This window comes from Martelella mediterranea (assembly GCF_021021415.1).
Classification (GTDB): Bacteria; Pseudomonadota; Alphaproteobacteria; order Rhizobiales; family Rhizobiaceae; genus Martelella; species Martelella mediterranea_C.
On record NZ_JAINWJ010000043.1, the window covers coordinates 1 to 57,122 of the forward strand.

Sequence of the window (57,122 nt, forward strand, 5' to 3'; positions counted from 1 at the left end):
AGGGACCATCAAGAACAACAGAGTTGATGACGCAGAACAGGGGGAGAGGGCGGCCGCATTCTCTTAAGTCAATGTATTAGTGAGTTGACCAACTTATATAAGTTAGTTACTCAACTCATAAGTTTGAGCCGTCGCCGATTGGAACACAGTCGGCTTGGCAGGCAAGTTGAGGGCTCATATGAGCCAGAGCGCAAACAATGCCGCAGGGTGAGGCCGGAATGACCAGGAAAGACATGTCAAAACGCGAGCGGCTGGTGGAGGCGGCGGTCAACCTTGCCTACCGGCAGGGCTATACCCGCACCACGATCGCCGATATCGCGCGGGAATCCGGCGTGCCCCTCGGCAATGTCTATTATTACTTCAAGACCAAGGACGACATCGCCACCGCGATCCTCGACCACCATAAGGGCCAGTTCGAGAGTCTGAAAACGGAACTGGCCGAATTGCCGTCGCCCAAGGCCCGGCTCGTCGCTTTCGTCAACAAGACCGTCGGCAATACCGGAGAGATCGCCTTGAGAGGCTGCCCCGCGGGTTCGTTGAGCGCGGAGCTTCTGAAGGCCGGCGACAGGGCGGCGGTGGAAGCCTTTCCGCTGCTCGCCGCGCCAATGGAATGGATGGCGGAACAGTTCGCCGAAATGGGCCATGGCGATGATGCCGAGGCGCTGGCGCTGCAACTGCAGTCATCGCTGCAAGGCGCATCGCTGTTGGCGCAGAACGCCCGCAACCCCGAGCTCCTGGCCCGCGAAGGGGCAAGGCTGAAGATGTGGATCAACGGGCTTTAAGGCCTCACCCGGCCGCCAGCCCCGGGATCGGCACGCCGAAGGTCTGGGCGAGCAGGATGAAGTTGAGGCTGAGCACGGCGATCGCGGCGAGGATGGCGAGCGCGCCGATCAGGCGGCCATTGGCATATTCGCCCATGATCTTGCGGTTGCGGGTGAAGATCACCAGGGAGATCATCGGCACCGGCAGCGCGATCGAGAGGATGATCTGACTGACGACCAGCGCCTGGGTGGCGTTCACGCCAAGGGCGACGACCACGAAGGCCGGCAGCATGGTGATCAGCCGTCGCAGCCAGATCGGGATCCGGAAGCCGACGAAACCCTGCATGATCATCTGCCCCGCCATGGTGCCGACAACGGAGCTGGAAATGCCCGATGCGATCAGCGAGATCAGAAAGACGGCCGCCGCAGCGCCGCCGAGCAGGGGCGTCAGCATATGGTAGGCGGTCTCGATTTCGGCGACCTCGCTGTGGCCTTTATGAAATGCGCCGGCGGCCATCATCACCATCGCCATGTTGACCACGCCCGCCACCGCGAGCGCCGCCACCACTTCGATATTGGAAAACCGCAGCACCCGGCGGCGTTCGGTCTCGTTCTTGACCGCGACCCGGTGCTGGGTGAGGCCGGAATGGAGGTAGACCGCATGGGGCATGACGGTGGCCCCGATAATGCCGACGGCAATCGCCAGCGCCGTGGCATCGGGAATGGCTGGGCGGATAAGGCCCGTCGTCGCCTCGCCCCAGGCCACGGGCGCGATGAAAAGCTCGATGATGTAGCAAAGCCCGATCACCCCGATCATGGAACCGATGATCAGCTCCATCGGCCGGAAACCGCGGCGCTCGAACAGCAAAATGCCGTAGGTGACGATGGCGGTAACGCCCATCCCCGCCATCAGCGGCATGTTGAATAGCAGCGCGAGCCCGATCGCGCCGCCGAGAAACTCGGCCAGATCGGTCGCCATCGCCGCGATCTCGCTGACGATCCAGAGCAGGATAACGACAGGTTTGGAAAACTCGTCGCGGCAGACTTCCGCCAGATTGCGCCCGGTCACGATGCCGAGCTTGGCCGAGAGCGCCTGAAACAGCATGGCGACCAGATTGGCGAACAGCACCACCCAGAGCAGCGTGTAGCCATAACCGGCGCCGGCCTGGATATTGGTGGCGTAATTGCCCGGATCGACATAGGCGATCGCGGCGATCACCGCCGGGCCGACAAACAGCAGGGCCGATTTCGGCCGCACCCGCCCGGAGGCGAGCGCTTGCTCGATGGCCGTATTGGTCCTGTCCGTGAGCGAGCGGCGCTTGGTTGTCAGATCAGTCATGGGGCGAGACATGTTGGACGAGTTTGGAATTATTAAAAATATAGCCTAGGCTACATTTTTGTCAATCGTCGTTATCATGGCGCGATCAAGGCCGTCCGCGAATGGCGATTTGCCTTGTCGGCCGCCACCGGATACAAGAACAAGACAACAATTTACCCTCGGCTACAGATTGATCCTGCATTTCAAGGAGTGACCGGTGAGCGACGATCAAAAACCATCTGATTGCGACGCCGCCGACCGGTTCTCCAAGGCGCGGTCCGAGCGCGCGAGCGCGCTTCTGGAAGACTATACCGAGCTGATCGCCGAGCTGATGACCGAACACGGCGAGGCGCGGATCGCCGATATCGCCCGTTCCATGGGGGTCGCCCACCCGACAGCCACCAAGGCGGTGGCGCGGCTGAAACGCGAGGGGCTTGCGACCTCGCGGCCCTATCGCGGCGTGTTCCTGACGCCGGCGGGTGAGGCGATGGCCGAAAAGGCGCGGCAACGCCACCGGATCGTGCACGATCTGCTGCTGGCCATCGGTGTGCCGGCGGAAGCGGCCGAACTCGACGCCGAGGGCATTGAACACCATGTCTCCGAAGATACGTTGAGGGCCTTTGCGGCCTTTCTGGCCGCAAAGGGCGAGGGCGAGCGGCCAATAGACTGAGGGCGTCACGGCTGCTCAGTCCCAGAATGGCCGGCCGGCCTCCCTGCGGGCCTCCGCCGGCGTGACGCCGATATCCTTCAGGTGGTCGTCCGATAGTTCAAGCAGATCCATCCGCTGGCGCCGCCGCTGCGGCCAGCGGATGAAAAGGGTGTTGATCATAAGCCCGGCGGCGCGTCGGATGGCGCTGAAGCGGGCAAGGCTCCGGGCCGGGGCGGAGTCGGTCATGGGGGTGTCCTCTCGTTTTCGGGAAGGTTTATGCCGCCGTCTCGCCCTTTGTTTCGGTCGTGACCGAAGCGATCGGCGATGACGGCGCGTGTCCCCGGTGCTAGTTTGGGCCCATGACAAACACGGTTTCCGCAAACACGCTCGCTTCCGTCGCTGCCCTGATCGGCGATGTCGCGCGGGCGAACATTCTGTCCGCGCTGCTCGGCGGCAAGGCGCTGACCGCCGGCGAGCTTGCCGGCGTCGCCGGCGTCACGCCGCAGACCGCGAGCGGCCATCTGGCCCGTCTTGTGGATGGCGCGCTGGTGGCGGTCGAAAAACAGGGCAGGCACCGCTATTTCCGGCTCGCTTCCGCCGATGTGGCCGAGACGCTGGAGCATCTGAGCCTGCTTTCGGCGGCTGGTCCGGCGCGCTATCGCCCCACCGGCCCGAAGGACGAGGCGATGCGGGTGGCACGCACCTGCTACGACCACATGGCCGGCGCGATTGCCGTCGGCATTGCCGATTCGCTGGTGCAAACGGGATGCCTGGAATTCGACGGCCCGGCGGGGCTGGTAACCGAGAAGGGCCGGGCTTTCCTTTGCGAGTTCGGGGTGCAGCTCGAAGATGCCCGGAAAAGCCGGCGGGCGCTGTGCCGCACCTGTCTCGACTGGAGCGAGCGTCGCCACCATATCGGCGGCTGGCTGGGCGCCGCCATGCTTGCGCGTTGCCGCGAGCGCCACTGGCTGCGCCCGGCGCGGGATGGCCGGGCGTTGACGCTGACGCGGGAAGGGCAGGCGGGCTTTGCCGCCACATTCGCGATCGATCCGGCGGTGCTGCGCATCGTCGCATGAGGCGGAAAGCTGTGGGTAACGCCCGCCGCGGCACGACCGCGCCCGCACCGACCTGCTATAGCGGGCCAGGCGGATATTCGCGTCCGCAAGCCTCCGGCAGGCTCCGACAAATCCATCCAAAACGAAGGTGAAGGCGAAGTGCAAGTCGACATCGATATGGGAACGACATCGACCGGTGACGTGGCCAGTCTCGATATCGAGGAATTGCTGGCGACCCGGCTTCTGGTGCAGGGCAATTCCGGCTCCGGAAAATCGCACCTCCTGCGCCGCCTGCTCGAACAATCGGCCAAATGGGTGCAACAGGTGGTGATCGACCCCGAGGGCGATTTCGTCACGCTGTCGGATGCCTTCGGCCATGTCGTGGTCGATGGCGAGCGCTCCGAGGGCGAGCTGATCGGCATCGCCAACCGCATCCGCCAGCACCGCGTCTCCTGCGTTCTGACGCTCGAAGGCCTCGAGATCGAGGACCAGATGCGCACCGCCGCGATCTTCCTCAACGCGCTGTTCGATGCCGATCGCGACCACTGGTATCCGGTGTTGACCGTCGTTGACGAGGCCCAGATGTTTGCACCTACCGGCGGCGGCGAGGTGCCCGAAGAGGTGCGCCGGCAATCGCTCGGCGCCATGACCAATCTGATGTGCCGGGGCAGAAAGCGCGGGCTTGCCGGCGTGATCGCCACCCAGAGGCTGGCCAAGCTTGCCAAGAACGTCGCCGCCGAGGCCTCGAACTTCCTGATGGGGCGGACCTTTCTCGATATCGACATGGCGCGCGCTGCCGATCTGCTCGGCATGGACCGCCGCCAGGCCGAGCAGTTCCGCGACCTCAAGCGCGGCAATTTCGTGGCGCTTGGTCCAGCGCTGTCGCGCCGCCCGCTCAAGGTGATCATCGGACCGGTGGAAACCTCGGCACGCTCCTCCAGCCCCAAGCTGATGCCGCTGCCCGACAAGCCGGAGGATGTCGACGACCTGATCTTCACCCCCGATCCGGAAGATCTGGCCCGGCAGGCGAGCGCGCCGCGCCGGGTGACGCCGCGCCCGCGCCCGACCGTGGATATCATCGACCAGCTCTCCCAATCCGCCGATGCAGCACCAGAGCCGCGCGGCCCGCGCGCGAACACGATGACCGACGAGGAGCGGGAGGACTGGATCACCATGACCCTGGCCGAAATCGCGGACGGCAAGGAATCGGCTTTCCGTTCGGATTCAGAGCTTTACCAGGATTTCCTGATGCGCGGTCGCATGAAGCGGATATCCGGCGCACCGCTCTCCATGTCCGATTTCCGCCGCCGGCTGGCGGTCGCCCGCTCCGGCGTTGACGATGCGATGGCCGAAAGCGAGGCCTGGCAGATGGCGCTGTCGCTGACGCCGCATGTCACCGATGACCTTCAGGGCGTTTTCCTGATGCTGGCCAAGGCAGCCCTTACCGGCGAGCCATGCCCCTCCGACGCGACGATCGCGCGCGCTTACGGCACCCATTCCGCCCGCCGCGCCCGCCGCTTTCTCGACTGGTTCGAGGAGCAGGGCCTGATCGTGCTGCACACCGAGCCCGGCGGCAAACGCGTCGTGGCCTTCCCCGACCTCGACGCCAAGACCGAAGGCGGCGATCCCGACGCGCCGGCGGATGCGGGCGAGCGGCGGGATGCGGCGGAGTAGGCTATCGGTCAGCTCGTCCGGCGCTGTTTCACGCGCCCCGAGAAGCCGTTGTGGCGGTCGCCACATTTTGCTGAAACCGCCGCCCTCTCATGGGTCATGCTCGTGCTTGACACGAGCATCCAGGCAATACGGAGAACACCGCCTGGACCCTCGGATCAAGTCCGAGGGTGACACCTGATAGGGGAGAGAACATCAGGCAGGCGAGGCGTGGACCACGCTACCCCGCATTCAGATACCGAATCGCCTCGTCGCGGCGGAACAAATAGAGCAGGGTTCTGAGCGCCGCGCCGCGCTCGCTCTTTAGCTCCGGATCCTTGCTGACGATATAGCCGGCGTCCTTGCGGGCGATGGCGAGAATGTCGCCATGGGCCTCAAGGCTGCCGAAGCGAAAGCCTGGTATGCCGGACTGGCGGGTGCCCAGCAACTCGCCTTCGCCGCGCAGTTTCAGATCCTCTTCGGCAATGCGGAAGCCGTCATTGCTTTCGCGCAGCACCGAGAGCCGGGCGTGGCCCATCTCCGATAACGGTCCCTTGTAGAGCAGGATGCAGGAGGAGGCCTCGTCGCCGCGGCCGACGCGCCCGCGCAGCTGGTGAAGCTGGGCAAGGCCGAAGCGCTCGGCATGTTCGATCACGATGATCGAGGCGTCCGGCACATCGACGCCCACTTCCACCACCGTGGTGGCGACCAGCAGGCGGGTCTCGCCCGAGCGGAACGCCTCCATCGCCGCGTCCTTGTCGGCGGACGACATCCGGCCATGGATAAGGCCGACCTTGTCGGGGCCGAGCGCCTTTGCCAGCGTTTCATAGCGTTCCTCGGCCGACATCAGCTCGACCGCCTCCGATTCCTCGACAAGCGGGCATATCCAGTAGGATTTCTTACCTTGGGCCAGCGCATCGCGCAGCCGGCCGACGATATCGCCGATCCGCTCCAGCGGGATCGTGACCGTCTGGATCGGCTTTCGCCCGGCCGGTTTCTCGGTGAGGTTGGAGACATCCATATCGCCGAAGGCCGCAAGCACCAACGTGCGCGGTATTGGTGTTGCCGACATCACCAGAAGATGCGGCGCCATGCCCTTGGCCGTCAACCTGAGCCGCTGATGGACGCCGAAACGGTGCTGTTCGTCGACGATCGCAAGCCTGAGATCGTGATAGGCAACATTGTCCTGAAACAATGCGTGGGTGCCGATCACGATCTTTGCCTCACCGCTGGCGATCTTCGCCTCGATCTCCTTGCGCTCTCGCGCCTTGGTCTTGCCGGTCAAGAGGCTGACGGTCACGCCGGCTTTTTCGGCAAGGGCGGCGATGCCTTCATAATGCTGGCGCGCCAGGATTTCGGTCGGGGCCATCAGCACCGCCTGGCCGCCATCCTCGACGACGGCCAGCATGGCGAGCAGGCCGACAATGGTCTTGCCGGAGCCGACATCGCCTTGCAGCATGCGCAGCATCCGGGTTTCCGTCGACATGTCCTCGAGGATCGCCGTCACCGCCTGCTGCTGGCCTTCCGTGAGTTGAAAGGGCAGGGCGGCGCGCACCTTGTCCGACAGCACGCCCGTTGCCCGCACCGGCCGGCCCCTGGCCTTGCGCATCCGGCTTCTGACCAGCGACAGCGAAAGCTGGCCGGCGAGAAACTCGTCATAGGCAAGCCTGCGGCGCGCGGGGGCCTGCGGCTCGATATCGGTTTCGTCGCGGGGATTGTGGAGAGCGGCAAGCGCCTCGCCGGTCGTCGGAAAGCCCTGTTTCGCGACGATTGCGGGATCGATCCATTCGGGAAACACCGGAACGCGCGCGAGCGCCGATTCGATCGACCGGCGCAGGATTTTCGCCGAGAGGCCCGCCGTCATCGGATAGACCGGCTCCACCGTCGGCAGCGTGTCGGCTTTCTCGACCGGCACGATATAGTCGGGATGCACCATTGTCGGGCGGCCGTTGAACCATTCGGCGCGACCACTCACCACCACCGTCTCGCCGACGGGCAGCGATTTTTCCAGCCAGTCGGCCTTGGCGTGAAAGAAGGTCAGCGTCAGTTCGCCGGTCTCGTCGTGGAGATAGACGCGGTAGGGCGTGTTGGAGCGGGCAGGGGCGGGCTGGTGGCGGTCGACGCGGCCTTCCACCGTCACGATCGCGCCTTCGGGCAGATGCGCGATGCCCGGCTTCAGCCGCCGGTCGATCACCGAGGTCGGCGCATGGAACACGAGATCGATGACGCGGGCCTCGTCCTCGCTGCCCGTCAGCTTCATCAGCAGCTTGGCAAGTTTCGGCCCGATCCCCGCGAGCGAGGAAGCCGGAGCGAACAGGGGATCGAGCAGTGCGGGTCGCATATTTTTGAAATGTACCCGCTGAACGGCTTTGGCAAGGCTGACAAGCGCGAAACGAGCCGCTATAGAGGCCAATCAACAGAGAAGGTATCGAAATGACCGGTTTGAAGCGCACCAGCGCCGACCTCGACCCGCGGCGGCGGCGCATGCTGTTTCGCGCGTGGCACCGCGGCATTCGCGAAATGGACCTGATCCTCGGCCAATACGCCGAGGACAATATCGCCGATATGGACGATGCGACGCTGGACCAGTTCGAGACGATCATGGCCGAGGAAGACGCCGACCTGATTGCCTGGATCAATGGTGCTTCGCCCGTGCCGGAACATCTGCGCATGAAGCTGTTTGAAAGCATCGCCGCCTACCGGCCGGATTTCGATCCGGTCGAGAAGAACGCCTGAAACGGGCGAAAACCATGATTTCCGGATTCAACCCGAAGAAACTCGAAAGCCTGAGCGGTGCGGTGACCATCGCCAATGCCGTGCCGGGCACGGAGCCGTTTGTGCTGGCCGAAATGGCGCGGGCCGGGCAATCGGTGGCTTATGTGCTTTCCGACGGCCAGCGGATCGCCGATTTCGAGCAGATGCTCGGCTTCGTGGCCCCCGATATTCCGGTGCTCACTCTGCCTGCCTGGGACTGCCTGCCCTATGACCGGGTTTCGCCCGGGGCCGATACCGAGGCGCGCCGGCTTTCGGCGCTTGCAGGCCTTGTCGCCCATGCGCAAAAGCCGCATCCGGCAATCATTCTCGTCACCGTCAACGCGATGCTGCAGAAATTGCCGCCGCGCGAGATCGTCGCCTCGCTCGGCTTTTCCGCCCGCGCCGGGCAGGTGATCGACATGGACGCCATCGTGCACCGCCTTGCCGATGCCGGCTTCGAGCGCGTGCCGACCGTCCGGGCCGTCGGCGAATATGCGGTGCGCGGCGGCATTCTGGATGTGTTCGTGCCGGGCGCGGATAACGGCGTGCGCCTCGATTTCTTTGGCGATACGCTGGAAACCATCCGCGCCTTCGATGCCGCAAGCCAGCGCACCATCGGCACGGTCAAGTCGCTCGAGCTCAACGCCATGAGCGAGGTGACGCTTGGCGATGACAATATCGCCCGGTTCCGCAAGAATTACCTCTCCATGTTCGGCGCGGCGACACGAGACGATGCGCTCTATCAGGCAGTCTCGGAGGGACGGCGCTATGCCGGGATGGAGCACTGGCTGCCGCTGTTCTACGAGCGGCTGGAAACCATGTTCGACTATCTCGGCGGTTTCAGCGTCGTCGTCGATCACACCGCCCGCGAGGCCGCCGCCGAGCGCGCGGCTCTGATCGAGGACTATTATCAGGCCCGACGCACCAATATGGGCGGCGCGCGCGGCGGTGCGCCCTACAAGCCCGTTCCGCCGGATACGCTCTATCTCGACGACACGGCGTTTTCGGCCGGCCTCGATGCCGTCCGGTCCATCCGGCTGTCGCCGTTCAACGAGGCTTCCAGCGTCGGCAAGCCGGTGATTGCACTCGAGGCACATGCCGGCCCGCGCTGGGCGTCCGAGGCCAAGGCGCGCGATGACGACGCCCGCACCAATGTGTTCGAACAGGCGGTACGCCACATCGCCGACAAGCGCGCTGGCGGCGGCAAGGTGCTGATCACCGGCTGGTCGGAAGGCTCGCTCGACCGGCTGCTGCAGGTGCTGAAGGAGCACGGGCTAGAGAAGATCAAACCGATAGGCGCTCTGGCCGAAGTCGAAAAGCTTGGGCGGGGCGAAGCGGCCAGCGCGGTGATGAGCCTTGAGGGCGGGTTCGAGACCGGCGATCTGTTCGTCATCGGCGAACAGGATATTCTCGGCGATCGTCTGATCCGCAAGAACCGCCGCCGTCGCAAGGCGAGCGATTTCATTGCGGAGGTTTCCGGGCTCGATGAGGGCTCGCTGGTCGTTCACGCCGAGCACGGTATCGGTCGCTTTATCGGGCTGAGGACGATCGAGGCGGCGGGCGCGCCGCGCGATTGCCTGGAACTGGAATATGCCGACGATGCCAAGCTGTTCCTGCCCGTCGAAAACATCGAATTGCTGTCGCGCTATGGCTCGGATGCCGCCGAGGCGACGCTCGATCGGCTGGGCGGCGGGGCATGGCAGGCCAAGAAGGCGCGGCTGAAGAAGCGCCTGCTCGACATGGCCGACGACCTGATCGCCATTGCCGCCAAGCGCGCCACGCGTTTCGCGCCCGTTCTGGCGACGGAGGAGGGGCTTTACGACGAGTTCGCCGCCCGCTTCCCCTACGAGGAAACCGAGGACCAGTTTAACGCGATCGAATCGGTGCGCGGCGATCTCGGCCTTGGCCGGCCGATGGATCGGCTGATCTGCGGCGATGTCGGCTTCGGCAAGACCGAAGTTGCGTTGCGCGCAGCCTTTCTTGCCGCCATGAACGGGGTTCAGGTCGCCGTCGTTGTGCCGACGACGCTTCTGGCGCGCCAGCATTACAAGACCTTTGCCGAGCGGTTCCGCGGTCTGCCGGTCAAGGTCGCGCAGGCGTCGCGTCTGGTTCCCGCCAAGGAACTGGCGCAAACCAAGAAGGATCTTGCCGAGGGCAAGCTTGATGTGGTGATCGGCACTCACGCATTGCTCGGAACTTCGATCAAATTTGCCAATCTCGGCCTGCTGATCATCGACGAGGAGCAGCATTTCGGGGTCAAGCACAAGGAGCGGCTGAAGGAGCTGAAAAGCGACGTTCACGTGCTCACGCTCTCGGCAACGCCGATCCCGCGCACGCTGCAGCTTGCCATGACCGGCGTGCGCGAATTGTCGCTGATTACCACGCCGCCGGTCGACCGGATGGCGGTGCGCACCTTCATTTCGCCCTTCGATCCGCTGGTGATCCGCGAGACGCTGATGCGCGAGCATTTCCGCGGCGGCCAGAGTTTCTATGTCTGCCCGCGTCTCTCCGATCTGGAGGAGGTTCAGGCCTTTTTGCAGGCCGAAGTGCCGGAGCTGAAGGTGGCGGTTGCCCACGGCCAGATGGCGGCGGGTCAGCTCGAAGACATCATGAATGCCTTTTATGACGGCAAGTATGACGTGCTGCTGTCGACCACGATCGTGGAGTCCGGCCTCGACGTGCCGACCGCCAACACGCTGATCGTCCACCGCGCCGACATGTTCGGCCTCGCCCAGCTCTACCAGTTGCGCGGGCGCGTCGGGCGCTCCAAGACGCGGGCCTTCGCGGTGTTCACGCTGCCGGTCAACAAGCGGCTGACCGATACCGCCGATCGCCGGCTGAAGGTGCTGCAATCGCTCGATACGCTTGGCGCGGGCTTCCAGCTCGCAAGCCACGATCTGGATATTCGCGGGGCGGGCAATTTGCTCGGCGAGGAGCAGTCGGGCCATATCAAGGAAGTCGGCTTCGAACTTTACCAGCAGATGCTGGAGGAGGCGGTGGCCGAGGCCAAGGGCGACGAGGAAGCCGGCGGCTCCGACTGGTCGCCGCAGATCGCGCTCGGCACATCGGTGATGATCCCGGAAAGCTATGTTCCGGATCTCAACCTGCGCATGGGGCTTTACCGCAGACTCGGCGAACTGACCGACGCGACCGATATCGACGGCTTCGGCGCGGAGCTGATCGACCGCTTCGGGCCGATGCCGGAAGAGGTGCAGTCGCTGCTGAAGATCGTCTTCATCAAATCGCTGTGCCGCATCGCCAATGTCGAGAAACTCGATGCCGGGCCGAAGGGGATCGTGGTGCAGTTCCGCAACCGTGAATTCCCGAACCCTGCCGGCCTCGTGCAGTTCATCGCCGAAAACAGCGTTTCGGCCAAGATCCGGCCCGACCACAGTATCTATTTCAACCGCGACCTGCCGACGCCCGACAAACGCCTCGGCCAGGCGGCGATCATCATGAACAAGCTGTCGAAACTCGCCGCAGCCTGAAAACGCCGGCCGTCGCCGCTTTGCCGCCCGAGGCGAAATCGGCGACATCGTAGCGCGCGATAAGCGCGAGGTGCTGTTGCGGCAGATGGTCCCGGAAGGGATCACCGATCAGGATATCCGCGCCCGTTTCGGCGAGCGTGCTGAGGGCGGCGATTGTTTGTTCGGCGGTTTTGGGGTCGTAGAAAACATCGCCCGCCAGCACGACTGTGGGCTCCGGGTTCGCGGCATGGGAATTACATTGGGCGTTGCCGCTTGCTCCCACTACTCTCTCCCGCTGGCGGGAGAGATGCCCCGAAAGGGGCAGTGAGGGTGGCGCGGCATCTCGTCTCGTGAGGGCGTTCGCGGGGATGGACTCCCCCCTCACTGTCGCTTTCGCGACATCTCTCCCCTCCGGGGCGCGAAGATTGGGGGGCTGCGCGGAAGAGTCATATGCGAGCTTCTTGAGGTTCTCTGAGAGCACGGAGCCACTCCGTTCCCGCTCGATAAGGCACGTAGCGATCTCCACACCATTGAGCGCGGCATTCATCGAAGCAGCCTCCAGCGCCAGCGGATCGATATCGCAGGCGAACACCTTGCGCGCACCAGCTTTCGCCGCCGCGATCGCGGCCAGCCCGGAGCCGGTTCCGTAGTCGATCACGGTCCGGCCACGGACGCAATCCGGCTCCGCTTCGATATGATGCGCCAATGCCAGCCCGCCGGCCCAGACATGTGCCCAATAGGGTGAAAGCCCGCTGTCCAGTTCGACAAGCAGCCTGCCGAGCCCGCTCGTCTCGGTGGCAAGATGGAGCCTGAGCGAGGAAAGGCCCGGAACCGGCGTGACCGGCAGCCGGGCCTCGACGATTTCCCGAAACGCGCGCAAACGCGGGTCAGGCGACGGCAAGTTGCGTCAGCGCCTGCTGCATCACCTCGACGGGCTGCGCGCCGCTGACGGCATATTTGCCGTTGAACACGAAGAACGGCACGCCGCTGACGCCCATTTGCTGGGCATTGGCGATTTCGCCGCGCACCATCTCCTTGTCGGCATCGCTTTCAAGCAGCTTGGCCACCATTTCCCGGTCCATCCCGGCCTCGGCGGCGATATCGGCCAGCACCTTGTGGTCGCCGATATTGCGGCCTTCCTCGAAATTGGCGCGGTAGAGCCGGTCGACGACCGCGTTCTGCATGGCGATGCTCTCGGTATGGGCCCAGAGCAGCAGGCGATGGGCGTCGAGCGTGTTGGGGCGCACCAGAATCCGGTCGAAATGGAAGGTGATGCCGAGTTCCTTGCCGAGCGCCGTTATCTGCGCATGCATCTCGTCGCGCCGCTCGGCGCTGCCGAGCTTTTCGGCGAGCATCGCCTGATTGTCCACGCCTTCCGGCGGCACGGTCGGATCAAGCTCGAACGGACGCCATTGCACGGCGACCTCGACGTTTTCCGGCAGCGACTTGATCGCCTTGTCGAGACGCGCCTTGCCGAGGTAGCACCACGGGCAGACAACATCGATAATGGCATCGACTGTGACGGTAGACATGCCGTTCCTTTCTTTAGAGTGCGGTATGGCGGGGCACGGCTTCCCCTGTTTCACGTCCTCTCAGAGTCACCCGCGCTGGCTTGTCCCGAGAGTGACCCGAGAGGGGGGGCGGCTCACCGGCAAGCCTCACTGCGCGGTCTGATCCCACCAGGTGGGAAGCTGATAGCCGTAGATAGGTGTCTCAGTCGGATGTTCAATCGTCGCCCAGCGCGCCACCCACTGGCCCTCGCGGTGATAGAGCGGCAGCATGAAGTGGCCGTTGACCAGAAGTCTGTCGAAGGCGCGCACCGAATCGGTGAAATGGTCGGTCGAGCGGGCTTCGAGCATGTCGTTGATCATACGGTCGACATCGGCGCTGGCGACGCCGGCGAAGTTGAACGTGCCCTCGACATCGCGCGAGCGGCTGTCCCAGCGCCAGATCTGCTCGGCCCCCGGCGACAGCGAGGACTGATACCAGAAGCCCGGCGCCAGCAGCACGATCATGTCGTAATCGAAGGTATTGAGCCGCTTCTGGTACTGGGCGTCATCGACGGTGCGGATCGAGAGAGCGACGCCGATCAGGTTCAGCGTGTGCTGGTAGGCGAGCGCCAGCTTTTCCTGGCCCTCATTGGTGGTCATGATCTCGAAGGCGAGCGGCTTGCCGTCCGGCCCCGTCATCTTGCCGTTCGCGATCCTGTAACCGGCCTCGCCAAGCAGCTTGACGGCGGCCGCCAGCACCTTGCGGTCGGCCCCGGACCCGTCAGTCACCGGCATGGCGTAGTCGCCGACAAGTATCGCCGGATCGATCACGTCGATCGCGTCGCCAAGCAGTTCGCGCTCCGCTTCGCTTGCCGGATTGCCATAGGCACCGAGCGCGGAGTTCTGCCAGTAGCTCTGCGTGCGCTGATAGGCATTGTTGAACAGCGTCTTGTTGACCCATTCGAAATCGAACACGTCGGACAGCGCCTTGCGGACACGGGCATCCTCGAATTTCGGCCGACGGGTGTTGAACACGAAGCCCTGCATGCCGGTCGGCGTCTTCGGGTGGAACTCATCCTTCACCACCTTGCCCTCACTGGCGGCGGGAAAATCATAGGCGCGGGCCCAATGGCTGGGGTCGTCATCGAGATAGACGTCGACCGCGCCCTTCTTGAAGGCCTCGAACAGGGTCGAATCCTGAAGGTAATAGTCGATCGTAACCGTGTCGTAATTGGCAAAACCGACCATCGAGGGCGCGTCCTTGCCCCAGTAATCGTCGCGGCGTTCGTAGACGATCCGCTGGCCGGGCTCGACCTTGGTAATGGCGTAGGGGCCGGAGCCGACAGGCGTCGTCATCGTGTCGGTGTCGAAGGTTTCAGCATTGATCGCATGCTGCGGCAGCACCGGCATCAGCGCGAAGATCAGCGGCGTTTCGCGGTTGGCATCGGCGTTGAAGGTGAATTTCACGCTGTTGTCGCCGACCTTTTCCATGGTCTCGACCAAGGCGAGGCGGCGGTTATAGGGCGGGCGGCCCTTATCCTTCAACAGGTTGAAGGTGAAGATGACATCATCGGCGGTCACCGGTTCGCCGTCCGACCACTTCGCATCCGGGTTCATGTTGAACTGGACATAGCTGCGGTCATCGTCCCATTCCGCGCTTTCGGCGAGCAGGCCGTAAAGCGTGAACGGCTCGTCGCGCGAGCGCTGCATCAGCGGTTCGAAGACGAGATTGCCCAGCACCTCGTCCCACAGCCCTCTGGCCGACGAGCGCATGCCCTTCAGCACGAAGGGATTCAGCGCGTCGAACGAGCCGACGACGCCATAGGTGATCTCGCCGCCCTTCTTGACATCGGGATTGACGTAGCTGAAATGCTGATAATCCGCGGGCAGGGCCGGTTCGCCATGCATGGCGATGCCGTGAACGGGTTCGGCCGCGGCCGCGCCCGTAAGGGCTGCGGAGAGGAGGAGAGTAGCAAGAAAGCGCATCGATTCGCCCTGTCGTGTCCATTCGTGGAAGAATGGTATCATGGCCGCTGACAAAGCTGAAATAGGCCCTGAAACAGGCTATGAAATCACGTCAACGCGTAAATTTTGGGTGCCGAGGGGGTAGATTGGCGTCCAATGTGACGATATCAGAGGAAACACTGGCGGTTGAGGCCCGAAACAGGGACGCTTTGCCGCATTTCGGTAACAATAGCGATGCAGGGTCCCCGGACCTTTCGCAGATGAACCAGGAGAGATTTTGATGCTTTCACGCGCCAGTATTATCAAGCGTGTCGCGGTTTGCGCCTTCACGATTGCGGGCCTTTCGGCCGCCGGCGCTTCGGCTCAGGAACAACAGCAGCCCCAGCAGCCGCAGGCTGGCGCGGCTCCCACGCAGGGTTGGTTCAAGACCTGCAATGACAACGGCAATGGCGGCGTCTGCATCGTGCAGAACTATGCCCGCGCCGAAAATGGCCAGGTGCTGACCGCCGTCGGCCTGATCCAGCCGCAGGGCAGCAACGGCCAGGCCATGCTTCAGGTAACCGTGCCGACCTTCCGGCTGATCCCGGCCGGCGTGCAGATGCAGATCGATACATCCGCGCCGCAGAAGCTCGACTACGCCATCTGCACCAATGAGCAGTGCATTGCCCAGGCGCCACTCAACGATACGCTGGTCAATGCCATGAAGCGCGGCGGCAAGGTGACCTTCACCTCGGTCAATATGCGCCAGCAGCCGAACCCGGTCGACCTGACGCTTTCCGGCTTCACCGCCGCCTTTGACGGCGACCCGATCAGCCAGCCCGACCTGGTCGAAAGCCAGCGCAATCTGGACGAGTCGATCAAGAAAATGGCTGTCGATCGCCGCAAGAAGATCGAGGAAGCCCAGCAGAGCGCCACGACGGGCAACTGATAGGCTCGTCTCTCGGCGACAAAAAAAGGCCCGGCTGAATGTCTCAGCCGGGCCTTTTGCTGTTGACGTCCGTTCAATGCGTGCTGGCAAAGCGCGGCGCGAGATGGCCGCTGTCGGTCACCATGAATATTTCGCCGACCTGCGGGTTGCGCAACGGCTCGCCGCTCATGTCCAGCTGGAGATTGCCCTCGGAGACATAGGCGACATACCCCTTTTCTTCGTTCTCGGCCACGAGATGGTAGAACGGCTGATCCTTGCTGGGCCGGATTTCCGGCGGAATGGAATTGTACCATTCTTCGGAGCGGGAGAACTCCGCGTCGACATCGAATACCACGCCCCGAAAGGGAAGCGCGCTATGGCGGACGATATCGCCGATATTGTATTTCGCTTCGCGTATTTTCATGAGCATTTCCTTTCGTGTTCTATATGGAAATGCGTTTTGCCAGGTGCAAGGGGTGTGTCCGCGCTGCGCCGCAGACACAAAAAACCGGCCGCCCGAGGGCAGCCGGCTCATCGTCAAGACAGTCCGTGATCAGACCGAGTAGTACATGTCGAACTCGACCGGATGCGGGGTCATTTCGAAACGCATGACCTCTTCCATCTTCAGAGCGATATAGGCATCGATCTGGTCGTCATCGAACACGCCGCCGGCGGTCAGGAACTCGCGATCCTTGTCCAGGCTTTCCAGCGCTTCGCGCAGCGAGCCGCAGACGGTCGGGATTTCCTTCAGCTCTTCGGCCGGCAGGTCGTACAGGTCCTTGTCCATGGCATCGCCGGGATGGATCTTGTTCTTGATGCCGTCGAGGCCGGCCATCATCAGCGCGGCGAAGGCGAGGTAGGGGTTCGCGCCCGGATCGGGGAAGCGGACCTCAACGCGCTTGGCCTTCGGCGAGGAGCCGAACGGAATGCGGCAGGAGGCCGAACGGTTGCGGGCCGAATAGGCGAGCAGAACCGGAGCTTCATAGCCGGGCACCAGGCGCTTGTAGGAGTTGGTCAGCGGGTTGGTGAAGGCGTTGATGGCCTTGGCGTGCTTGATGATGCCGCCGATGTAGTACAGGCAGGTCTCCGACAGGCCGGCATAACCGTCGCCGGCGAAGGTCGGCTTGCCGTCCTTCCAGATCGACTGGTGCACATGCATGCCCGAGCCGTTGTCGCCGAAGACCGGCTTCGGCATGAAGGTGGCCGTCTTGCCATAGGCATGGGCAACCTGGTGGACGCCATACTTGTAGATCTGGGTCTTGTCGGCCATGCGGGTCAGCGTGTCGAACACCATGCAGAGTTCGTGCTGGGCCGAAGCCACTTCGTGGTGGTGCTTTTCGACGACGATACCCATTTCAGCGAGAACCGTGAGCATTTCCGAACGCATGTCCTGAATGCTGTCGACCGGCGGAACCGGGAAGTAGCCGCCCTTGGTGCGCGGACGGTGGGCCATGTTGCCGGTTTCATATTCGGTGAAGGCGTTCGACGGCAGTTCGGTGCTGTCGAGCTGGAAACCGGTATTGTAGGGCTCGGCGTTGAAACGCACGTCGTCGAACACGAAAAATTCCGGCTCGGGACCGAAATAGGTGGTGTCGCCGATGCCGGTCGACTTCAGATAGGCTTCCGCCTTCTTCGCCGTGGTGCGCGGGTCGCGGTTATAGGCTTCGCCCGTCAGCGGCTCCAGAATGTCGCAGAACACGACCAGGGTCGACTGGGCGAAGAAGGGGTCCATATGGGCGGTCGCCGTGTCGGGCATCAGCACCATGTCGGACTCGTTGATGGCCTTCCAGCCGGCGATCGACGAACCGTCGAACATGATGCCGTCGGCGAACAGGTCTTCATCGACAGCCGAGACGTCCATCGTCACGTGCTGCAGCTTGCCCTTGGGGTCGGTAAAGCGCAGATCCACGAACTTGACGTCGTTGTCCTTGATTTGTTTCATAATTTCAGAAGCTGTCGTCATTTAACGTTTTCCTTGCATAAGAAGATGACGATAGGGATACCCCATCTTTGTCAAAAGAGGAGGGATGGATCAGATGGCGTCAACGCCGGTTTCGCCGGTGCGGATGCGCACGACGCCCTCGACATTGGAAACGAAGATCTTGCCGTCGCCGATACGCCCGGTTTGAGCGGCATTGCGGATGGCTTCGATGACCGCGTCCACATTTTCGTCTGCCAGAACGACCTCGACTTTGACCTTGGGAAGAAAGTCGACGACGTATTCAGCGCCCCGGTAGAGCTCCGTGTGACCCTTCTGGCGCCCGAAGCCTTTGGCTTCCGTGACAGTGATGCCCTGCAGGCCGACGTCCTGAAGGGCTTCCTTCACTTCGTCGAGCTTGAAAGGCTTGATGATCGCTTCGATCTTTTTCATGAGAAAATTGCTCTCCGCTTCTCCCGTTGAAGCAGGCGTCAGCCCGCTCGGAACTTCTAATGCACATTGCATGCCAAGTTCGATTATTCTTCCTGCAAATCCACCGAAATGAAATTGCGGCGTGGCGATTGCCGCAGCATTCCGCATGTGGCACCGAAATCAGGTTCGCCAAAAGGCGCCTTCAGGTCAATAGCGCGGCATTTCAAGGGCGCTGAACATCCGGGCGCTTGATTTTTAAGCAGCAACCTGTGTTCAATTAATAGGCAATTGATTACCAACTAGCCAGAAGAAAGTCGCCTCTTGCATCATCGCCCGATTTTCCGCTCTATTCACCCGCGATGAAGGAGTGCCGGCCTTGCTGATGACACCTGAGGAAATGGGGCGCGCCGACGCGCTTGCCGCTGAGAGCGGTATAGACAGCTACGCGCTGATGGTGAGCGCGGGGCGGGCGGTCGCGGCCTGCCTGCTGCGGCACTATCCGGCGGCGCGGCGCGCCGTGGTGTTGTGCGGGCCCGGCAACAATGGCGGCGATGGCTATGTCGCGGCCCGCGCGCTCGCCGAAACCGGCATGAAGGTGGCGCTGTTTCACCTTGGTGATCCTGCCAGGCTCTCCGGCGACGTCCTTCGGGCGCGGCAGGATTGCGGCATGGACAGCGCGGGGCTGGATGGCTTTCGGCCGGAGCAGGGCGATGTCATTGTCGATGCGCTTTTCGGCGCGGGCCTGGCACGGCCGCTTTCCGACGAGATTGCCGCCGTGATCGCACGGACGGAGGGTCTGCCGGTGGTCGCGGTCGACCTGCCGTCTGGGGTCAGCGGCCTGACCGGCCAGGTGCTTGGCGCGGCCTTCAAGGCCTCGCATACCGTGACCTTCATGGCGGCCAAACCCGGCCATTACGTGCTGCCGGGCCGCGCGCATTGCGGCCGGCTGGAGGTGTTCGATATCGGTATTCCGCAGCGCATACTGGCGGAGGCGGCGGGCGACCACCATCTCAATATCCCGGCGCTGTGGGCCGAGAGCCTGCCGTGCGCGGGCGCCGACTCACACAAGTTCAAACGTGGCCATCTCGGCGTTTTTTCCGGCGGCGCCTCGGCCACGGGCGCCGCCCGGCTTGCCGCGATGGCGGGTTTGAAGGCGGGCGCCGGTCTGGTCACGATCGCGGCCGCGCCGCGGGCGATCCTCGTCAATGCCGCGCATCTGACGGCGATCATGCTGAAGCGCATCGAGGATGTTTCCGCGCTCAAAGACTGGATCGCCGACAAGCGGCTGTCGGCTTTCGTTCTCGGCCCCGGATTCGGGGTCGGCGCTGAAACGCGGGATTATGCGGAGACGCTGATCGGACGCCCGCTGGTGCTCGACGCCGACGGGCTGACCGCCTTCGCGGAGCAGCCTCAGGCGCTGTTCAAGCAACTGGAAGCGGCTCCGGGAACCTGCGTCATGACCCCGCATGCCGGCGAATTCGCGCGGCTTTTTCCCGATCTTGCCGAGGATGGTGGTCTGGGCAAGCCCGAAAAGGCATTGCGGGCGGCCCGGCGCGCCCATGCGGTGGTGCTTTACAAGGGCGCCGACACCGTGATCGCGTCGCCGGATGGCAGGATCGCGATCAACGCCAACGCCCCGCCATGGCTTGCCACCGCCGGTTCGGGCGATGTGCTTTCCGGCATCATCGGCGGGTTGCTGGCGCAGGGCGTGCCGGCCTTCGAGGCGGCGGCGGCCGGGGCATGGCTGCACGGCGAGGCCGGGAGCCGGGCAGGGGCGGGGCTGACGGCGGAGGACCTGCCGACCCACCTGCCTTCCATCCACGAGATTATCGATAACGCACGCTGAGTCGCATTGCCGCCGACAGAGACCGGCCCCTACGCAGATCCTACTCATCGACCAGACTTTGCAGCTCCTGCGCACCCGCCGGCGCACGAACCTTGCCGCCGGTGATGAAGAACGCATAGACGTCGCGCGGTTTCGATTCCAGCGCATCGCCGGCAAGGCGCGGCAGATCATCAGGCGCGCCGCCCTTTGACCAGAGCTTCAGCTTTTCAGCCCATTCCTTCAGGCCCGCCTCGGGATAACAATGCGGGTTCTCATCCTCGCCCTTTTGCAGGCGAGCATAGACGAAATCGCCGGTGACATCGGCGATCATCGGGTATTCGGGATGATCGGCGCAGACGATGGTCGCGCCATATTTGCGGGCGAGCGCGACGAAATCCGGGTCGAGGAAAGAAGGGTGGCGGACCTCAAGCGCATGTTTCAGCGCCAGCCCATCCCGCTCTTTCGGCAGAAGCTGCAGGAAATCCTCGAAATCCTCCGCCTCGAACTTTTTTGACGGCATGAACTGCCACAGGATCGGCCCGAGCCTGTCGCCAAGCTCGGTGATGCCCTGGCCGAGAAATTTTTCAATCGAGCCCTCGGCCTCGGCGAGCTTCTTGCGGTTGGTGCAGAAGCGGCTCGCCTTGAGCGAAAAGACGAAGCCGTCCGGCACGCTCGCCGCCCATTTGGCGAAGGTCGCGGGCTTCTGCGAGGAGTAATAGGTGCCGTTAACCTCGATCACCTTCAGCTTGTCACCGGCATATTCAAGCTGGCGCGTTTTCGGCAGCTTGTCCGGATAGAAACTCTCGTTCCACGGATCAAAGGTCCAGCCGCCGATGCCGATGCGAATTGCGCCTGCCGTCATATCCCGTCTCCTATTCCGCCGCTTCCGTCTTTTTCGGCGGCCGCCGTTCCAGAAGCTCCTGAAGATACTGACCGGTGTAGGACGCCTTTTCCTTCACGATGTCTTCCGGCGTGCCGGTCGCGACGATCCGGCCGCCGCCATCGCCGCCCTCGGGACCGATATCGATCACCCAGTCGGCGGTCTTGATGACCTCGAGATTGTGCTCGATCACCACCACCGAATTGCCCTGTTCGACAAGCTGGTGCAGCACTTCCAGAAGTTTCGCGACGTCGTGGAAATGAAGTCCGGTGGTCGGCTCGTCGAGGATGTAGAGCGTCTTGCCCGTCGAGCGGCGCGACAGCTCCTTGGCGAGTTTCACCCGCTGCGCCTCGCCGCCTGACAGCGTATTGGCCTGCTGGCCGACCTTGATATAGCCGAGGCCGACGTCCTGAAGCGTCTGCAGCTTGTCGCGCACCGAGGGCACGGCGGAGAAGAACTGGACGCCTTCCTCCACGGTCAGTTCCAGAATATCGGCGATCGACTTGCCCTTGAAGCGGACCTCCAGCGTCTCGCGATTGTAGCGCTGGCCGTGGCAGACGTCGCAGGTGACGTAGACATCCGGCAGGAAGTGCATCTCGATCTTGATCAGCCCGTCGCCCTGGCACGCCTCGCAGCGCCCGCCCTTGACGTTGAACGAGAACCGGCCCGGCTGATAGCCGCGCGCCTTGGACTCCGGCAGGCCGGCGAACCATTCGCGGATCGGCGTGAAGGCGCCGATATAGGTGGCCGGATTGGAGCGCGGCGTGCGCCCGATCGGCGACTGGTCGATATCGATGACCTTGTCGACGAATTCCAGCCCCTCGATGCGGTCGTGCGGGGCCGGGTTTTCGCGCGCGCCCATGATCCGCCGCGCGGCCGCCTTGTAGAGCGTCTCGATCAGGAATGTGGATTTGCCGCCGCCGGAAACGCCGGTGACGGCGGTGAACAGGCCGAGCGGTATCGAGGCGGTGATATCCTTGAGGTTGTTGCCGCGCGCGCCGACGACCTTGAGCGCCTTGCCCTTCTTCGGTTGCCGGCGTTCGGCGGGCACGGCGACTGCCCTGGCTCCGCTCAGATACTGGCCGGTCAGCGATTTAGGGTTGGCCATGATCGCCTGAGGCGTGCCCTCGGCCACCACCTCGCCGCCGTGAATGCCGGCCGCAGGGCCGATATCGAGCACATAGTCGGCGGTCAGGATCGCGTCCTCGTCATGTTCGACGACGATGACGGTGTTGCCGATATCGCGCAGATGTTTCAGCGTATCGAGCAGCCGCGTGTTGTCGCGCTGATGCAGGCCGATCGAGGGCTCGTCGAGCACGTAGAGCACGCCGGTCAGCCCCGAGCCGATCTGCGAGGCAAGCCGGATGCGCTGGCTCTCGCCGCCGGAAAGCGAGCCGGAATTACGCGACAGCGTGAGATATTCCAGCCCGACATCGTTCAGGAACCGCAGCCGCTCGTTGATTTCCTTGAGGATGCGCACCGCGATATCATTCTGCTTCTGCGAAAAATGTTTCGGCAGGTCCTCGAACCAGTCCCGCGCCGCGCGGATTGAAAGCTGGCTCACCTCGCCGATATGGCGCTTGTTGATCTTGACGGCGAGCGCCTCCGGTTTCAGCCGGTAGCCGTTGCAGGCCGGGCAGGGGGCCGCCGACATGTAGCGCTCCATCTCCTCGCGCGCCCAGGCGGAATCCGTCTCCTTCCAGCGCCGCTCGAGGTTCGGAATGATGCCCTCGAAGCTCTTGGTGGTCTTGTAGCTGCGCGCGCCGTCGGCATACTGGAACTCGATCTTGTCATCGGTCCCGTTGAGGATCGCGTTTGTGGCCTGTTCCGGCAACTTGTCCCAGCGATCCGTCATCTTGAAGCCGAAATGCCGGCCAAGCGCCTCCAGCGTTTGCTTGTAGTAAGGCGACGAGGATTTCGCCCAGGGCGCGATCGCGCCTTCTGACAGTTTTTTCGCCCGGTCGGGAATGACAAGACCTTCATCGATCTTCTGCTGGAAACCGAGCCCGTCGCAGGTCGGGCAGGCTCCGACCGGGTTGTTGAACGAGAACAGCCGCGGCTCGATTTCCGGAATCGTGAATCCCGAAACAGGACACGCGAATTTTTCCGAAAAAACAACGCGTTCATGGGTTTCGTTGAGAGATTTGTTCTTGGCGCCGCCAGCCGCCGTCTCGTTTTCCGGCAGCGGTTTGTCGGCGAATTCGGCGACCGCCAGCCCGTCCGCGATCTCGAGGCAGGTCTCCAGACTGTCTGCAAGCCGGGTCGCCAGATCGTCGCGCACTGCAACGCGGTCGACCACAACGTCGATATCATGCTTGTATTTCTTGTCGAGCTTCGGCGCTTCGGCGATCTCGTAGAATTCACCGTCGATCTTGACGCGCTGGAACCCCTTCTTCATCAGCTCCGCCAGTTCCTTGCGAAACTCGCCCTTGCGGCCGGTCACCAGCGGCGCAAGAATATAAAGCCTTGTGCGTTCCGGCAGAGCCAGAATCCTATCCACCATCTGTGTCACGGTCTGGCTCTCGATCGGAAGGCCCGTCGCCGGCGAATAGGGGACGCCGGTGCGGGCGAACAGGAGGCGCATATAGTCGTAGATCTCGGTCACCGTGCCGACGGTGGAGCGCGGGTTCTTCGACGTGGTCTTCTGCTCGATCGAGATCGCCGGCGACAGGCCCTCGATCCGGTCGACATCCGGCTTTTCCATCATCTCCAGAAACTGGCGCGCATAGGCCGACAGGCTTTCGACATAGCGCCGCTGCCCCTCCGCATAGATCGTGTCGAACGCCAGCGAGGATTTGCCGGAGCCCGAAAGCCCGGTCATCACGATCAGGCTGTTGCGCGGCAGGTCCACGTCAACGCCTTTCAGGTTATGCTGGCGCGCGCCGCGGATGGAGATATTCTTCAGTTCGCTCATGGGATCAGGCTTCTCGAGAAGGGAATTTGCTTCCTATGTAGTTCACGCCGCGGCTCTGTCGAGGTGCAGCAAAACAGACGGTTTGAATGTCCCCGGTTGAATCGCTTGACTCGATCATAGCAGAGCAATAGAACAAATAAAGAACATTTTTAATTGTGGATTGTCCCGTATCGGTTGATCGCTTTTGGAGAGATCGTCTATGCTGCCGAAAATTCTCTAAAGCGCCGCAACGCGGTTATACAGGTGGTAGTCATGGCAGGTAGTGTAAACAAGGTCATCCTCGTCGGCAATCTCGGAGCGGACCCGGAAATCCGGCGCACACAGGATGGCCGGCCGATCGCCAATCTGCGGGTGGCCACGTCGGAGAGCTGGCGCGACCGCAATTCCGGCGAGCGCAAGGAGCGCACGGAATGGCACCGGGTGGTGATCTTCAGCGAGGGGCTGTGCAAGGTCGCGGAACAGTATCTGCGCAAAGGCTCCAAGGTCTATATCGAAGGCCAGTTGCAGACCCGCAAATGGACCGACCAGGGCGGCCAGGAGCGGTTTTCGACCGAGGTCGTGCTGCAGGGCTTCAACGCCACGCTGACCATGCTGGACGGCCGCGGTGAAGGCGGCGGCGGTGGCCAAGGCGGCAACTTTGGCGGAGGCCAGGGCGGCGGTGGCTATGACGATTACGGCTCGCAGCCGTCTTCCGGTGGTGGCGGCGGTGGTCGCAGCAGCGGCGGCGGTTTCTCGCAGGATCTCGACGACGACATTCCGTTCTGATCAACCTCGCATCGCCTTCTTGAGGGCGGTGAGACCGTTTTCCCGCTATCGGCGGCAGAGCGTAGATTTCAGCCGGCGACTGCGGGCGGCGGAGCGTGCATCACCGTCGTAACGCCGTCGATCACGAACTGCACGGCCAGCGCCGTCAGCATCATGCCGAGAATGCGGGTGAGAATGTTGCGACCGGTTTCGCCGAGAAGCCGGTCGATCAGGCCGGCGGCGAGCATTGCCAGCAGCACGACCAGCGAGGCGACGAAGATCACCAGAACGAGCGCCAGCTTGTCCAGCACCGTTTCCATCTTGGAGCCGAGCAGGATCGTCGCGGAGATCGCGCCGGGGCCTGCGATCAGCGGCATGGCCAGCGGGAAAGCGGCGAGATTGGCCATGCCATCCTTCGTGATGGCGGTTTCCGTGGTCCTCTCCTTTCTTTCAACGCGTTTTTCGAAGATCATTTCCACGCCGATCCAGAACAGAAGAATGCCCCCGGCGATACGGAACGCGCTCATGGAAATGCCGAGCGCGTTGAGGATGTCATCGCCCAGCAGGGCAAAGGCCAGGAGCAGAAAGAACGAAATCAGGCTGCCCCGGATCGCCACCTTGCGGCGCTGCGCCTGGGTCATGCCAACGGTCAGCGCCAGGAAGATCGGCACCATGCCGGGCGGATCCATGGTCACCATCAAGGTGGTGAAGCCATTTATCAGCGTTGCCAGTTCGTTCATCGCCCGTTTCCGCCAGTTTTTTCTTCTTCGTGGGCCACGCCGCCGCGGCGAAGCGCAGGCGGCATCCGCAGCGCTCTTGCCAGCTTGCCACAAGATCACCACCTGACACGAATAAAAACTTGGAATCCGCCGTCTGTCCACTGTCAGGAGGCTTGCGCAATTGGCGTCAGCCATCGGATTCGGCTATAAAAAACCAGATGATTCTAGCTTGAGATCGTGATTCACATTGACTGATCAAACGACACCATCGGGCGGCGGCCTGCCGCCGGGCATCGAGCCCATCTCCATCATGGAGGAAATGCAGCGTTCCTACCTCGATTACGCGATGAGCGTGATCGTCAGCCGCGCGCTGCCGGATGTGCGTGACGGCCTGAAGCCGGTGCACCGCCGTATCATGTACGGCATGTCCGAAATGGGCGTGGACTGGAACAAGAAATACGTCAAATGCGCGCGCGTCACCGGCGATGTCATGGGTAAGTACCATCCCCATGGCAATGCCGCTATCTATGACGCGCTGGCGCGTATGGCACAGCACTGGTCGCTGCGCCTGCCGCTGATCGACGGGCAGGGCAATTTCGGCTCTGTCGACGGCGATCCGCCGGCGGCCGAGCGCTACACCGAATGCCGCCTGCAGAAGGTCGCGCATACGCTGCTCGACGATCTCGACAAGGACACCGTCGATTTCCGCGAGAACTATGACGGCACACTGTCGGAGCCGGTGGTGCTGCCGGCCAAGTTCCCGAACCTTCTGGTCAATGGCGCGGGCGGCATCGCCGTCGGCATGGCCACCAACATCCCGACCCACAATCTGGGCGAGGTGATCGACGGCTGCATCGCGGTGATGGAAAATCCCGCGATCGAGCTGCCGGAACTGATGCAGATCATTCCGGGACCGGACTTCCCGACCGGCGCGCAAATCCTCGGCCGTGCCGGCATCAAATCGGCCTATGAGACCGGGCGCGGCTCGGTGATCATGCGTGGACGAGCCACGATCGAGCCGATGCGCGGCGATCGCGAGCAGATCATCATCACCGAGATTCCCTATCAGGTGAACAAGGCGACGATGATCGAGAAGATGGCCGAACTGGTGCGCGACAAACGCATCGAAGGCATTTCCGATCTGCGCGACGAGAGCGACCGCGAAGGCTATCGCGTTGTCGTCGAACTCAAGCGCGACGCCAATGCCGAGGTCATTCTCAACCAGCTTTACCGCTACACCCCGCTGCAGACCTCGTTCGGCTGCAACATGGTGGCGCTGAACGGCGGCAAGCCGGAACAGCTCACCCTGCTCGATATTCTGCGCGCCTTCGTCTCCTTCCGCGAAAGCGTGGTCAGCCGACGCACCAAATATCTGCTCAGGAAGGCGCGCGATCGCGCCCATGTGCTCGTCGGTCTGGCGATCGCGGTCGCCAATATCGACGAGATCATCAATCTGATCCGCCGTGCGCCCGATCCGCAGACGGCGCGCGAGCAGCTGATGGAACGGCACTGGCCGGCCCGGGATGTCGAGGCGCTGATCCGCCTGATCGATGATCCGCGCCACAAGATTTCCGAGGATGGCACCTACCAGTTGTCCGAGGAACAGGCCCGCGCCATTCTTGAACTGCGCCTGTCGCGCCTGACCGCGCTCGGCCGCGATGAAATCGGCGACGAACTGAACAAGATCGGCGACGAGATTAAGTCCTACCTCGAAATCCTGTCATCGCGGCAGAAGATCCAGGAGATCATCAAGGAAGAGCTGATCGCGGTTCGCGACGAGTTCGGCACGCCCCGCCGCTCCGAAATCCTCGAAGGCGGTCCGGATATGGACGACGAGGATCTGATCGCCCGCGAGGACATGGTCGTCACCGTCTCGCGCAACGGCTATATCAAGCGCGTGCCGCTCACCACCTACCGCGCCCAGCGGCGCGGCGGCAAGGGTCGCTCCGGCATGTCGATCCGCGACGAGGATTTCGTCACCCGCCTGTTCGTGGCCAACACCCATACGCCGGTGCTGTTCTTCTCCTCGCGCGGCATCGTCTACAAGGAGAAGGTCTGGCGCCTGCCGATCGGCACGCCGCAATCGCGCGGCAAGGCGTTGATCAACATGCTGCCGCTGCAGCAGGGCGAGGCGATCACCTCCATTCTGGCGCTGCCGGAGGATGAGGAAAGCTGGGCCGAGCTCGACGTGATGTTCGCCACCACGCGCGGAACCGTACGCCGCAACAAGCTCTCGGACTTCGTGCAGGTGAACCGCAACGGCAAGATCGCGATGAAGCTCGACGACGAGAACGATCGCATCCTGTCGGTCTGGACCTGTACGCCGGATGACGACGTGCTGCTGACGACGGCGATGGGACAGGCCATCCGCTTCCCGGTTCCAGCCATTCGCGTCTTCGCCGGGCGCAATTCGATCGGCGTGCGCGGCATCGGCCTTGCCGAGGGCGACGAGGTGATCTCGATGACCATCGTCAGCCATGTCGACGCCGAGCCGTGGGAACGCGCCGCCTATCTGAAGCGGGCAGCGCTCGAACGCCGCACCGAAACCGGGGAGGGCGAGGATATCGCGCTTGTCGGCGAAGAGGTGGCGGAAGAGGGCGTCTTGAGCGATGATCGCTATGAGGAACTGAAGTTCCGCGAGCAGTTCATCCTGACCGTGACCGAAAAGGGCTTCGGCAAGCGTTCGTCCTCCTATGACTTCCGCATCTCCGGACGTGGCGGCAAGGGCATCCGCGCCACCGACACCTCCAAGACGGACGAAATCGGCCGGTTGATCGCGGCCTTCCCGGTTCTCGACGGCGACCAGATCATGCTGGTCACCAATGCCGGGCAGTTGATCCGGGTGCCGGTCTACGACATCCGCATCGCCAGCCGCACCGCCAAGGGCGTCACGGTGTTCAAGACCGGCGCCGAGGAAAAGGTGGTCTCGGTCGAGGTCATTAGCGAGCCTGACGACGATGAGGCGATCGAGGACGCTGTTGAAGCCGGCGTCGATGTCGAGGCCGGCAGCGAAGGCGCGGCCGAGGCGACGGGGATCCCTGACGAGGGAACCGACGAGACCTGATCGGCGAATAACGGGAATGAAGACTGGAGCCGGGCCCTGCGCCCGGCTTCTTCGTTTGACCGATCCGTTTGGCGCCTGAACCGGCTTGCAGCCCGGCACTTTCCATGACAAAAGGCCGTGACCGGAAACGGGGCCGAGGACGCGACGAAGCATATGGCGAAGGCATTTTACACAGGCTCATTTGACCCGATGACCAACGGGCATGTCGACGTGGTGCTGCAGGCACTGAACGTCGCGGAAAAGCTCGTCATCGGCATCGGCGTGAATGCCGGCAAAACGCCGCTTTTCACCTTCGAGGAGCGGGCGGGTTTTCTGAAGCGGGGCGTGGCTGAAAACCTGCCGGAGCGGGCAGGGGATGTCGAGGTGATCGCTTTCAGCGGCCTTGCCGTCGATGCCGCGCGCGAGGCCGGCGCCAGCCTGATCATTCGCGGGCTGCGCGATGGCACGGATTTCGATTACGAGATGCAGATGGCCGGCATGAACGGCGAGATGGCCCCGGAGATCCAGACCGTTTTTCTGCCGGCGAAACCGGCCTCGCGTCCGATATCGGCCACATTGGTGCGTCAGGTCGCGGCCATGGGCGGCGATGTGGCGCGCTTCGTGCCGGACTATGTGGCGGCGGCGCTCAGGGCAAAACACTCGCGGTAGCCTGGTGAGGAAACCTTTTTCAAGGAGAACAATATGCGCAAGATGATTGCGGGACTGGCAGCGGCAACGCTGATTTCGACATTCGCGGGTACGGCCATGGCTGCCGACACGCTGACCTTCAACACCACCGAAGGTCCTTTCACCATCGAGCTTTTCGAAGATCTCGCGCCGCAGAATGCCGCGCGCGTCAAGGAGCTTGCCGAAAGCGGCGCCTATGACAACGTCGTGTTTCACCGCGTGATCGACGGCTTCATGGCCCAGACCGGCGACGTTCAGTTCGGCGATACCGAGGACGGCTACGACCTGAACCGCGCCGGCATGGGCGGTTCCGACATGCCGGACCTGCCGGCCGAGTTTTCCGACGTGCCGTTCAAGCGCGGCGTGGTCGGCATGGCCCGCGCGCAGGACCCGAACTCGGCCAATTCGCAGTTCTTCGTCATGCTCGAGGATGGCCCGTTCCTGAACGGCCAGTACACCGTGATCGGCGAAGTGGTCGACGGCATGGACAATGTCGACAAGATCAAGAAGGGCGATCAGGCCCAGAACGGCAAGGTCAGCGATCCGGACCGGATCCTGGACGTCACCGTCGGACAGTAAGTTTTGAACCCGCCTTGCCGGACCGGCAGGGCGGGCAAACCGCCACAGGAGAAAATGATGGCCGAAATCAAGGACCCGGAAAACACCTTCATCATGGAAACGACCAAAGGCAAGGTCGTGATCGAGGCGTTTCCGAACGTCGCCCCCAAACATGTCGACCGCATCCGCGAACTGGTGCGCGAGGGCGCGTATGACGGCGTCGTCTTCCACCGCGTGATCGCCGATTTCATGGCCCAGGGCGGCGATGTCGAGCACGGCAACAAGACCTCGGACAAATTCAACCCGGGCCGCGCCGGCACGGGCGCATCGAAGAAGCCCGACCTTCCGGCCGAATTCTCCGCCACCCGCCATGTGCGCGGCACCTGCTCGATGGCGCGTTCGCAGAACCCGAACTCCGCCAACTCGCAGTTCTTCATCTGCTTCACCGATGCCCCGTGGCTCGACAAGCAGTACTCGGTCTGGGGCCAGGTGATCGAGGGCATGGATGCCGTTGACAAGTTCGAAAAGGGCGAGCCGGTCCGCAACCCGGATCACATCATCTCGATGAAGGTTGCAGCGGACGTTTGATGCGGGCAGAGGGCGACGCCCTCTTCTTATCAATCTCCCCCTTGAGGGGGAGGGCTATGGCATATGGCGTAGCAGCTTGCTCCCAATACTCTCTCCCGCTGGCGGGAGAGATGCCCCGAAAGGGGCAGTGAGGGTGGATCAGCGTTTCAAATCGTGACGGCGGTCGTGGTGATAGGCTCCCCCCTCACTGTCGCTGTCGCGACATCTCTCCCCTCCGGGGCGAGAAGATTAGGGGGCTATGCGGGGAGACCATAGCCCTGCCCTCAAGGGGGAAGATTATTGGGTACAGAGCGCAACCAGCAGACCCGTCCGGCCAAGGCCGGCGGGTTTTCGAATTTGAGAAATGTCCTGATACAATGCGCGTAGACCTCTTCGATTTCGACCTGCCGGACGAGAATATCGCCTTGCGGCCCGCGAGCCCGCGCGACAGCGCGCGGCTCTTGGTGGTGCGGCCGGGCGAGGGGCTAGGCGATCATGTCGTCTCCGAACTGCCGTCCTTCCTGCGGCCGGGCGACGCGCTGGTGTTCAACGATACCAAGGTGATCCCGGCCCAGCTTGAGGGCGTTCGGCTGCGCGAGGGCGGCGAGGAGGTGCCGGTGTCGGCCACGCTGCATCTCAGGAAGGCCGACAATCTCTGGCATGCCTTCGCCCGACCGGGCAAGCGCATCAAGCCCGGCGATGTGCTGCGTTTCGTTTCCGCCGATGGCGCGACGACGCTTTCCGCGACGGTCGAGGAAAAGCGGGACGGCGGCGAGGTGGTGCTGACATTCGACGCCCGCGGCGGCGCGCTCGATGAGGCGATGATGCGCGTCGGGCACGTGCCGCTGCCGCCCTATATCGCCTCCAAACGCGCCGAGGACGGCAAGGATCGCGACGATTACCAGACCATCTACGCCCGTGAAAACGGCGCGGTTGCCGCGCCCACGGCCGGCCTGCACTTCACGCCGCGCCTGATGCAGGCGCTGGAACAGGCCGGCATCGAACGCCATTTCGTCACGCTCCACGTCGGTGCCGGCACCTTCCTGCCGGTCAAGGCCGATGACACCGACGACCATGTGATGCATTTCGAGCGTGGCATCGTTTCGGCCGAAACGGCCGCGGCGCTGAACGCGGTCAAGGCGCGGGGTGGGCGGATCGTCTCCGTCGGCACCACCTCGCTCCGGCTTCTGGAAAGTGCCGCGGCCGAGGACGGCCGGATCGCGCCGTGGGAGGGCGAAACCGGCATCTTCATCACGCCCGGCTACCGCTTCCGCGCGGTCGACATGCTGATGACCAATTTCCACCTGCCGAAATCGACGCTGTTCATGCTGGTCTCGGCCTTTTCCGGCCTTGAGACCATGCGCGCGGCCTATGCCCACGCGATCGAAACCGGCTACCGATTTTATTCCTACGGCGATTCCAGCCTGCTGTTCAGGAAAGACAGATGAGCGAAGACTTCCAGTTCACCCTGAAGGCCACCGACGGCAATGCCCGTCTTGGCGCGATCACCATGCCGAGCGGCGAAATCCGCACGCCGGCCTTCATGCCGGTCGGAACCGCCGGCACGGTGAAGGCGATGTATCTCGACCAGGTGCGCGATCTCGGCGCCGATATCATCCTCGGCAACACCTATCATCTGATGCTGCGCCCGGGCGCGGAGCGCGTGGCAAGGCTGGGCGGTCTGCATTCGCTGATCCGCTGGCCACATCCGATCCTGACGGATTCCGGCGGGTTTCAGGTGATGTCGCTCGCGGCACTGCGTGAAATCGACGAGAACAAGGGCGTGACCTTCAAGTCCCATATCGACGGTAGTGTCCACCATATGAGCCCGGAACGTTCGATCGAGATCCAGGGGCTTCTGGGCTCCGATATCCAGATGCAGCTCGATGAATGCGTTCGGCTTCCCGCCGAACGTGCCGAAATCGAAAAGTCCACCGACATGTCGCTGCGCTGGGCCGAGCGCTGCCGCGTCGCCTTCGGCGACCAGCCGGGCAAGGCGATGTTCGGCATCGTTCAGGGCGGCGACATTCCGGACCTGCGCATCCGCTCCGCGCGCGGCCTCGCCGATCTCGACCTCAAGGGCTATGCCGTCGGCGGGCTTGCCGTCGGCGAGCCGCAGGCGGTGATGCTGGCGATGCTGGAGACGACGCTGCCGGAACTGCCGGCGGAAAAGCCGCGCTATCTGATGGGCGTCGGCACGCCGGACGATATCCTGAAATCGGTGGCGCGCGGCATCGACATGTTCGATTGCGTAATGCCGACAAGGGCAGGGCGCCACGGTCTCGCCTTCACAAGGCGCGGCAAGGTCAACCTGCGCAACGCCCGCCACGCAGAGGACCTGCGCCCGCTGGACGAGGAAAGCGATTGCCCCGCGACCCGCGACTACTCACGCGCCTATCTGCACCATCTGGTGCGCTCCAACGAGTCGCTTGGCGGCATGTTGCTGACTTGGAACAATCTGCATTATTACCAGCAGCTCATGCAGGGCATTCGCAAGGCCATTGCAGAGGGACGCTACGACGATTTCGTCGCGGAAACCCAGGAAGGCTGGGCGAGGGGCGATGTCGCCGCTATCTGACCGGCGGCAACTCCCAGCGCCGGTAAAGCTCGTCAAGCGCCTTTTCACTGTGGCATTCGACTGTCGGCAAACCGGAGCGGCGTAAGGCCTCGGCGTATTTGGTCGCGCTGTTTTGGGTCTTGAACAGGATCCAGTCGATCATATCCCATTTGATGCTGTCCTGCGCGCCTTCCAGATGGCCGGCGCGTGCGGCGCGATTGACCGTGGTTCGCCTGATATAGCGCGCCAGCCGGCGCCAGCGGCTGGATGTAATGAGGATCGCGCCGGTCGCGCGCGCAAGGCGCTGCGGCATCAACCGGCTGTAATTGCCGTCCATGACCCAGTGCTCGCCCATGATGGCGTCATCGTGCAGTCTCGCGAACTCGGCCTCGGGGCGCGGTTTCCAGTCGGTGTTGGGTAGGTGCTGGAACTGATCCAGGTGGATCGCCTCGATATCCAGCTTTCTGGACAAAGCGACGGCCAGGGTCGACTTACCCGCATTGGAGGGGCCGAGGACGACGATACGCGTCCCGAGAGATTCCAGACTATGCATGAGAGATACGCAGACAGTTTCGCAGATTGTTTCTATGTGTTCCGCAGGGAACAGTGCCCGGCGGGGTCACTATAACAAAGATCACATAATGTGGATTATGGAACTTTCTGATATCGCCGGCAACAAAACTCCATTGTCGCCGGTGCTGATATTTTCTCGCTGACGAATTGCGTTTAACGCAGTTCCATCAGCCGCTTGTGCGCCGCCGTGAAACCTTTCAGCGAAGCGCCGATGCTGAGCTTTTCGCTCCCGTCGATCGGCTGAGCGATGATATTCAGCGAGCCGCCATTCTTCATCCGCTCGGCCATTGCCGCATCGAATTCGACGGGCACGAGGCAGCCCTGCGGAAGACATGTCGAAAAGCCGAATGTCTTTCCTTCGGTCGCATCATCGATCGTCAGCGTCACGCCCTGGGCCAGCGCCAGGCCGAACGGCATGATTACCACGCCCTGGATTTTGTCGTCCGGCGTCACCGACAGCTCGACCGTCATCACCCGCTGGCCGCTATCCTTTGCCACCTGATTATGGATCATCGCGCAGCGGTCGACGCCTTCGTTGGAAATGCAGGTGACGCGCCAGTCCTGATAGGTTTCGTTGAGCGAGCTTGCGCCCTCCGGCAAGGCCGAAATTGCCGGGCTTGCGGCTGCGCCGAAAAGAAACGCCGAAACGATGCCGGCTGCGATGTGACGAGGTTTCACCAGGAATCTCCCAAATCCGTCTGATTTTCGCGTGAAACTAGCATGATTCGCCGGACGCCAACACCGGCAACACGCTCGCGCGATACGCATGTTTTCGGGTTCCGCGCAAAGATGTGTGCGGCAATGATGTAGCGCCCGGTTTAATCCGCGGCAATGCTTGCATGGCCGCCGGTTCCTCGCCATAGTCGCCGGCAAATCGTAAGGCGTACAGACAGGAGAATTCCCGATGTCCTCGCACGGAAGGCGCGATGAACAGGAAGGCCATGCGCGGCCGCCCGTTCCCGATATCATGGCGATTCTCGGCGAGAACAAGCCGCGCCGACGCTTCCCCTGGGGCTGGCTGGCGCTCGTCATCGTCCTCATTGCCGCGGGCTATGGCGGCTACCGCTTCTACCAGAGCGGCGACCTGCAACTGGTCGCGGCCCGGCCCGGCTACACGACCGCCGAGGTGATCCGCGGACCGATGAACATCACCGTGCGCGCCACCGGCGCGATCGAGCCGATCAACCGCGTCGAGATTTCGAGCGAGCTTTCCGGTACGGTGAAGGACGTGCTTGTGGATTTCAACAGCGAGGTCAAGGCCGGCGACGTGCTGCTCGAACTCGAAACCGACGAATTGACGGCCGATATATTGAGCGCCAAGGCCAAGCTCGCCGCCGCCAGTGCCGATGTCGCGTCGAGCGTCTCCGATGTCGAATCCGCCAAGGCAACCATGGATCGCGCCGAAACCCTGGCAAAGCGCAATGTCGCGCCGCGCCAGGATTTCGAGGACGCGCAATTTGCCTATGCGGCCGCTGTTGCCGACCGCCAGAGCGCAGAGGCGCGGCTCGATGTCGCCAAGGCCGAGCTGGCGCTGGCGGAACTGCGGCTCAACAAGGCGACCATTCGTTCGCCAATCGACGGCGTCGTGCTTTACCGCAATGTCGATGTCGGCCAGACCTTCACGACCTCGCTGGAGGCCCCTACTCTCTTCGTCATCGCCGGCGATCTCGGCCAGATGGAGCTGCGCGTCGATATTGACGAGGCCGATGTCGGCAAGGTCGAGCCGGGACAGAAGGCAAGCTTCACCGTCGAGGCCTTTCCAGACAAGCGCTTCCCGGCCGAGATCGATTCGATCCGCTATGCCTCGGAGCTCAACAGCGATGTCGTGACCTACAAGGCGGTGCTTCTGGTCGACAATTCCGAGCGCCTGCTGCGCCAGGGCATGACAGCGACGGCCGATATTCTGGTCAGCGAATCCGAGGACGTGATCCTGGTGCCGACCGCGGCGCTGCGCTTCGTGCCGGCCGGCGTCGACGCGCCCACCTCTTCGGGCGACGAGCGCACCGCCTGGCTGCTTCGCAACGGCGAGCCGCTGCCGGTTCCGATCACGGTCGGCGCCAGCGATGGCCGCTATACCGCCGTCGTGGACGGCGATCTGCGCGTTGGCGACATGGTGGTCACGGGTAACGGCCGGGAGGTTCGATGATATGAACGCGGCTCCTCCTCTTATCGAATTCCGCAAGGTCTCGCGGATCTACGGCTCCGGCGAAGCGGAAATCGCGGCCCTGAACAGCGTCGATTTCTCGATCGAGGCCGGCGAGTTCCTCTCGATCATGGGCCCGTCAGGCTCCGGCAAGTCGACGGCGATGAACATTCTCGGTTGGCTCGACCGGCCGACCAGCGGCCAGTTCTTCTTCCAGGGCGTCGACACGACCGAACTGCCCGGCCCCAAGCTGACCCTGCTGCGCCGCCATCTGCTGGCCTTCGTGTTCCAGCGCTACAACCTTCTGCCGCGCTCCTCGGCGATCGAGAATGTCGAGCTGCCGCTGCTCTATCGCGGCATCAGCCGCACCGAGCGCCGCGAGCGGGCGGAAAACGCGCTTGACCAGGTGGGGCTCGGCGATCGGCTGCACCAGCGCACCATGGAGCTTTCCGGCGGCCAGCAGCAGCGCGTGGCGATTGCCCGGGCGCTGATCACCGAACCCGCCGTTCTGCTCGCCGACGAGCCCACCGGCAATCTCGACACCAAATCCAGCAACGAGATCATGGAACTCGTCACCAGCCTCAATGTCGATATCGGCATCACTGTGGTGATGGTCACCCATGACGAGAATGTGGCGCGCTACGCCAGCCGGCGCATGCATTTCCTCGACGGCAGGGTCGATGGCAGTTATCGGCCGGGCCGCGGCGAACGGCGGGAGGACGACCATGTTTCTTGAGATGCTGAAACTCGCGCTGCGGGCCGTTAGGCGCAATCTGCTGCGCTCGTTCCTTACCGTGCTCGGCGTCATCATCGGCGTTTCGGCGGTGATCATCATGGTCACGGTGGCGAACGGCACGGCGGAACAGGTGCGCACCGAAATCGCAAGGCTTGGCACGGATGTGCTGTTCGTGCGGCCCGGCCAGCGCGCGCCCGGCGCTGCCTCCGAAGCAGCCAAGGGCTTCACCGAGCGCGATATCGCGGCGCTCCGCAACCAGATACCGGACCTGCGCGCCGTAGCACCGCAGAACATTGTCGATGCGACCGTGGTGGCCGGCGGCAATAACCGCAAGACGGTGGTCATCGGCACCAGCGATGCGTTTCTCGACGCTCAGGACTGGACCATCGAAAGCGGCAGCGATTTCGCCGGCGCCGAGGTCGCGGCCGGCGATACCGCCTGCATTCTCGGCGCGACGGTCAAACAGACGCTGTTTGCCGATGACGATCCTGTCGGCCGCAATGTCCGCGTCGGAAATATTTCCTGCGCCGTTATCGGCACGCTCGGGGCCAAGGGCGAGGCCGGCATAGGCCGCGATCAGGACGATATCGTACTGATGCCGATCGCCACATTCCAGCGCCGCCTCGGCGGCGACAGCTATATCGAAAGCATCGTGCTCGCCGCGAAAGACGGCGTTTCCACGCAGGATCTGAAGGCCGAGGTCGGCGACCTGCTGCGCGAGCGCCGCAACATCCTGCCGGGCCGGCCGGACGATTTCGAGGTCAACGACATGACCGAGATCACCAACGCCGTGTCCGGTACGAAAAGCCACCTCACCGGTATGCTGGCGGCGATTGCCGGCGTCAGCCTGCTGGTCGGCGGCATCGGCATCATGAACATCATGCTGGTGTCGGTCACCGAGCGCACCCGTGAGATCGGCCTCAGGCTCACCGTCGGCGCGCTGGAGCGGCAGGTTCTGCTGCAATTCATCGTCGAGGCGCTGGTGCTGTCGATCTCGGGCGGGGTAGCCGGCATCGTCATCGGCCTCGGCCTCGCCTATGCCGCCGTGCAGTATCTATCCCTGCCCTTCGTCATCGACCCATGGATGATCGCCGGCGCCTTCGGCTTCTCGGCCCTGATCGGCCTGATCTTCGGCTATTTCCCGGCCCGGCGGGCAGCACGGCTCAGCCCGATCGATGCGTTGCGGTTTGAGTGAGGGAACCGAGGCCTCTCAGCCAACAATCTCCCCCTTGAGGGGGAGATGTCGCGTCTGACCTTGCCGCACAGCCCCCCAATCTTCTCGCCCCGGAGGGGAGAGATGTCGCGACAGCGACAGTGAGGGGGGAGCCTATCACCGCGAGCGCTCTAACGATCTGAAGCACTGCGCCACCCTCACTGCCCCTTTCGGGGCATCTCTCCCGCCAGCTGGAGAGAGTATTGGGAGCAAGCTGCTACCTGCTACGCCAGATGCGATAGCCCTACCCTCAAAAGGTGAGATTAAAGGCTGCTATGCCTTAGCAAAATCCAGGACTGCAAAGGGCTGAAGCGCCCTATCCCACAAAGGCCCGCTCGATCACAAACTGCGAAGGCTTGTTGTTCGCACCTTCGGTCAGGCCGGCGGCCTCCAGCAGGGCCTTGGTGTCCTTCAACATCTCGGTCGAGCCGCAGATCATGGCGCGGTCCGTCTCCGGGTTCAGCGCGGGAACGCCGAGGTCCTCGAACAGCTTGCCGCTGGCGATGAGATCGGTGATCCGGCCGGTGCGCACGAAGTCCTCGCGGGTGGCGGTGGCGTAATGGCGCAGCTTGTCGCCGACGACCTCGCTCAGGAGTTCATCGTTCTCGATCTCGTTCACCAGGTCGAAGCCATATTTGAGCTCGGCGACCTCGCGGCAGGTGTGGGTCAGGATCACCTCGTCGAACTTTTCAAACGTTTCCGGCTCGCGGATCAGGCTTGCGAACGGAGCAATCCCGGTTCCGGTCGAAAACATATAAAGCCGTTTGGCGGGCGTCAGCGCATCAAGCACCAGCGTGCCGGTCGGCTTCTTGCGCATCAGAACCGTGTCGCCGGGCTGGATTTTCTGCAGGTGCTGGGTCAGCGGGCCGCCCGGAACCTTGATCGAGAAGAATTCCAGCGTATCGGCCCAGGCCGGGCTTGCGATCGAATAGGCGCGGTAGATCGGCTTACCGTCGACCATCAGGCCGATCATCGCGAATTCGCCCGAGCGGAAGCGGAAACCGGCCGGCCGCGTCATGGTGAAGCGGAACAGATGGTCGGTATAATGCTCAACGCTCAGCACGGTCTCGCCATAAACCCCGGCGGGCAACGCAGTCGCAAGATCGTCGGTTTTGGTCTGCACGTTCATGTCTGGTCCTGTCATTCTGTCTCGTCGGCGCCTTCGATCCGCTTGCGGGTCATATCCTCCAGCGCTCAAATACTACCGCTGGCCGACAATTGCAAAGTCAGCGGAAAATTCTTGGCTTTCACGCGCCCGCCTGGCGCCGCCAACTGTAACCGGGCACCGTGGCGGCGGGTTTTGCGGCGGGCTGGTAGTAGCGCGTCACCGCCGGCAACCGCCCTTCCCCTAGCCTGCGGATCGCGGTCTCGTTGGTCACAGCGAAGCTGTCGAAGCCGCAGCGCAGCATATGCACCAGCGGATCGATCAGCACGTCGCCGATGGCGCGCAGCTCGCCGGTATAGCCCAGCCGCTCGCGCAGCAGCGTCGCCTGCGAAAATGCCCTTCCGTCGCTGAAGGCCGGGAACGTCAGCGCCACCAGCATGATCCGGTCGAGATAGGGCGCAAGCCGCGTCGGGTCATCGAACGGTCCGAGTACGACGCCGACCGGCTCATTGCCTTCGACGCCATGCTCGATGATATCGGCGTAGGGGATGAGCACCCGCTCCCCCTCGCCCGCCTTGCGCTCTTCGGTTTCCACCACCCAGGGGTCGTTTTCGACAAAGCCGCCTTCTTTCCAGATTGCAGTCATGTGCGGTCTCCTCAGGCGGCCTTGGCTTTTTCGGGATAGAGCGCGTCCTTGAAGGGTTGCGCGCCGAGCCTGCGATAGGCCTCGATGAAGGTTTCCGACCTGTCGGTCCGGAGCGAAAGATAGGTATCGACGATCGTCTCCACCGCATCGGTCACCTTCGACGGCTCGAAGCCGCGGCCGATGATCTCGCCGATCGAGGTGTTCTCGTCCGCCGATCCGCCAAGCGTGATCTGGTAGAGCTCGGCGCCCTTCTTCTCCACGCCAAGAAGGCCGATGTGGCCGACATGGTGGTGACCGCAGGCATTGATGCAGCCGGAAATCTTGATCTTCAGATCGCCGATTTCGGCCTGACGCTCGGCATTGCCGAAACGGGTGGAAAGCTCCTGTGCGAGGGGGATCGACCGCGCATTGGCGAGCGCGCAATAATCGAGCCCGGGACAGGCGATGATATCGGTGATCAGCCCGGCATTGCCGGTCGCAAGCCCCGCTTCCTCAAGCGCGCGATAGACCGCCGGCAGATCAGCGCGGGCAACGTGCGGCAGAACGAGGTTCTGTTCGTGGCTGACGCGGATTTCATCGAAGCCGTAGCGCTCGGCGATATCGGCGACCGCCTCCATCTGGGCGTCGGTCGCGTCTCCGGGAATGCCGCCGATCGGCTTCAGCGAAATCGTCACCATCGCATAGTCGTCACGCTTGTGGGCGACGGTGTTGCGGGTCAGCCAGTTGATATAGCCGGCATTGGCGGTGTCGAACCGGTCGCGCTCGCGTGCCGGCAATTCGGGCAGCGCGAAGTAGGCGCGGATCGCCTCGACGTCGCCTTCCGGCAGCGTCAATGCGCCGCCCTTTAGCGCCTCGAATTCCTGCTCGATCTGGGCCTTCAGCTCTTCGAGCCCGGTCTCGTGAACGAGGATCTTGATGCGCGCCTTGTACTTGTTGTCGCGGCGGCCGTTGAGGTTGTAGACGCGCAGGATCGCCGTCGCATAGGCCAGGAGATCGGCTTCCGGAAGAAAGTCGCGAACCTTCTTGGCGATCATCGGCGTGCGCCCCTGCCCGCCGCCGACATAGACGGCAAAGCCGAGTTCGCCGGCCTCGTTCCGCTTCAGATGCAGGCCGATATCATGGACCTGGATCGCCGCACGGTCGCGTTCGGCGCCGGTCACCGCGATCTTGAACTTGCGCGGCAGGAACGAAAACTCGGGATGCAGCGACGACCACTGCCGCAGGATTTCCGCATAGGGTCGCGGATCGGCGACCTCATCGGCGGCAGCGCCCGAGAAATGGTCGGCGGTCACATTGCGGATGCAGTTGCCCGAGGTCTGGATCGCATGCATCTCGACGCTTGCGAGATCGCGCAGGATCGCCGGAATATCGGACAGCTTCGGCCAGTTGAACTGGATGTTCTGGCGCGTCGTGAAGTGGCCATAGCCGCGGTCATAGGTGCGCGCGACATGGGCGAGCATGCGCATCTGCCGGGCATTCATCGTGCCATAGGGCACGGCAATGCGCAGCATATAGGCGTGAAGCTGCAGGTAAACGCCGTTCATCAGCCGCAGCGGCTTGAACTGATCCTCGGTGATTTCGCCGGAAAGGCGGCGCTCGACCTGATCGGTGAACTGGTCCACCCGCTGGGAAACGAAATCGCGGTCGAATTCATCATAACGATACATGAGGTCTTACGCCTCCACGCGTTCTGGTTTGGCGGCGGCATAGCCGGCCGCGTAGGGAATGGTCGGGCCTTCGGCGCGGATGCGCTCGCGCAGCCTGAGCGGCCAGATGCGGCCGTCGGGACGCTCCTCGACATCGATGACGGCAAGATCGACCACCTTGTTGGCCGAGAAGTCACGCTTGCCGATCTCATCAAGGCTTTCGATCGCCGCGTCGTGACGGGCGACGAGCGCTGTCTGCAGATCCTCGCACCAGCGGCCATTGGCATCGAGCCAGACGGCCAGACCGTCGGTCAGGCGATTTGCGGTCAGAACCTTAGCGGACATGGGCAACTCCTTTGAATTTCGTCTGGGCGACCTTGTTATCCTGCGAAAGCGCGCTCGAATGCTTCAGATTGGCGCCGGCGACCGCGTCGCCGATGATCACCATCACCGGGCCGGCGAGGTCGTCGCGCGCTTCCAGCAGCGCCATTTCGGACAACACGCCGTGAAACAGGCGCTGGTTGTTCCGGCTGGCGTTCTCGATCACCGCGATCGTGGTATCGGCGGGCACGCCCGCCTCCTGAAGCCGGGCGCCGAGTTTGGCGGCGACGGAACGGCCCATATAGACGGCAATAGTGGCGCCCCGGACCGCAAGCGCGGCCCAGTCCGGCAGGGTGTCACCATTGAGGTCGTGGCCGGTCGTAAAAACCAGGGTCGAGGCAACGCCGCGCAGCGTCAGCGGCAGTTCGAAATCGGCCGCCGCCGCCGTGGCCGAGGTGATGCCGGGCACGACCTCGTAGGAAACCCCGGCCGCGCGCAACGCCGCCATTTCCTCGCCGGCACGGCCGAAGATCAGCGGATCGCCGGATTTCAGCCGCACGACGCGCTTGCCTTCTTTCGCAAGATCGACAAGCAGGTCGTTGATTTCATTCTGAGACTTCGAATGACAGTTCTTGCGCTTGCCGACGGCGATACGCTCGGCATCGCGCCGGCCCATATCGACGACGGCCTGGGGCACGAGCGCATCATAGGCAATCACATCGGCTTCCATCATCAGCCGGTGGGCGCGGATCGTCAGCAGGTCCTCCGCGCCCGGCCCCGCGCCGACAAGCGCCACATGACCGGAAACCTCGGCTCCGTCCGCGATGATCTCGTCGGCAAGGCACTCGGCCTCGAGCGCCCTTCCCTTTTCGATGGCATTCGCAACCGAACCGTTGAAGAAGCGCGACCAGAAGGCGCGGCGCGGCGCACCCCGCGGAATATTGGCATCAACCTTGTCGCGCAGGCGATTTGCAAGCTGCGCCAGCGGGCCGAGCGAGCGCGGCAGCATGGTGTCGATCTGCGCCCGGATCATCTGGGCCAGCACCGGACCGGCCCCCTCGGTGCCGATGGCGACGGCGATCGGAGGACGCGTGACCAGAGCGGGCGTATAGAAGTCGCAATCGTCCTTCTGGTCCACGGCGTTGACAGGGATGGAGGCCGCACGGGCCGCCTCGGCGATCAGGTGGTCCTTGTCGCTGATTCCTGTCGCGGCAAACACCAACACCGCGCCTTCGAATTGCGCGGGCGAGAAAGCGTCCTCCACCAACTGGTAGCCGTGCTCGGCGAGAAACGCGCGGTAGTCGTCCTCGGCGTTTTCGGCGTAAGCTGCAATCACGGCAGAGGTCTTTGCCATCAGCCGGGCCTTGGCGAAAGCCTCGTCGCCGCCGCCGAAAATCGCGACCTTGCGGCCATCGACCCGGAAAAACGCCGGGAAAGTCGTCAACAAATCGTCTTTCGTGCCCATTGCGCACAGTCCTTCTCAAGATTGGCACAACAATCGCTCTGCGGCGGCAATGTTTGAAGAAACGAAAATGCGCGGGCGCGCGGGATGGAACATTTCATTCCTCAATTCCGCGCAATGCAGGGCAAATTTGCCCGCTGGGCCAGGCCGAGGCTTGCGCTCGCCCGCCAATGCCCCTTTAAGTCAGGCTATGCAACCTTCTGAACGGGGAATCGACGTGGACGACAAGACCCTTACCGACCGCCTTCTCGCCGTGATCGAAGACGATATCCTGCCCAAGACGCTCAAGGGCGTCAGCGGCGGCAACAAGGTTTTCGGCGCGGCCATCCTGCGCAAGGACGATCTCTCCCTGGTGATCGCCGGCACCAATGCCGAGACCAGCAATCCGCTCTGGCACGGCGAGGTCCACACGCTGAAACAGTTCTACGAACTGCCCGACCCGCCCGCCACGCGTGATCTTCTCTTCCTCTCGACCCATGAGCCCTGCACCATGTGCATGTCGGCGATCACCTGGGCCGGCTTCGACAATTACTTCTATTTCTTCAGCCACGAGGATTCGCGCGACAGCTTCGCCATTCCCCACGACCTGAAGATCATGAAGGAACTTTACGGTCTGGAGCCCGGCGGCTACCGCCGCAAGAACGCCTTCTTCACCGCGCGCTCGATCATCGACATGGCGGATGCAAGCGCGGAGCCGGCGCGCAGCCGCTTCATGGAACGGATCGACGGTATCCGCAAAACCTACGCCCTTGCCTCCGACACCTATCAGGCCCACAAGGGCGAAACCAAAATACCGCTCGGCTAACGCCCGGCCCGAAAGCAATACGGAGTCTCAAACCGTGGAAGCCTCCCGCGACATCACGCGCCTTCTGGACATCATGGCCGCCCTTCGCACGCCCGAAACCGGGTGCCCGTGGGATCTGAAACAGGATTTCGACAGCATCAAGCCTTACACGATCGAGGAAGCCTATGAGGTGGCGGACGCGATCGAGCGCAAGGATTTCGACGATCTCTGCGACGAACTCGGCGATCTGCTGCTTCAGGTCGTGTTCCACGCCCGCATGGCGGAGGAAAAGGGGCTATTTTCCTTCGGCGATGTCGTCCACGCGATTACTACCAAGATGATCCGCCGCCACCCGCATGTCTTCGCCGTCAACGCGGCGGATACGCCGGAAGCGGTCAAGATCCAGTGGGACGAGATCAAGCGGCAGGAGAAGGCCGAGCGCGCCGAACGTCGGGCGAAAAACGGGATCACCGAAGACTTCAAGGCCGGCCATCTCGGCGGCGTCCAGCGCTCCTTCCCCGCGCTGACGGAGGCGCTCAAATTGCAGGAACATGCCGCCCGCGTGGGCTTCGACTGGTCCGAGCCGGAGCCTATCCTCGCCAAGTTCGAGGAGGAAATCGGCGAGTTGCGCGAAGCGCTTCAGTCCGATGACAGATCCCGAATTTCCGACGAACTCGGCGACCTGATCTTCGCCGCCGTCAACCTCGCCCGCCACACGAAGACCGATCCCGAGCAGGCGCTGCGCGGCACCAACACCAAATTCCGCCGCCGCTTCAACCATATCGAGGAATCGCTCAATGCGTCGGGAGAAACCCTCGACGCCGCCACGCTGGAACGCATGGAAGCGCTCTGGCAGGATGCCAAGGCGATCGAGCGGCAGCTTTCCGAATAGCCGGAACTTTTTTCGTCGTCCTCGTCTTTTGGCCGTTGACTTAGAGCGCGCTCGAAGCCGTAGCTTTGCCCGCGTCGTGACGAAAGCAGGACTTCGATGAAGATTGGTGAACTCGCAAAACGCTCCGGCCTGACGGCGCATACCCTCCGCTATTACGAGAAGATCGGCCTTTTGCCCGATGCCGACCGCGATCGCTCAGGCCATCGCGACTACGACGCATCGGCGCTGGTCTGGATCGAATTTCTCGGCCGGCTGAAGACCACCGGCATGCCGATCAGGCAAATGCTGCACTATGCCGAACTCAGACGGCAGGGGCCTGCCACGGAAAAGCAGCGTCAGCGCCTGCTCGAACAGCATCGTGATGCGGTGCGCGAGCACGTTTACGAACTCCAGTCCTGTCTTGATGTCCTCGACGACAAAATCGCCGGCTATGCCGGAAATGATCGCAACAAGGATTGATGACGTGATGAATGAACAGAACCAGACAATCGGCGAAACCCGCCTGGACCGCGGCAAGCGCATGCTTGCGGCTATCGACGGGCAGGCGGGACAGAATGTCATCGACGCGCTCGATGATATCGCCCCCGATTTCGCCCGTTATGTCTTTGAATTCCCCTTCGGCGATATCTATGCCCGCCCCGGGCTCGGCTTGCGCGAACGCGAGATTGCCACAGTCGCCGCCCTCACCGCGCTCGGAAACGCAGTCCCTCAGCTCAAGGTCCATATCGAAGCCGGGCTCAATGTCGGGGTGAGCCAGGAGGAAATCGTCGAAACCATCATGCAGATGTCGGTCTATGCCGGCTTTCCAGCCGCGCTGAACGGTCTGTTCGCGGCAAAGGAGGTCTTCGCAGCTCGTTCCGACGCGAACGCCTGATCCGTCCCGGAATCACTCCGCCAGCATGCTCTCCAGCCGCTGGGCCTCGCCGCCGGCGAGCCGCAGGTCGAGGCTGACGGAGCCGTCCTCGAGATCGCGGCGCTCGTCGACGAGCGCGTGCTCGTAAAGCCAGGGCAGCAGGTGCAGTTGATCGGGCGAAAGCGTGATGGTCGTTTCCGTCAGGACGCCCGCGAGCCGGTCGGCGATGCGATCTACCAACACGTCGACGCCCTCGCCGGAAATGGCGGAGACGGCCATGACGTTCTCGGTGGCCGAAGCCCGCGCCATGATGGCGTCATGCTCTTCCGGGCCCAAAAGGTCCACCTTGTTCCAGACCTCCAGAATGCGGGCATTCTGCTCGGCCTCGTCAATGCCGAGTTCGCCGAGGATGCGCAGCACATCGGCCGATTGCGCATCGCGGGCAGGATCGGCCATGTCGCGGACATGGAGGATCAGGTCCGCCTCCAGCACTTCTTCCAGCGTCGCGCGGAAGGCGGCGACCAGATGGGTCGGCAGATCCGAGATGAAACCGACGGTGTCGGAGAGGATCACGGTGCGGCCATGCGGCAGCTTCATCCGGCGCAACGTCGGGTCGAGGGTTGCAAACAGCATGTCCTCGGCCAGCACCCCTGCCCCGGTGATCCGGTTGAACAGCGTCGACTTGCCGGCATTGGTGTAGCCCACCAGCGCCACGATCGGATGCGGCACCTTCTTGCGCTTGGAGCGGTGAAGCTTTCGGGTGCGCACCACCTGCTCCAGCTCGCGTTCAAGCTTCGTAATGCGCTCGCGCAGCATTCGTCGGTCGGCCTCGATCTGGGTTTCGCCGGGACCGCCCATGAATCCGCCGCCGCCGCGCTGGCGCTCAAGGTGGGTCCAGCTTCTGACCAGACGGCCGCGCTGATAGTTCAGATGCGCAAGCTCGACCTGAAGCCGGCCCTCCTTGGTGGAGGCACGCTCGCCGAAAATTTCGAGAATCAGCCCGGTGCGGTCGATCACCTTGGCAACCCAGGCCTTTTCAAGATTGCGCTGCTGCACCGGCGACAGCGGGTGATCCACGACCACGAGGCCAATATTCTTCTCATCCAGCAACGCGTCGAGCTCTTCGATCTTGCCGGTTCCGAGCAGGGTCGCCGGGCGCGGATCGTTGATTGTCACGATCTCGGAGGCTGCCACCTCAAGCCCGATTGCGCGGGCAAGGCCCTCGGCCTCCTGCAAGCGGCTTTCAGGCGCGCGGGAAGACAGCGCGGTGCGTTCGGCCTCGGCCCGCGACTGCTTGATAACCGGCACGATCACGAGAACGCGGGAGGAATCCCTGTTCTCGTATTCGCTCTCGGGAAATTGGGTATTGTCGGAAATGGAAGCTCACCTATCAGGAAGCGTTGTCATCGCCTTCGAACATCTGCACCGGCTGGCCCGGCATGATCGTCGAAATGGCGTGCTTGTAGACAAGCTGCGAATGACCGTCACGGCGCAGCAAGACACAGAAATTGTCGAACGACGTCACCACGCCGGTCAGTTTCACGCCGTTGATCAGGAAGATCGTCAGGGAAATTTTCTGCTTGCGAACCGTGTTGAGAAAAAGATCCTGCAAATTCTGAGAACGTTCCGCCATAGCGCCGCTTCTTTCTTTCTCTTGCCGGCCGGGGCCGGTTCCACCTCTTTGTTGCCATCGAAAACGTCAGGGCAACAGATCATGAACTTTTGGTAGCAAATCACCGGCGCTTCCGCAACGGCGAAAAACATGAGCCCCCGAGACTCCTTTTTCGGGGGCCTTGCCTGAAGGCCGGATCGCTCAGAAATACTGGATCGAAACCCGGAAGAGCTGCTCGACGTGACGCACCGCGGAAGCGGCGGCAAACAGGATCACCCGGTCATGCGCCTTGATCTTGAGATCGCCATGCGGCCGGATGACCTCCTCGCCCCGGTAGATCGCGCCGATGCGGATGCCGTCGGGCAGGTCGAGGTCGCGGAACGGCGTACCGACGAGCGGCGATGTCGCGAGCGCCTCCGCCTCGATCACCTCGGCGGCACCCTTCTGCACCGCGTAGACCGAGCGGATGCGCCCCTTGCGCACATGCTGAAGCACGCGTGAGATCGTGACCGCGCGCGGATTGATATAGGCATCGATACCGAGCGATTTGGTGACATCGTGAAACGACGGGTTGTTCAGGAGCGCCAAATTGGACTTGCAGCCAAGCTGCTTGGCGATCACCGAGGCCAGGATATTGGTCTGGTCGTTATTGGTCAGAGCGACCATCAGATGGGCGTCGGGCACATCGGCCTGCACCATGATGTTCTGGTCGAGCGCCGAGCCATGGATGACGATGCCGTGGTGCAGCGCATCCGACACCGCCACCGCCTTGTCACGGTCCTGCTCGATCATCTTGATGCGGGTCTTGGGCTGCAGGTCCTCGATCGACTTGGCGACGAAGAAGCCGATATTGCCGCCGCCGGCGATCACGATCCGCCGCGCCTCCTGCTCCTCATGGCCGAACAGCGCCAGGGTGCGCCGGATATGCTCATGTTCGCACACAACATAGACGAGGTCGCCAGCGAGAATCTGGTCGGTCGAATGCGGAATGATCACCTCTTCATGGCGATAGATACCGGTCACCGTCGCGTTCAGGTCCGGAAACAACTGGCTGAGCTGGACGAGCGGCGTGTTCAACACCGGGCAGTCGTCATTGCACTCCACGGCAAGCATCGCGATCTTCTCGTCGGCGAAACGCACGATATCGGTGGCGCCGGGGAAGGAGATGCGGCGTAGCACCATCTTGCCGACTTCGACTTCGGGCGAAATCGTGACATCGATCGGCATGTGGTCGCGCGAAAACAGGTCCGAATAATGCGAATGCAGATAGCTTTGCGAGCGGATGCGGGCAATCTTGGTCGGCACATTGAACAGCGAATGCGCGACCTGGCAGGCGACCATGTTGATCTCGTCATGCAGCGTCACGGCGATGATCATGTCCGCCTGATCGGCGCCGGCCTTGGCCAGCATGTCGGGGTGGGCGCCGTGGCCGACATAGCCGCGCACGTCCAGAAGCTCGGTGATGGCGGTGATGAGCGACGCGGACGTGTCAATAACGGAGACGTCGTTATATTCCTGGGAAAGCCGTTCGGCGATGCCGAAACCGACCTGACCAGCGCCGCAGATGATGATTTTCATAAGAACCCCTCTGGGGTTTGGTAAGTTCAGTTGGCCGCAATCTGCCCGGTTTTGGCCTAAATGCCAAGCGACTTAAGCTTGCGGTGCAGCGCGGATCGCTCCATCCCGACAAATTCGGCGGTGCGCGAAATGTTCCCGCCGAACCGGTTGATCTGCGCCATCAGATAGTCGCGTTCAAAGCGCTCGCGCGCCTCTCTCAGCGGCAGCGTCATGATATGCGCATCGCCCGAGGTCTGGATCTGCGGCAACACGTCGGAAAGGTCGGCCGGCAGCAGGTCGGCGGAGATCGGCGCGGACGCGTCCTCCTCGCGCGACAGGATCAGCAGCCGCTCGAGATTGTTGCGCAACTGCCTGATATTGCCCGGCCAGTCATGGGCCTGCAGGATCGCCATCGCGTCATCGCCGATCGAGCGCTGGCGGATGCCGGCCTGCTCACAAAGCTGGCGCATAACGAAATCGACCAGGAAGGGAATATCCTCGCGCCGTTCGGAGAGCGAGGGAATGCGCACCGGCACCACCGCCAGCCTGTGAAACAGGTCCTGCCGAAACTGACCCTCGTCGATCCGCGCCTGAAGGTCGAGCGCGGTCGAGGACAGGATCCGGACATCGACCGATACCCGCCGGCTGCCGCCGACCCGCTCGAACTGCTGATCGACCAGCACCCGCAGGATCTTTTTCTGGGTTTCCAGCGGCATTTCGCCGATCTCGTCCAGGTAGAGCGTGCCGCGATGGGCGCGCTCCAGCGCGCCGGTCTTGCGCGTCCGCCCACCGCCACCTTCCACGCCGAAAAGCTCGGTCTCCATGTTTTCGGGCGTGATCGCAGCCGCGTTCAGCGCCACGAACGGGCCCTCGGCGCGCAGGCTCTTCTTGTGCATCAGCCGGGCCACCACCTCCTTGCCGGAGCCGGAAGGGCCGAAGATCATCACGCGGGAGTTGGTCGGGCCGACCTTGTCCACCATCTGGCGCAGTTGCGACACCAGCAGAGAGGAACCGACGAGCTCTTCCGGGTCGCCGCTCTTGCGCTTGAGTTCCTGCACCTCGTTCTTCAGCCGCGAATTCTCCAGCGCGCGTTCGGCGATCAGCACCAGCCGGTCGGCCTTGAATGGCTTCTCGATGAAATCGAAAGCGCCGCGCTTGATGGAGGAGACCGCCGTCTCGATATTGCCGTGACCGGAGATCATGACCACCGGCAGGTCTGCGTAGCGCGACTTGATTTCCTCCAGCAGCGCCAGCCCGTCGAGACGGCTCCCCTGCATCCAGATATCGAGGAAGATCAGACGCGGGACCCGGTCGGCGATCGCCGCCAGCGCGCTATCGCTGTCATGGGCAACCCTGGTTTCGTGTCCCTCGTCGGACAGGATACCCGAGACGATATCGCGGATATCGGCTTCGTCGTCGACGACAAGAATATCAGAGGCCATCTTGTTTCTCCCTGTCCGTTTCCTGGCGCTCGCCGTCGTGGATATGCGGCAGTTCAACGCGGATCATCGCCCCTCGCCCGCCGGCGAAGTCGTGCGGCGCATCATGCAGTTCGAGCTTGCCGCCATGCTCCTCAATGATCTTGCGAACGATCGCGAGACCAAGGCCTGTCCCCTTTTCGCGCATGGTGATGTATGGCTCAAGGATCATGTGGCGATTTTCGAGCGGCAATCCCTTGCCGTTGTCGATGAAGTCTATGACGTAGCGATCGCGGCTCTCGTCATGAGATGCCCGCACCAGTATCTTGCGTTCACCGTCGAACTCATTTGTTGGAACCGCTTCAATGGCTTCGACGGCGTTCTTGATCAGGTTTCCGAAGGCCTGGCCAAGCATGCGATCGTCAAACAGCCCCGTCAGCGGCTCATCGCCAAAATCGCGCATGAAGGTTACGTCGGTACGGCCCATCTCCAGCAGGAAAATCGCGTCGGAAAGGATCGTGCGCAGGTCACCCCGGGTCTTGGAAGGCTTCGGCATGCGGGCGAAGGAGGAGAACTCGTCCACCATCCGACCGATATCGCCGACCTGGCGGACGATTGTATCAGTACATTGATCGAAGACCTTGCGGTCCTCCTCGTCCTCAATCTTGCGGCCGAAGCGGCGCTTGATCCGTTCCGCCGAAAGCTGGATCGGCGTCAGCGGGTTCTTGATCTCGTGGGCGATACGCCGCGCCACGTCCGCCCAGGCGGTGGAGCGCTGGGCGATGATCAGATCGGTGATGTCGTCGAGCGTGATGACATAGGCATTGGAGCCGTCGCGCGAATCCTCGCGCGTCACCTGAACCGAAAGCGTGCGTTCCTTGCCGAGCCGCACGAGATTGATCTGCTGGCGGAAATTCTGCCGGCTGCGGCGCATGGCGGCGGTCATCACCAGATCGATCTCGGGTGAGATCTCCTCCAGTTTGCGGCCGAGCAATTCGTCGTCCCGTGCCGCCAGAAGCTCGCCGGCGGAGACGTTCACGATCGTGACCATACGGTTTTCATCGACGCCGATCACCGCTGCGGTCACCCCGGAAAGCACGGCCTCGATAAACCGGCGGCGGTCATCGACCTCGTCCTTGGCGACAAGAATCTCGCGCTGCTGCTCGCGGATTTCGGCGACCATCTTGTTGAACGTGCTGGAAAGCCTGCCGACATCGCCGTCGATGGAGCGCACCGGCACGGCGACCTTCATGTCGCCGGAGGCGACCTGGTCCGCGGCCCCGATCAGCATGCGGATCGGCAGCACGATGCGGTCGGCAACCGCGATGCCGGTCCAGATCGCGGCAAGCAGAACGATCAGCGCGAAGCCGAGATAGAGCACGGCGAAGGCGACCTGGATGGAGACCCGGCCCTCCTCCATCGAACTGTATTCGGAGACGTTGTCCTCGATCATCCGCATCGCACCCATCACGGTCGGGTCGACGGCGCGGACGGTGTAGAGCAGGCTGTCGGGGATCGCCTCGAGCGCGATGATCGCGCCAACCAGATTGGTGTCGCCCGGCGGGATCAGCGTCGGCGTACCTGCGGCCGCCTTTTCCAGCGCGTCCTTGGGGATGTCGGGGAGCGGCTTGTCGTCACCGAGGTCTGCCTCGACGATGACGCTGCCATCCGCGCGCACCAGCGAGGCGCCAAGAAGGCCGCGTCCGCGCGCCTGCCGCGCCATCAGGTCGGAGAAGCCGCGGCGATCGAGCAAATAGAGTGACCGGTTGCGCTCCAGATCATTGCCCATGGATAGCGTCTGGCCCTGCAGATAGCTCGCGTTCTCCATCATATAGGCCTGCGCCACATTGAGCGAGGACTGGACGATGGACTGTGTTCTGAGCGCAAACCAGCGGTCCAGCCCGGCATTCAGCGTCAATGTCGCGAAGATCGCCACCAGAATGGCGGGCGTGATCGCCACGATCGAAAACAGCGCCACAATGCGGATATGAAGCTGAGCCGCCGCCCGGCCGCGCCGGCGCGCTTTCAGAAGCTGATTGACCTCCCGCCCGATCAGGAAAACCATGGCGAGGACGAACAGCGAGTTGGCCGCGACCAGCGCGATCACGACCTTGCCGGTTGGCTTGATCGGCGTCAGCCCAAGCAGGATGAACAGCGACAAAAAGGCGGTGATCAGAGCGCCGCTGACAACGAACATGCCGGGCGATCTAAGAATAGCCCGCGCGCCGCCGCGCCCATAGGGCGCGCCATCGTGGGTCCCCTCCTGATGGACGGAATGCGTATCCGCCGCGCTGCCTTGTGCAGTCATCATCGCCCTTCTTGTCAGGTCAGGCGCACCGTCATACGCCGACCATGGAGCGGGTGAACGCGGCCTGTCAAACCGACTCGCGCTTTCCCCTTATGAGGAGGATATGCAACAGATTGTGGCACAAATGCAACGGAAAGCTGCAACAGAAGTCCGGTAAGCTCAGGAACTGCGGGAACTGCGATAGACCGAAACGCCCAGTTCGCGGATCTTTTTGCGCAGCGTATTGCGGTTGAGGCCGAGAAGATCGGCGGCCCGGATCTGGTTGCCGCGGGTCGCCGTCAGCGCCGCCAGGATCAGCGGATATTCGACCTCGTTGAGCACCCGCTCGTAAAGGCCCGACGGCGGCAGGCCGTCGCCGAATCCGGCGAAATAGGTGCGCATGTTCTCCTCCACCGCCTGGGCGATGGTCGGCATGCCGTTTCTGACCGTTGCGCCCTCCGCGGGCGCTTCCGGCTGATCGGCTTGCAATTCCTGTTCCACGATCTCGCGGGTGATCACTTCCTGCGGATAGAGCGCCATCAGGCGGCGAACGAGATTCTCAAGTTCGCGGACATTGCCCGGCCAGCCATAGGATTTCATCGCGTCCAGCGCCTGCTGCTCGAAGCGCTTGCCGCCCAAGCCCTCGACCTCGCCCTCATTGACGAAATGGCGCACCAGATCGCCGATATCCTCAGCCCGTTCGCGCAGCGGTGGCAGGCGCAGCGGCACAACGTTGAGTCGGTAATAGAGGTCTTCGCGGAACAGGCCCTGATTGATCGACTGCTTCAGGTCCTTGTTGGTGGCGGCCACGATCCGGACATCGGTGCGGATCGGCGTGCGCCCGCCGACGGTGGTGTATTCGCCCTGCTGGAGTACGCGCAAAAGCCTTGTTTGCGCATCCATCGGCATGTCGCCGATCTCGTCCAGAAACAGCGTGCCGCCCTCGGCCTGTTCGAACCGGCCGGAAGACCGGGTCTGCGCGCCGGTGAAGGCGCCCTTCTCATGGCCGAAAAGCTCAGACTCGATCAGGTCGCGCGGAATGGCCGCCATGTTGATCGCCACGAACGGGCCATTGCGACGCTTGCCGTAATCATGCAGCGCGCGGGCCACCAGTTCCTTGCCGGTGCCGGATTCGCCGGTGATCATCAGCGTCAAATCGGTCTGCATCAGGCGGGCGAGGACGCGGTAGATTTCCTGCATCGCGGCGGACCGACCCACCAGCGGCATGCCGTCCTGCATGTCATCGCCGAGCGGCGCCGGCTTGCGCTTCGGCTCCGACAGCGCGCGGCCAACGATCGCGATCAGTTCCGTCAGGTCGAAGGGTTTCGGGAGATAGTCGTAGGCGCCCTTTTCCGAGGCGCGCACCGCCGTCATGAAGGTATTCTGCGCGCTCATGACGATGACCGGCAGTTCCGGCCGCGACTTCTTGATGCGCGGCAACAGGTCGAAGGCGTTTTCGTCCGGCATCACCACGTCGGTCAGCACCAGATCGCCTTCCCCGGCGGAAACCCAGCGCCACAGCGTGGCGGCGTTAGAGGTGATGCGGACGTCATAACCGGCCCGGCTCAGCGCCTGGTTCAGCACGGTGCGGATCGCCGCGTCGTCATCGGCAACAAGGATCGTAGCTGTCATGTCATGTATCCATATTCGGGCTGGCCATTTCCGGCGGCAGCGGCAATACATCTTTCGAGACCGGCATGAGAATGCGGAATGTCGTACGGCCGTTCATGTTCTCGCATTCGATGATGCCGCCGTGACCGCCGATGATCTTGGCGACCAGCGCGAGGCCGAGGCCGGTGCCGTTCGGCTTGGTGGTGATGAACGGATCGAACAGATGCGGCATCAGGTCGGCCGGCACACCGGGACCATTGTCCTGCACGCAGAATTCCAGCGGCAGCGATATCTTCTCCCTTGTGCCTGCGACCGACATGCGGATGCCGGGGCGGTAGGCCGAGGTCAGGGTGATCTCGCCATCGGGCTTGTCGCCGACGGCCTCGCACGCATTCTTGACCAGATTGAGAAACACCTGAACCATCTGGTCGCGATTGGCAAAGACCTGCGGCAGCGACGGGTCGTATTCCTCGGTGATCTTGATGTCGCGGGCAAAACCGGCCTTGGCCACCGCCTTCACATGGTCGAGCACGGAGTGGATGTTGAGCGGAACGCGGTCGATCGGCCGCTCGTCGGAAAACACCTCCATCCGGTCGACCAGCGAAACGATCCGGTCCGACTCATCGCAGATCAGCCGCGTCAGCGCCCGGTCGTCGTCGCTGGCATTGGTTTCCAGAAGCTGGGCCGCGCCACGAATACCGGAGAGCGGGTTCTTGATCTCATGGGCAAGCATCGAGGCAAGCCCGGTGACCGAGCGGGCCGCGGCGCGATGCACCAGTTGCCGGTCGATCTTGTCGGCCATGGAGCGGACCTGGAAGACGAGAACCACGCCGCCTTCTTCGCCCACCGGCGCAACATAGATGTCCACCAGCTTGTCCTGGCCAAGACGCGGCGACGACAGGTCGACGCGATATTCGTTGACCGGCGCGCGGCGTTCGCGCACCTGGGCGATCAGCGCCAGAAGCGGGCTGTCGAAGGGAATGAAATCGGACAGCGTCTTGCGCGACAGGTGTGATGCACTCGCCCCGAAGAACACCTCCGCTTCCCAGTTGGTATAGGAGATGCGGCCGTCCTGCTCGATCAGCACGACGGGGTTTTGAATGGCGTTCAAAACCTGCAGAGCGACGGCCTCCGCGCCGAGGCGCTGTCTGCCATTGCCGATAACGGAATTCATGCCGCTTTCCTTTCGGGCGATGCATATTCGAAGATGGCGGCAAGCTGCGCTGACACGAAATCCGGGTCGTCGGCGGTCATGATCGAGGACCGCGCCTCCGCGCCGACGCCGGGCGCAAGCCGCTCAAGGTACCAGCCGAGATGTTTGCGCGCATGACGGACGCCGACTTCAGGACCGTAGAAGCCGATCATGGCCTGATAATGCGCGATCGCGATCCGCGCCTTTTCGTCAAAAGCGGGTTCGGCCCGTCCCGCCAGATAGCCGGCATGCCAGGGACGGCCCTGACACGAGCGGCCGACCATCACGGCCGTGATGCCGGGTCGCGACAGCAGATAGGCGGCATCTTCCCGGCTCTCGATATCGCCATTGGCGATGAAGGGCAGGGAGACGACCTCGGCAACGCGCTCGATCGCCTGCCAGTCGGCTTCGCCCTTGTAGAACTGCATGCGGGTGCGGCCATGCACTGTGACCGCCTGAACGCCCGCCTCTTCCGCGCGCCGCGCCAGATAGGGCGCGTTGATGCTGTCATGGTCCCAGCCGAGCCGCATCTTGACGGTGACCGGCACCTTTACCGCGCCGACGGTCGCCTCGATGATTTCGAGCGCCCGCTCGGGCTCGCGCATCAGCGCCGAGCCGGTATAGCCGCCGACCACCTTCTTGGCCGGGCAGCCCATGTTGATATCGATGATATCGGCGCCGTTCGCTTCGGCGATCCGCGCCGCTTCCGCCATGTAATGCGGATCGCGCCCGGCAAGCTGCACCATATGCGGCTTCAGCCCCGCCCCGCGCAGCCGAACCCAGCTCTCGGCGGTATTGAACGTCAGTTCGCGGCTTGCGATCATCTCCGTCACCACAAGCCCCGCGCCGTGCCGCCACGCAAGCGCGCGAAACGGCAGATCGGTGACGCCCGACATCGGCGCGAGAATCACGCGGTTGCGGATCTCGATCGGGCCGATCCGAAAAGAATCTGATGGTTTGCGGTGAGGCAAATGGCTATCTTTCATGCAGCACATCACTTTGCCCTATTTTTAGACAAGACGCCATTCCTTGCCAAGCACTTTCGCTGGCGCCTTATAAAATTTAGGCAAATGCTGGAAAATTGGGTCAATCCGGGTAAGTTCCGGCCAACAGGAATCAACACGCAGGTTCTAGCCGAACATGGCAGCGGGTGAAAGCTACAATCCAGGGGTGGTCGTGGTTGCCGCCGGGCGCGGCGAACGCGCCGGCGCGCCCGAGGAAGGGCCGAAACAATATCGGCTGATCGGCGGCATGCCGGTGATTGCCCACACCTTGCGCGAATTTGCCGCATGGGGACGCGCGACGGCCGGCATCGTGGTTGTCATTCATCCGGATGACGAGGCCCTTTTTGCCGATGCGCTGTCTCACCTGACAAACCAGGTCGGCATCCGTTTCGTCCACGGCGGCGCGACGCGCCAGCAATCGGTCCTCAACGGCCTTGCGGCGCTCGCGGCGAACGCACCCAGCCACGTGCTGATCCATGACGCGGTGCGGCCCTTCTTCGATGCTGCTCTGCTTGAGCGGGTGTCCGATGCGCTCAATGCCGGCCACGCCGCCGTCCTTCCGGCTGTGGCCGTGGCCGATACGCTGAAGAAGGCGGATAGTGACGGCAATGTCGGCGTAACCGTATCGCGCTCCGGCCTCTACGCCGCACAGACCCCGCAGGCCTTCAGCTTTCCGGTTATTTATGACGCCCACCGCAAGGCGGCCGCTGAAGGTCGCACCGATTTCACCGATGACGCCGGCATCGCCGAATGGGCCGGTCTCGCGGTGCGGCTGGTGGACGGGCTCGCCGACAATGTGAAACTGACATACAAGAGAGAGATCGCCATGGCCGACGAGAAGCTGTCACGCCCCCCGATCGCCGATATCCGCACCGGCAATGGCTACGACGTCCATCAACTGGTGCCCGGCGACGGCGTCACGCTGTGCGGCATCAAGATCCCGCATGACATGGCGCTTTCCGGTCATTCCGACGCCGATGTGGCCTTCCACGCGCTGACCGACGCCCTGCTCGCGACCTGCGGCGAAGGCGATATCGGCGACCACTTCCCGCCATCCGACCCGCAGTGGAAGGGCGCCGCCTCGCATATCTTCCTTGCCCATGCGGCAAAGATCGTACGCGAACATGGCGGCGTGATCCTCAACGCCGACGTTACCCTGATCGCCGAAGCGCCGAAGGTCGGACCGCATCGCCTCGCCATGCGCGAA

General features: G+C 63.0%; 50 protein-coding genes and 1 pseudogene (1 of these 51 running past the window's edge). 24 read left to right on the forward strand and 27 right to left on the reverse strand.

Annotation, left to right across the window (positions count from 1 at the left end; genetic code table 11):
* Window positions 1-233 precede the first annotated feature (233 nt).
* Window positions 234-782 (forward strand): TetR/AcrR family transcriptional regulator, encoded by a 549-nt coding sequence (locus K7H91_RS19475; RefSeq protein ID WP_230721885.1) that lies wholly within the window; start codon window positions 234-236, stop codon window positions 780-782.
* 4 nt (window positions 783-786) lie between these two features.
* Here the strand turns inward: K7H91_RS19475 and K7H91_RS19480 are convergent, their stop codons facing one another.
* A complete protein-coding gene (locus K7H91_RS19480) occupies window positions 787-2,100 on the reverse strand; it encodes an Nramp family divalent metal transporter (RefSeq protein WP_230721886.1) in 1,314 nt (437 codons plus the stop codon).
* A gap of 196 nt (window positions 2,101-2,296) precedes the next feature.
* Here K7H91_RS19480 and mntR point away from each other — a divergent pair, with 196 nt between their 5' ends.
* Window positions 2,297-2,749: a manganese-binding transcriptional regulator MntR gene (gene mntR, locus K7H91_RS19485; protein ID WP_230721887.1), complete on the forward strand. Its 453-nt coding sequence runs from the start codon at window positions 2,297-2,299 to the stop codon at window positions 2,747-2,749.
* Window positions 2,750-2,764: 15 nt separating this feature from the next.
* On the opposite strand, the gene K7H91_RS19490 is transcribed toward mntR, so the two are convergent.
* Window positions 2,765-2,974 (reverse strand): DUF1127 domain-containing protein, encoded by a 210-nt coding sequence (locus K7H91_RS19490; protein ID WP_230721888.1) that lies wholly within the window; start codon window positions 2,972-2,974, stop codon window positions 2,765-2,767.
* Between the two features lie 113 nt (window positions 2,975-3,087).
* Between K7H91_RS19490 and K7H91_RS19495 the strand changes: the two genes are divergently transcribed.
* Together K7H91_RS19495 and K7H91_RS19500 are read left to right on the forward strand one after the other, a co-directional pair.
* Window positions 3,088-3,804, forward strand: coding sequence for an ArsR/SmtB family transcription factor (locus tag K7H91_RS19495; RefSeq protein ID WP_230721889.1), 717 nt, complete (start codon window positions 3,088-3,090; stop codon window positions 3,802-3,804).
* A 138-nt stretch (window positions 3,805-3,942) separates the two neighbouring features.
* Window positions 3,943-5,457, forward strand: coding sequence for an ATP-binding protein (locus tag K7H91_RS19500; RefSeq protein ID WP_230721890.1), 1,515 nt, complete (start codon window positions 3,943-3,945; stop codon window positions 5,455-5,457).
* A 217-nt stretch (window positions 5,458-5,674) separates the two neighbouring features.
* Here the strand turns inward: K7H91_RS19500 and recG are convergent, their stop codons facing one another.
* On the reverse strand, window positions 5,675-7,774 hold the full coding sequence (gene recG, locus K7H91_RS19505; RefSeq protein ID WP_230721891.1) for an ATP-dependent DNA helicase RecG: 2,100 nt from the start codon (window positions 7,772-7,774) through the stop codon (window positions 5,675-5,677).
* 92 nt (window positions 7,775-7,866) lie between these two features.
* Here recG and K7H91_RS19510 point away from each other — a divergent pair, with 92 nt between their 5' ends.
* Both K7H91_RS19510 and mfd read left to right on the forward strand, forming a co-directional pair.
* Window positions 7,867-8,169, forward strand: a complete 303-nt coding sequence (locus tag K7H91_RS19510) for a succinate dehydrogenase assembly factor 2 (RefSeq protein WP_018063308.1) — start codon at window positions 7,867-7,869, stop codon at window positions 8,167-8,169.
* 14 nt (window positions 8,170-8,183) lie between these two features.
* Window positions 8,184-11,675: a transcription-repair coupling factor gene (gene mfd, locus K7H91_RS19515; RefSeq protein ID WP_230721892.1), complete on the forward strand. Its 3,492-nt coding sequence runs from the start codon at window positions 8,184-8,186 to the stop codon at window positions 11,673-11,675.
* Here mfd and K7H91_RS25750 read toward each other — a convergent pair.
* The 3 genes from K7H91_RS25750 to K7H91_RS19530 form a co-directional block, all read right to left on the reverse strand.
* Entirely contained in the window at window positions 11,641-12,555 is a 915-nt protein-coding gene (locus tag K7H91_RS25750; RefSeq protein ID WP_330166023.1) for a class I SAM-dependent methyltransferase, read from the reverse strand. The genes mfd and K7H91_RS25750 overlap by 35 nt on opposite strands.
* A complete protein-coding gene (locus tag K7H91_RS19525; protein WP_230721893.1) occupies window positions 12,542-13,186 on the reverse strand; it encodes a DsbA family oxidoreductase in 645 nt (214 codons plus the stop codon). Before K7H91_RS19525 ends, K7H91_RS25750 begins: the two co-directional genes overlap by 14 nt.
* A gap of 126 nt (window positions 13,187-13,312) precedes the next feature.
* Complete coding sequence (locus K7H91_RS19530) at window positions 13,313-15,130, reverse strand: extracellular solute-binding protein (protein ID WP_230721894.1); 1,818 nt, start codon at window positions 15,128-15,130, stop codon at window positions 13,313-13,315.
* Between the two features lie 259 nt (window positions 15,131-15,389).
* On the opposite strand from K7H91_RS19530, the gene K7H91_RS19535 reads away from it, so the two are divergent.
* Window positions 15,390-16,037: an invasion associated locus B family protein gene (locus tag K7H91_RS19535; RefSeq protein WP_230721895.1), complete on the forward strand. Its 648-nt coding sequence runs from the start codon at window positions 15,390-15,392 to the stop codon at window positions 16,035-16,037.
* A 73-nt stretch (window positions 16,038-16,110) separates the two neighbouring features.
* Here K7H91_RS19535 and hspQ read toward each other — a convergent pair whose 3' ends face one another.
* The 3 genes from hspQ to K7H91_RS19550 all read right to left on the reverse strand — a co-directional run bounded on the left by hspQ (window position 16,111) and on the right by K7H91_RS19550 (window position 18,387).
* Window positions 16,111-16,440 (reverse strand): heat shock protein HspQ, encoded by a 330-nt coding sequence (hspQ, locus tag K7H91_RS19540; RefSeq protein WP_230721896.1) that lies wholly within the window; start codon window positions 16,438-16,440, stop codon window positions 16,111-16,113.
* Window positions 16,441-16,569: 129 nt separating this feature from the next.
* A complete protein-coding gene (gene glnA, locus K7H91_RS19545) occupies window positions 16,570-17,979 on the reverse strand; it encodes a type I glutamate--ammonia ligase (RefSeq protein ID WP_230721897.1) in 1,410 nt (469 codons plus the stop codon).
* A gap of 69 nt (window positions 17,980-18,048) precedes the next feature.
* Window positions 18,049-18,387 (reverse strand): P-II family nitrogen regulator, encoded by a 339-nt coding sequence (locus K7H91_RS19550; protein ID WP_018063299.1) that lies wholly within the window; start codon window positions 18,385-18,387, stop codon window positions 18,049-18,051.
* A gap of 361 nt (window positions 18,388-18,748) precedes the next feature.
* Here K7H91_RS19550 and K7H91_RS19555 point away from each other — a divergent pair, with 361 nt between their 5' ends.
* Window positions 18,749-20,212 carry an NAD(P)H-hydrate dehydratase gene (locus tag K7H91_RS19555; protein WP_230721947.1) on the forward strand — a complete coding sequence of 488 codons (1,464 nt, stop codon included), beginning with the start codon at window positions 18,749-18,751 and terminating at the stop codon, window positions 20,210-20,212.
* A 40-nt stretch (window positions 20,213-20,252) separates the two neighbouring features.
* On the opposite strand, the gene K7H91_RS19560 is transcribed toward K7H91_RS19555, so the two are convergent.
* Entirely contained in the window at window positions 20,253-21,053 is an 801-nt protein-coding gene (locus K7H91_RS19560; RefSeq protein ID WP_230721898.1) for a DUF72 domain-containing protein, read from the reverse strand.
* A gap of 10 nt (window positions 21,054-21,063) precedes the next feature.
* Window positions 21,064-23,985, reverse strand: a complete 2,922-nt coding sequence (uvrA, locus tag K7H91_RS19565; RefSeq protein WP_230721899.1) for an excinuclease ABC subunit UvrA — start codon at window positions 23,983-23,985, stop codon at window positions 21,064-21,066.
* A gap of 252 nt (window positions 23,986-24,237) precedes the next feature.
* On the opposite strand from uvrA, the gene K7H91_RS19570 reads away from it, so the two are divergent.
* Window positions 24,238-24,750, forward strand: coding sequence for a single-stranded DNA-binding protein (locus K7H91_RS19570; protein ID WP_230721900.1), 513 nt, complete (start codon window positions 24,238-24,240; stop codon window positions 24,748-24,750).
* 68 nt (window positions 24,751-24,818) lie between these two features.
* Here the strand turns inward: K7H91_RS19570 and K7H91_RS19575 are convergent, their stop codons facing one another.
* Window positions 24,819-25,469: a MarC family protein gene (locus tag K7H91_RS19575; protein ID WP_230721901.1), complete on the reverse strand. Its 651-nt coding sequence runs from the start codon at window positions 25,467-25,469 to the stop codon at window positions 24,819-24,821.
* 226 nt (window positions 25,470-25,695) lie between these two features.
* Between K7H91_RS19575 and gyrA the strand changes: the two genes are divergently transcribed.
* The 6 genes from gyrA (at window position 25,696) to tgt (ending at window position 32,881) form a co-directional block, all read left to right on the forward strand.
* A complete protein-coding gene (gene gyrA, locus K7H91_RS19580; protein WP_230721902.1) occupies window positions 25,696-28,512 on the forward strand; it encodes a DNA gyrase subunit A in 2,817 nt (938 codons plus the stop codon).
* A 153-nt stretch (window positions 28,513-28,665) separates the two neighbouring features.
* On the forward strand, window positions 28,666-29,160 hold the full coding sequence (coaD, locus tag K7H91_RS19585; RefSeq protein ID WP_230721903.1) for a pantetheine-phosphate adenylyltransferase: 495 nt from the start codon (window positions 28,666-28,668) through the stop codon (window positions 29,158-29,160).
* Between the two features lie 33 nt (window positions 29,161-29,193).
* The gene (locus tag K7H91_RS19590) at window positions 29,194-29,757 is read left to right on the forward strand and encodes a peptidylprolyl isomerase (protein WP_018063291.1); all 564 of its coding nucleotides are present in this window, start codon (window positions 29,194-29,196) and stop codon (window positions 29,755-29,757) included.
* 57 nt (window positions 29,758-29,814) lie between these two features.
* Complete coding sequence (locus K7H91_RS19595; protein WP_018063290.1) at window positions 29,815-30,324, forward strand: peptidylprolyl isomerase; 510 nt, start codon at window positions 29,815-29,817, stop codon at window positions 30,322-30,324.
* Window positions 30,325-30,680: 356 nt separating this feature from the next.
* Window positions 30,681-31,751, forward strand: coding sequence for a tRNA preQ1(34) S-adenosylmethionine ribosyltransferase-isomerase QueA (gene queA / locus K7H91_RS19600; protein WP_230721904.1), 1,071 nt, complete (start codon window positions 30,681-30,683; stop codon window positions 31,749-31,751).
* Window positions 31,748-32,881 carry a tRNA guanosine(34) transglycosylase Tgt gene (gene tgt / locus K7H91_RS19605; protein ID WP_230721905.1) on the forward strand — a complete coding sequence of 378 codons (1,134 nt, stop codon included), beginning with the start codon at window positions 31,748-31,750 and terminating at the stop codon, window positions 32,879-32,881. The genes queA and tgt overlap by 4 nt, the downstream gene beginning before the upstream one ends.
* Here the strand turns inward: tgt and K7H91_RS19610 are convergent.
* Both K7H91_RS19610 and K7H91_RS19615 read right to left on the reverse strand, forming a co-directional pair.
* Window positions 32,874-33,413 (reverse strand): hypothetical protein, encoded by a 540-nt coding sequence (locus tag K7H91_RS19610; RefSeq protein WP_018063287.1) that lies wholly within the window; start codon window positions 33,411-33,413, stop codon window positions 32,874-32,876. The two genes, tgt and K7H91_RS19610, sit on opposite strands and share 8 nt — an antisense overlap.
* 173 nt (window positions 33,414-33,586) lie before the next feature.
* On the reverse strand, window positions 33,587-34,111 hold the full coding sequence (locus K7H91_RS19615) for an invasion associated locus B family protein (protein WP_018063286.1): 525 nt from the start codon (window positions 34,109-34,111) through the stop codon (window positions 33,587-33,589).
* Between the two features lie 226 nt (window positions 34,112-34,337).
* Here K7H91_RS19615 and K7H91_RS19620 point away from each other — a divergent pair, with 226 nt between their 5' ends.
* From K7H91_RS19620 to K7H91_RS19630, 3 genes are read left to right on the forward strand one after another with little or no spacing between them, the layout of a single operon-like run.
* Window positions 34,338-35,579: an efflux RND transporter periplasmic adaptor subunit gene (locus K7H91_RS19620; protein WP_230721906.1), complete on the forward strand. Its 1,242-nt coding sequence runs from the start codon at window positions 34,338-34,340 to the stop codon at window positions 35,577-35,579.
* 1 nt (window position 35,580) lies between these two features.
* Window positions 35,581-36,312: an ABC transporter ATP-binding protein gene (locus K7H91_RS19625; protein ID WP_230721907.1), complete on the forward strand. Its 732-nt coding sequence runs from the start codon at window positions 35,581-35,583 to the stop codon at window positions 36,310-36,312.
* Complete coding sequence (locus K7H91_RS19630; RefSeq protein ID WP_230721908.1) at window positions 36,302-37,507, forward strand: ABC transporter permease; 1,206 nt, start codon at window positions 36,302-36,304, stop codon at window positions 37,505-37,507. Before K7H91_RS19625 ends, K7H91_RS19630 begins: the two co-directional genes overlap by 11 nt.
* Window positions 37,508-37,841: 334 nt before the next feature.
* Here K7H91_RS19630 and K7H91_RS19635 read toward each other — a convergent pair whose 3' ends face one another.
* The 5 genes from K7H91_RS19635 to cysG all read right to left on the reverse strand — a co-directional run bounded on the left by K7H91_RS19635 (window position 37,842) and on the right by cysG (window position 42,708).
* A complete protein-coding gene (locus K7H91_RS19635; RefSeq protein WP_018063282.1) occupies window positions 37,842-38,654 on the reverse strand; it encodes a ferredoxin--NADP reductase in 813 nt (270 codons plus the stop codon).
* Between the two features lie 118 nt (window positions 38,655-38,772).
* Window positions 38,773-39,276, reverse strand: a complete 504-nt coding sequence (locus K7H91_RS19640; RefSeq protein WP_230721909.1) for a DUF934 domain-containing protein — start codon at window positions 39,274-39,276, stop codon at window positions 38,773-38,775.
* Between the two features lie 11 nt (window positions 39,277-39,287).
* Window positions 39,288-40,943 carry a nitrite/sulfite reductase gene (locus K7H91_RS19645; RefSeq protein WP_230721910.1) on the reverse strand — a complete coding sequence of 552 codons (1,656 nt, stop codon included), beginning with the start codon at window positions 40,941-40,943 and terminating at the stop codon, window positions 39,288-39,290.
* Window positions 40,944-40,949: 6 nt separating this feature from the next.
* Window positions 40,950-41,267 (reverse strand): DUF2849 domain-containing protein, encoded by a 318-nt coding sequence (locus K7H91_RS19650; protein ID WP_230721911.1) that lies wholly within the window; start codon window positions 41,265-41,267, stop codon window positions 40,950-40,952.
* The gene (gene cysG, locus K7H91_RS19655; protein WP_230721912.1) at window positions 41,257-42,708 is read right to left on the reverse strand and encodes a siroheme synthase CysG; all 1,452 of its coding nucleotides are present in this window, start codon (window positions 42,706-42,708) and stop codon (window positions 41,257-41,259) included. The genes K7H91_RS19650 and cysG overlap by 11 nt, the downstream gene beginning before the upstream one ends.
* Window positions 42,709-42,922: 214 nt before the next feature.
* Between cysG and K7H91_RS19660 the strand changes: the two genes are divergently transcribed.
* The 4 genes and pseudogenes from K7H91_RS19660 (at window position 42,923) to K7H91_RS19675 (ending at window position 45,255) form a co-directional block, all read left to right on the forward strand.
* On the forward strand, window positions 42,923-43,510 hold the full coding sequence (locus K7H91_RS19660; protein ID WP_230721913.1) for a nucleoside deaminase: 588 nt from the start codon (window positions 42,923-42,925) through the stop codon (window positions 43,508-43,510).
* Window positions 43,511-43,544: 34 nt separating this feature from the next.
* The gene (mazG, locus tag K7H91_RS19665; RefSeq protein ID WP_230721914.1) at window positions 43,545-44,381 is read left to right on the forward strand and encodes a nucleoside triphosphate pyrophosphohydrolase; all 837 of its coding nucleotides are present in this window, start codon (window positions 43,545-43,547) and stop codon (window positions 44,379-44,381) included.
* A gap of 96 nt (window positions 44,382-44,477) precedes the next feature.
* Window positions 44,478-44,837, forward strand: a pseudogene (locus K7H91_RS19670) (MerR family transcriptional regulator); the annotation flags it as partial.
* 10 nt (window positions 44,838-44,847) lie between these two features.
* Window positions 44,848-45,255 carry a carboxymuconolactone decarboxylase family protein gene (locus K7H91_RS19675; RefSeq protein ID WP_230721948.1) on the forward strand — a complete coding sequence of 136 codons (408 nt, stop codon included), beginning with the start codon at window positions 44,848-44,850 and terminating at the stop codon, window positions 45,253-45,255.
* A gap of 12 nt (window positions 45,256-45,267) precedes the next feature.
* On the opposite strand, the gene hflX is transcribed toward K7H91_RS19675, so the two are convergent.
* From hflX to dusB, 8 genes are all read right to left on the reverse strand, one after another.
* Entirely contained in the window at window positions 45,268-46,611 is a 1,344-nt protein-coding gene (gene hflX, locus K7H91_RS19680; RefSeq protein ID WP_419197501.1) for a GTPase HflX, read from the reverse strand.
* A 13-nt stretch (window positions 46,612-46,624) separates the two neighbouring features.
* Window positions 46,625-46,867 (reverse strand): RNA chaperone Hfq, encoded by a 243-nt coding sequence (gene hfq, locus K7H91_RS19685; RefSeq protein WP_018063272.1) that lies wholly within the window; start codon window positions 46,865-46,867, stop codon window positions 46,625-46,627.
* Between the two features lie 180 nt (window positions 46,868-47,047).
* A complete protein-coding gene (trkA, locus tag K7H91_RS19690; protein WP_018063270.1) occupies window positions 47,048-48,424 on the reverse strand; it encodes a Trk system potassium transporter TrkA in 1,377 nt (458 codons plus the stop codon).
* 56 nt (window positions 48,425-48,480) lie between these two features.
* Complete coding sequence (locus tag K7H91_RS19695) at window positions 48,481-49,845, reverse strand: sigma-54-dependent transcriptional regulator (RefSeq protein WP_230721917.1); 1,365 nt, start codon at window positions 49,843-49,845, stop codon at window positions 48,481-48,483.
* Window positions 49,835-52,132, reverse strand: a complete 2,298-nt coding sequence (locus tag K7H91_RS19700) for a sensor histidine kinase NtrY-like (RefSeq protein WP_230721918.1) — start codon at window positions 52,130-52,132, stop codon at window positions 49,835-49,837. The genes K7H91_RS19695 and K7H91_RS19700 overlap by 11 nt, the downstream gene beginning before the upstream one ends.
* A 156-nt stretch (window positions 52,133-52,288) precedes the next feature.
* Window positions 52,289-53,740: a nitrogen regulation protein NR(I) gene (gene ntrC / locus K7H91_RS19705; RefSeq protein ID WP_230721919.1), complete on the reverse strand. Its 1,452-nt coding sequence runs from the start codon at window positions 53,738-53,740 to the stop codon at window positions 52,289-52,291.
* 1 nt (window position 53,741) lies between these two features.
* Window positions 53,742-54,893 (reverse strand): two-component system sensor histidine kinase NtrB, encoded by a 1,152-nt coding sequence (locus tag K7H91_RS19710; RefSeq protein WP_230721920.1) that lies wholly within the window; start codon window positions 54,891-54,893, stop codon window positions 53,742-53,744.
* Entirely contained in the window at window positions 54,890-55,906 is a 1,017-nt protein-coding gene (dusB, locus tag K7H91_RS19715; RefSeq protein ID WP_230721921.1) for a tRNA dihydrouridine synthase DusB, read from the reverse strand. Before dusB ends, K7H91_RS19710 begins: the two co-directional genes overlap by 4 nt.
* Here dusB and K7H91_RS19720 point away from each other — a divergent pair.
* Window positions 55,883-56,065, forward strand: coding sequence for a hypothetical protein (locus K7H91_RS19720; protein ID WP_018063264.1), 183 nt, complete (start codon window positions 55,883-55,885; stop codon window positions 56,063-56,065). The genes dusB and K7H91_RS19720 overlap by 24 nt on opposite strands.
* Window positions 56,052-57,122, forward strand: partial view of a bifunctional 2-C-methyl-D-erythritol 4-phosphate cytidylyltransferase/2-C-methyl-D-erythritol 2,4-cyclodiphosphate synthase gene (locus K7H91_RS19725; protein ID WP_230721922.1) — the 5' portion only. It continues 141 nt past the right edge of the window; the window shows 1,071 of its 1,212 coding nt (coding positions 1-1,071); the start codon lies at window positions 56,052-56,054; its stop codon lies beyond the right edge, outside the window. Before K7H91_RS19720 ends, K7H91_RS19725 begins: the two co-directional genes overlap by 14 nt.

Excerpts from the sequence above, each read along its gene's own strand:
- K7H91_RS19625 (WP_230721907.1), top strand. The coding sequence starts at position 35,581 with ATGAACGCGGCTCCTCCTCTTATCGAATTCCGCAAGGTCTCGCGGATC.
- queA (WP_230721904.1), top strand. The coding sequence starts at position 30,681 with ATGCGCGTAGACCTCTTCGATTTCGACCTGCCGGACGAGAATATCGCC.
- coaD (WP_230721903.1), top strand. The coding sequence starts at position 28,666 with ATGGCGAAGGCATTTTACACAGGCTCATTTGACCCGATGACCAACGGG.
- K7H91_RS19595 (WP_018063290.1), top strand. The coding sequence starts at position 29,815 with ATGGCCGAAATCAAGGACCCGGAAAACACCTTCATCATGGAAACGACC.
- K7H91_RS19675 (WP_230721948.1), top strand. The coding sequence starts at position 44,848 with ATGAATGAACAGAACCAGACAATCGGCGAAACCCGCCTGGACCGCGGC.
- K7H91_RS19525 (WP_230721893.1), bottom strand. The coding sequence starts at position 13,186 with ATGTCTACCGTCACAGTCGATGCCATTATCGATGTTGTCTGCCCGTGG.
- K7H91_RS19510 (WP_018063308.1), top strand. The coding sequence starts at position 7,867 with ATGACCGGTTTGAAGCGCACCAGCGCCGACCTCGACCCGCGGCGGCGG.
- dusB (WP_230721921.1), bottom strand. The coding sequence starts at position 55,906 with ATGTGCTGCATGAAAGATAGCCATTTGCCTCACCGCAAACCATCAGAT.
- K7H91_RS19700 (WP_230721918.1), bottom strand. The coding sequence starts at position 52,132 with ATGATGACTGCACAAGGCAGCGCGGCGGATACGCATTCCGTCCATCAG.
- hfq (WP_018063272.1), bottom strand. The coding sequence starts at position 46,867 with ATGGCGGAACGTTCTCAGAATTTGCAGGATCTTTTTCTCAACACGGTT.
- K7H91_RS19630 (WP_230721908.1), top strand. The coding sequence starts at position 36,302 with ATGTTTCTTGAGATGCTGAAACTCGCGCTGCGGGCCGTTAGGCGCAAT.
- K7H91_RS19575 (WP_230721901.1), bottom strand. The coding sequence starts at position 25,469 with ATGAACGAACTGGCAACGCTGATAAATGGCTTCACCACCTTGATGGTG.
- tgt (WP_230721905.1), top strand. The coding sequence starts at position 31,748 with ATGAGCGAAGACTTCCAGTTCACCCTGAAGGCCACCGACGGCAATGCC.
- K7H91_RS19550 (WP_018063299.1), bottom strand. The coding sequence starts at position 18,387 with ATGAAAAAGATCGAAGCGATCATCAAGCCTTTCAAGCTCGACGAAGTG.
- K7H91_RS19620 (WP_230721906.1), top strand. The coding sequence starts at position 34,338 with ATGTCCTCGCACGGAAGGCGCGATGAACAGGAAGGCCATGCGCGGCCG.
- cysG (WP_230721912.1), bottom strand. The coding sequence starts at position 42,708 with ATGGGCACGAAAGACGATTTGTTGACGACTTTCCCGGCGTTTTTCCGG.
- K7H91_RS19695 (WP_230721917.1), bottom strand. The coding sequence starts at position 49,845 with ATGGCCTCTGATATTCTTGTCGTCGACGACGAAGCCGATATCCGCGAT.
- K7H91_RS19720 (WP_018063264.1), top strand. The coding sequence starts at position 55,883 with ATGGCTATCTTTCATGCAGCACATCACTTTGCCCTATTTTTAGACAAG.
- K7H91_RS19570 (WP_230721900.1), top strand. The coding sequence starts at position 24,238 with ATGGCAGGTAGTGTAAACAAGGTCATCCTCGTCGGCAATCTCGGAGCG.
- K7H91_RS19490 (WP_230721888.1), bottom strand. The coding sequence starts at position 2,974 with ATGACCGACTCCGCCCCGGCCCGGAGCCTTGCCCGCTTCAGCGCCATC.
- K7H91_RS19635 (WP_018063282.1), bottom strand. The coding sequence starts at position 38,654 with ATGAACGTGCAGACCAAAACCGACGATCTTGCGACTGCGTTGCCCGCC.
- K7H91_RS19495 (WP_230721889.1), top strand. The coding sequence starts at position 3,088 with ATGACAAACACGGTTTCCGCAAACACGCTCGCTTCCGTCGCTGCCCTG.
- hspQ (WP_230721896.1), bottom strand. The coding sequence starts at position 16,440 with ATGAAAATACGCGAAGCGAAATACAATATCGGCGATATCGTCCGCCAT.
- K7H91_RS19560 (WP_230721898.1), bottom strand. The coding sequence starts at position 21,053 with ATGACGGCAGGCGCAATTCGCATCGGCATCGGCGGCTGGACCTTTGAT.
- mfd (WP_230721892.1), top strand. The coding sequence starts at position 8,184 with ATGATTTCCGGATTCAACCCGAAGAAACTCGAAAGCCTGAGCGGTGCG.
- uvrA (WP_230721899.1), bottom strand. The coding sequence starts at position 23,985 with ATGAGCGAACTGAAGAATATCTCCATCCGCGGCGCGCGCCAGCATAAC.
- K7H91_RS19590 (WP_018063291.1), top strand. The coding sequence starts at position 29,194 with ATGCGCAAGATGATTGCGGGACTGGCAGCGGCAACGCTGATTTCGACA.
- K7H91_RS19535 (WP_230721895.1), top strand. The coding sequence starts at position 15,390 with ATGCTTTCACGCGCCAGTATTATCAAGCGTGTCGCGGTTTGCGCCTTC.
- K7H91_RS19530 (WP_230721894.1), bottom strand. The coding sequence starts at position 15,130 with ATGCGCTTTCTTGCTACTCTCCTCCTCTCCGCAGCCCTTACGGGCGCG.
- trkA (WP_018063270.1), bottom strand. The coding sequence starts at position 48,424 with ATGAAAATCATCATCTGCGGCGCTGGTCAGGTCGGTTTCGGCATCGCC.
- recG (WP_230721891.1), bottom strand. The coding sequence starts at position 7,774 with ATGCGACCCGCACTGCTCGATCCCCTGTTCGCTCCGGCTTCCTCGCTC.
- K7H91_RS19640 (WP_230721909.1), bottom strand. The coding sequence starts at position 39,276 with ATGACTGCAATCTGGAAAGAAGGCGGCTTTGTCGAAAACGACCCCTGG.
- K7H91_RS19610 (WP_018063287.1), bottom strand. The coding sequence starts at position 33,413 with ATGCATAGTCTGGAATCTCTCGGGACGCGTATCGTCGTCCTCGGCCCC.
- K7H91_RS19480 (WP_230721886.1), bottom strand. The coding sequence starts at position 2,100 with ATGACTGATCTGACAACCAAGCGCCGCTCGCTCACGGACAGGACCAAT.
- K7H91_RS19645 (WP_230721910.1), bottom strand. The coding sequence starts at position 40,943 with ATGTATCGTTATGATGAATTCGACCGCGATTTCGTTTCCCAGCGGGTG.
- ntrC (WP_230721919.1), bottom strand. The coding sequence starts at position 53,740 with ATGACAGCTACGATCCTTGTTGCCGATGACGACGCGGCGATCCGCACC.
- K7H91_RS19475 (WP_230721885.1), top strand. The coding sequence starts at position 234 with ATGTCAAAACGCGAGCGGCTGGTGGAGGCGGCGGTCAACCTTGCCTAC.
- K7H91_RS19710 (WP_230721920.1), bottom strand. The coding sequence starts at position 54,893 with ATGAATTCCGTTATCGGCAATGGCAGACAGCGCCTCGGCGCGGAGGCC.
- K7H91_RS19555 (WP_230721947.1), top strand. The coding sequence starts at position 18,749 with ATGACACCTGAGGAAATGGGGCGCGCCGACGCGCTTGCCGCTGAGAGC.
- glnA (WP_230721897.1), bottom strand. The coding sequence starts at position 17,979 with ATGACGACAGCTTCTGAAATTATGAAACAAATCAAGGACAACGACGTC.
- K7H91_RS19650 (WP_230721911.1), bottom strand. The coding sequence starts at position 41,267 with ATGTCCGCTAAGGTTCTGACCGCAAATCGCCTGACCGACGGTCTGGCC.